The 57671-nt window shown below is 43.5% G+C and carries 45 protein-coding genes (1 of these 45 running past the window's edge); 24 read left to right on the forward strand and 21 right to left on the reverse strand.

Annotated features, from left to right (window positions below; translation table 11 throughout):
- Window positions 1-478: 478 nt before the first annotated feature.
- Window positions 479-1135, reverse strand: coding sequence for a DNA glycosylase (locus tag JMX50_RS09065; RefSeq protein WP_201629416.1), 657 nt, complete (start codon window positions 1133-1135; stop codon window positions 479-481).
- A gap of 313 nt (window positions 1136-1448) precedes the next feature.
- Here JMX50_RS09065 and upp point away from each other — a divergent pair, with 313 nt between their 5' ends.
- The gene (upp, locus tag JMX50_RS09070) at window positions 1449-2096 is read left to right on the forward strand and encodes a uracil phosphoribosyltransferase (RefSeq protein WP_201629299.1); all 648 of its coding nucleotides are present in this window, start codon (window positions 1449-1451) and stop codon (window positions 2094-2096) included.
- Window positions 2097-2174: 78 nt separating this feature from the next.
- The gene (locus JMX50_RS09075; RefSeq protein WP_201629300.1) at window positions 2175-2927 is read left to right on the forward strand and encodes an SDR family NAD(P)-dependent oxidoreductase; all 753 of its coding nucleotides are present in this window, start codon (window positions 2175-2177) and stop codon (window positions 2925-2927) included.
- 24 nt (window positions 2928-2951) lie between these two features.
- Here the strand turns inward: JMX50_RS09075 and JMX50_RS09080 are convergent, their stop codons facing one another.
- Window positions 2952-3608 (reverse strand): hypothetical protein, encoded by a 657-nt coding sequence (locus tag JMX50_RS09080; protein ID WP_201629301.1) that lies wholly within the window; start codon window positions 3606-3608, stop codon window positions 2952-2954.
- 235 nt (window positions 3609-3843) lie between these two features.
- Between JMX50_RS09080 and JMX50_RS09085 the strand changes: the two genes are divergently transcribed.
- Window positions 3844-4800, forward strand: coding sequence for an alpha/beta fold hydrolase (locus JMX50_RS09085; protein WP_201629302.1), 957 nt, complete (start codon window positions 3844-3846; stop codon window positions 4798-4800).
- 76 nt (window positions 4801-4876) lie between these two features.
- Here JMX50_RS09085 and JMX50_RS09090 read toward each other — a convergent pair whose 3' ends face one another.
- The 3 genes from JMX50_RS09090 to tyrS all read right to left on the reverse strand — a co-directional run bounded on the left by JMX50_RS09090 (window position 4877) and on the right by tyrS (window position 8317).
- On the reverse strand, window positions 4877-5113 hold the full coding sequence (locus JMX50_RS09090; protein WP_201629303.1) for a DUF1653 domain-containing protein: 237 nt from the start codon (window positions 5111-5113) through the stop codon (window positions 4877-4879).
- A gap of 200 nt (window positions 5114-5313) precedes the next feature.
- Window positions 5314-7011: a RelA/SpoT domain-containing protein gene (locus JMX50_RS09095; protein ID WP_201629304.1), complete on the reverse strand. Its 1698-nt coding sequence runs from the start codon at window positions 7009-7011 to the stop codon at window positions 5314-5316.
- 94 nt (window positions 7012-7105) lie between these two features.
- Window positions 7106-8317, reverse strand: coding sequence for a tyrosine--tRNA ligase (gene tyrS, locus JMX50_RS09100; RefSeq protein ID WP_201629305.1), 1212 nt, complete (start codon window positions 8315-8317; stop codon window positions 7106-7108).
- A gap of 229 nt (window positions 8318-8546) precedes the next feature.
- Between tyrS and JMX50_RS09105 the strand changes: the two genes are divergently transcribed.
- The 3 genes from JMX50_RS09105 to JMX50_RS09115 all read left to right on the forward strand — a co-directional run bounded on the left by JMX50_RS09105 (window position 8547) and on the right by JMX50_RS09115 (window position 12510).
- The gene (locus JMX50_RS09105) at window positions 8547-9929 is read left to right on the forward strand and encodes an anhydro-N-acetylmuramic acid kinase (RefSeq protein ID WP_201629306.1); all 1383 of its coding nucleotides are present in this window, start codon (window positions 8547-8549) and stop codon (window positions 9927-9929) included.
- A 227-nt stretch (window positions 9930-10156) separates the two neighbouring features.
- A complete protein-coding gene (gene fabF / locus JMX50_RS09110) occupies window positions 10157-11428 on the forward strand; it encodes a beta-ketoacyl-ACP synthase II (protein WP_413786617.1) in 1272 nt (423 codons plus the stop codon).
- A 140-nt stretch (window positions 11429-11568) separates the two neighbouring features.
- Window positions 11569-12510: a hypothetical protein gene (locus JMX50_RS09115; RefSeq protein WP_201629307.1), complete on the forward strand. Its 942-nt coding sequence runs from the start codon at window positions 11569-11571 to the stop codon at window positions 12508-12510.
- A 118-nt stretch (window positions 12511-12628) separates the two neighbouring features.
- Here the strand turns inward: JMX50_RS09115 and JMX50_RS09120 are convergent, their stop codons facing one another.
- The 5 genes from JMX50_RS09120 to JMX50_RS09140 all read right to left on the reverse strand — a co-directional run bounded on the left by JMX50_RS09120 (window position 12629) and on the right by JMX50_RS09140 (window position 20238).
- On the reverse strand, window positions 12629-14464 hold the full coding sequence (locus JMX50_RS09120; protein ID WP_227671001.1) for an aminopeptidase P family protein: 1836 nt from the start codon (window positions 14462-14464) through the stop codon (window positions 12629-12631).
- 455 nt (window positions 14465-14919) lie between these two features.
- On the reverse strand, window positions 14920-16476 hold the full coding sequence (locus tag JMX50_RS09125) for a peptide MFS transporter (RefSeq protein WP_201629308.1): 1557 nt from the start codon (window positions 16474-16476) through the stop codon (window positions 14920-14922).
- Between the two features lie 335 nt (window positions 16477-16811).
- Window positions 16812-17258, reverse strand: a complete 447-nt coding sequence (locus tag JMX50_RS09130) for a hypothetical protein (protein ID WP_201565151.1) — start codon at window positions 17256-17258, stop codon at window positions 16812-16814.
- A 161-nt stretch (window positions 17259-17419) separates the two neighbouring features.
- A complete protein-coding gene (lnt, locus tag JMX50_RS09135) occupies window positions 17420-18994 on the reverse strand; it encodes an apolipoprotein N-acyltransferase (RefSeq protein WP_201629309.1) in 1575 nt (524 codons plus the stop codon).
- Between the two features lie 344 nt (window positions 18995-19338).
- Window positions 19339-20238 carry a CBS domain-containing protein gene (locus JMX50_RS09140; RefSeq protein ID WP_201565149.1) on the reverse strand — a complete coding sequence of 300 codons (900 nt, stop codon included), beginning with the start codon at window positions 20236-20238 and terminating at the stop codon, window positions 19339-19341.
- Between the two features lie 279 nt (window positions 20239-20517).
- On the opposite strand from JMX50_RS09140, the gene JMX50_RS09145 reads away from it, so the two are divergent.
- Complete coding sequence (locus JMX50_RS09145) at window positions 20518-21831, forward strand: DUF4105 domain-containing protein (RefSeq protein WP_201629310.1); 1314 nt, start codon at window positions 20518-20520, stop codon at window positions 21829-21831.
- Here JMX50_RS09145 and JMX50_RS09150 read toward each other — a convergent pair.
- On the reverse strand, window positions 21821-22306 hold the full coding sequence (locus JMX50_RS09150; protein ID WP_227671019.1) for a YcgN family cysteine cluster protein: 486 nt from the start codon (window positions 22304-22306) through the stop codon (window positions 21821-21823). The two genes, JMX50_RS09145 and JMX50_RS09150, sit on opposite strands and share 11 nt — an antisense overlap.
- Window positions 22307-22667: 361 nt before the next feature.
- Between JMX50_RS09150 and JMX50_RS09155 the strand changes: the two genes are divergently transcribed.
- The 4 genes from JMX50_RS09155 (at window position 22668) to mutY (ending at window position 29341) form a co-directional block, all read left to right on the forward strand.
- Window positions 22668-23408 (forward strand): dienelactone hydrolase family protein, encoded by a 741-nt coding sequence (locus tag JMX50_RS09155; protein ID WP_201629312.1) that lies wholly within the window; start codon window positions 22668-22670, stop codon window positions 23406-23408.
- Window positions 23409-23589: 181 nt separating this feature from the next.
- Entirely contained in the window at window positions 23590-26730 is a 3141-nt protein-coding gene (locus JMX50_RS09160; RefSeq protein WP_201629313.1) for a DUF2339 domain-containing protein, read from the forward strand.
- 150 nt (window positions 26731-26880) lie between these two features.
- On the forward strand, window positions 26881-27837 hold the full coding sequence (gene ylqF, locus JMX50_RS09165; protein WP_201629314.1) for a ribosome biogenesis GTPase YlqF: 957 nt from the start codon (window positions 26881-26883) through the stop codon (window positions 27835-27837).
- Window positions 27838-28093: 256 nt separating this feature from the next.
- Window positions 28094-29341, forward strand: a complete 1248-nt coding sequence (mutY, locus tag JMX50_RS09170; protein WP_201629315.1) for an A/G-specific adenine glycosylase — start codon at window positions 28094-28096, stop codon at window positions 29339-29341.
- A gap of 100 nt (window positions 29342-29441) precedes the next feature.
- Here mutY and JMX50_RS09175 read toward each other — a convergent pair whose 3' ends face one another.
- Together JMX50_RS09175 and rapA are read right to left on the reverse strand one after the other, a co-directional pair.
- On the reverse strand, window positions 29442-30344 hold the full coding sequence (locus tag JMX50_RS09175) for an acyl-CoA thioesterase (protein WP_201565142.1): 903 nt from the start codon (window positions 30342-30344) through the stop codon (window positions 29442-29444).
- 349 nt (window positions 30345-30693) lie between these two features.
- Window positions 30694-33582, reverse strand: a complete 2889-nt coding sequence (gene rapA / locus JMX50_RS09180; RefSeq protein WP_201629316.1) for an RNA polymerase-associated protein RapA — start codon at window positions 33580-33582, stop codon at window positions 30694-30696.
- A gap of 783 nt (window positions 33583-34365) precedes the next feature.
- Between rapA and JMX50_RS09185 the strand changes: the two genes are divergently transcribed.
- The 3 genes from JMX50_RS09185 (at window position 34366) to JMX50_RS09195 (ending at window position 38898) form a co-directional block, all read left to right on the forward strand.
- Window positions 34366-36678, forward strand: a complete 2313-nt coding sequence (locus tag JMX50_RS09185) for a sensor histidine kinase (protein WP_201629317.1) — start codon at window positions 34366-34368, stop codon at window positions 36676-36678.
- Window positions 36679-36761: 83 nt separating this feature from the next.
- Window positions 36762-37718: a response regulator gene (locus tag JMX50_RS09190; protein WP_201629318.1), complete on the forward strand. Its 957-nt coding sequence runs from the start codon at window positions 36762-36764 to the stop codon at window positions 37716-37718.
- Between the two features lie 244 nt (window positions 37719-37962).
- Entirely contained in the window at window positions 37963-38898 is a 936-nt protein-coding gene (locus JMX50_RS09195) for a D-2-hydroxyacid dehydrogenase (protein WP_201629319.1), read from the forward strand.
- A 192-nt stretch (window positions 38899-39090) separates the two neighbouring features.
- On the opposite strand, the gene JMX50_RS09200 is transcribed toward JMX50_RS09195, so the two are convergent.
- Both JMX50_RS09200 and JMX50_RS09205 read right to left on the reverse strand, forming a co-directional pair.
- Window positions 39091-40722, reverse strand: coding sequence for a flavin-containing monooxygenase (locus JMX50_RS09200; protein WP_201629320.1), 1632 nt, complete (start codon window positions 40720-40722; stop codon window positions 39091-39093).
- Window positions 40723-40815: 93 nt separating this feature from the next.
- On the reverse strand, window positions 40816-41529 hold the full coding sequence (locus JMX50_RS09205) for an RluA family pseudouridine synthase (protein ID WP_201629321.1): 714 nt from the start codon (window positions 41527-41529) through the stop codon (window positions 40816-40818).
- Between the two features lie 466 nt (window positions 41530-41995).
- Between JMX50_RS09205 and trxA the strand changes: the two genes are divergently transcribed.
- The 3 genes from trxA to JMX50_RS09220 all read left to right on the forward strand — a co-directional run bounded on the left by trxA (window position 41996) and on the right by JMX50_RS09220 (window position 44747).
- On the forward strand, window positions 41996-42322 hold the full coding sequence (gene trxA / locus JMX50_RS09210) for a thioredoxin (protein ID WP_149490841.1): 327 nt from the start codon (window positions 41996-41998) through the stop codon (window positions 42320-42322).
- A 527-nt stretch (window positions 42323-42849) separates the two neighbouring features.
- Window positions 42850-44118: a transcription termination factor Rho gene (gene rho / locus JMX50_RS09215; RefSeq protein WP_149490840.1), complete on the forward strand. Its 1269-nt coding sequence runs from the start codon at window positions 42850-42852 to the stop codon at window positions 44116-44118.
- A gap of 392 nt (window positions 44119-44510) precedes the next feature.
- On the forward strand, window positions 44511-44747 hold the full coding sequence (locus JMX50_RS09220; protein WP_201563623.1) for a hypothetical protein: 237 nt from the start codon (window positions 44511-44513) through the stop codon (window positions 44745-44747).
- 135 nt (window positions 44748-44882) lie between these two features.
- Here the strand turns inward: JMX50_RS09220 and JMX50_RS09225 are convergent, their stop codons facing one another.
- A complete protein-coding gene (locus JMX50_RS09225) occupies window positions 44883-45770 on the reverse strand; it encodes a neutral zinc metallopeptidase (RefSeq protein ID WP_201629322.1) in 888 nt (295 codons plus the stop codon).
- A gap of 650 nt (window positions 45771-46420) precedes the next feature.
- Here JMX50_RS09225 and JMX50_RS09230 point away from each other — a divergent pair.
- Window positions 46421-46777: a hypothetical protein gene (locus JMX50_RS09230; protein WP_201629323.1), complete on the forward strand. Its 357-nt coding sequence runs from the start codon at window positions 46421-46423 to the stop codon at window positions 46775-46777.
- 242 nt (window positions 46778-47019) lie between these two features.
- On the opposite strand, the gene JMX50_RS09235 is transcribed toward JMX50_RS09230, so the two are convergent.
- From JMX50_RS09235 to rpmI, 5 genes are all read right to left on the reverse strand, one after another.
- Window positions 47020-47319, reverse strand: a complete 300-nt coding sequence (locus JMX50_RS09235) for an integration host factor subunit alpha (RefSeq protein ID WP_079692789.1) — start codon at window positions 47317-47319, stop codon at window positions 47020-47022.
- A gap of 249 nt (window positions 47320-47568) precedes the next feature.
- Window positions 47569-49974 (reverse strand): phenylalanine--tRNA ligase subunit beta, encoded by a 2406-nt coding sequence (gene pheT / locus JMX50_RS09240; RefSeq protein ID WP_201629324.1) that lies wholly within the window; start codon window positions 49972-49974, stop codon window positions 47569-47571.
- A 104-nt stretch (window positions 49975-50078) separates the two neighbouring features.
- On the reverse strand, window positions 50079-51134 hold the full coding sequence (pheS, locus tag JMX50_RS09245; RefSeq protein WP_201629325.1) for a phenylalanine--tRNA ligase subunit alpha: 1056 nt from the start codon (window positions 51132-51134) through the stop codon (window positions 50079-50081).
- Between the two features lie 325 nt (window positions 51135-51459).
- Window positions 51460-51816: a 50S ribosomal protein L20 gene (gene rplT, locus JMX50_RS09250; RefSeq protein ID WP_201629326.1), complete on the reverse strand. Its 357-nt coding sequence runs from the start codon at window positions 51814-51816 to the stop codon at window positions 51460-51462.
- Between the two features lie 155 nt (window positions 51817-51971).
- Window positions 51972-52169 (reverse strand): 50S ribosomal protein L35, encoded by a 198-nt coding sequence (gene rpmI, locus JMX50_RS09255; RefSeq protein ID WP_011281253.1) that lies wholly within the window; start codon window positions 52167-52169, stop codon window positions 51972-51974.
- A 558-nt stretch (window positions 52170-52727) separates the two neighbouring features.
- Between rpmI and hisIE the strand changes: the two genes are divergently transcribed.
- From hisIE to JMX50_RS09285, 6 genes are all read left to right on the forward strand, one after another.
- Window positions 52728-53576, forward strand: coding sequence for a bifunctional phosphoribosyl-AMP cyclohydrolase/phosphoribosyl-ATP diphosphatase HisIE (hisIE, locus tag JMX50_RS09260; protein ID WP_201629327.1), 849 nt, complete (start codon window positions 52728-52730; stop codon window positions 53574-53576).
- Between the two features lie 189 nt (window positions 53577-53765).
- Entirely contained in the window at window positions 53766-54008 is a 243-nt protein-coding gene (gene tatA, locus JMX50_RS09265; RefSeq protein WP_201563635.1) for a Sec-independent protein translocase subunit TatA, read from the forward strand.
- A gap of 26 nt (window positions 54009-54034) precedes the next feature.
- A complete protein-coding gene (tatB, locus tag JMX50_RS09270; RefSeq protein ID WP_201629328.1) occupies window positions 54035-54742 on the forward strand; it encodes a Sec-independent protein translocase protein TatB in 708 nt (235 codons plus the stop codon).
- Entirely contained in the window at window positions 54742-55686 is a 945-nt protein-coding gene (gene tatC, locus JMX50_RS09275) for a twin-arginine translocase subunit TatC (protein ID WP_201629329.1), read from the forward strand. Before tatB ends, tatC begins: the two co-directional genes overlap by 1 nt.
- 225 nt (window positions 55687-55911) lie before the next feature.
- Window positions 55912-57411, forward strand: coding sequence for a UvrD-helicase domain-containing protein (locus JMX50_RS09280; protein ID WP_201629330.1), 1500 nt, complete (start codon window positions 55912-55914; stop codon window positions 57409-57411).
- A 70-nt stretch (window positions 57412-57481) separates the two neighbouring features.
- Window positions 57482-57671 carry the 5' portion of a tRNA dihydrouridine synthase gene (locus JMX50_RS09285; protein ID WP_201629331.1) on the forward strand. Its footprint extends 845 nt past the window's final position, so the window shows 190 of its 1035 coding nt (coding positions 1-190); its start codon is at window positions 57482-57484; its stop codon lies beyond the right edge, outside the window.

The raw sequence follows: 57671 nt of genomic DNA on the forward strand, positions 1-57671 counted from the left end.
TCATATCATAATGATTTGGTTTGTCAAGCTTTTTTATAATTTGTTTCAATAAGTTATCTGGGTTTGTTATATGTAATTTACATATAAGTCATTCCAGTTCGTCTTAATGAGGTGCGTATTATAGACGTTTAATTTGTTAAGTCAAGAGGTAAATTATTTTATTTTAAACTAGGTTAATCTAAAATGAATTTGCTCAGTTGGATGATTAAGTAGTAGCTTGGTTAAAACCCGCTATTTTTAATCAGTGGTAATCCACGCCAATCCGCCTTCCCTTCCGACTGGGTGGCATTATACGCGCTTTGGGGTGCGGGTCAAGGGGGTTTGTGGGCTATTTTAGCGATTATCTGACCTCACCATCAATACCCTCTATTTATCAGTCAGTTAGGATTAAAAATAGTTTTACCTTTAATGATAGTCAGCCTTTTTTATTTAAGACCACTTATTGCTTATATATAGTTGTCTCCTATATATGACACTTTTATAGCTTACCTATCTTTTTGAAGAAGTCTTTATAGGCAGCCACTTTCTTATCTAAGGCTAGTGGATAAGCACGCGAGGTAGAAGGCAGTCTATATAAGGTAAGATTATTCACATCGGCTTTTTTATTATTGTCACTCTGCCACTCATAAGGATAATCCATACTTTGATTGGTCTTCGGGTACTTGGACTTGGCAGGTGGCTCGGCTAATAAATTGAGTAGCACCTCGGTGGCTTTACCGCCCGTGGTAAATAAGGTTTCAACCTTTGGCACTTGTGGCAAGATACTATCTAGGTCAACGGCGGTGACAACGGTTAAGTTTTTATCTGAGGCATTACCGGTTTCGCGGATAGCTTGAGTAACGGTAGGACAAGAGGCAATGCCGCGCTCGAACATAAAGGCACGAATACGCTCAGGGTCAAAACGCTTTTCATCGCCTACTCTAAAATAATCAACGTCATCAAAGAATACGCTGCCATAGATACGCCACATATCATTATAGAAGTTTGGATAGTGAAAGCGCATTGCCCATTTATCAGCGGTCGGTGGAAAAGTGCCCATCATCATCACGGTGGCATCAGGCGGTAGCACTGGACCGAACGGATGGGTTTCTACTTCTGCGGCGCGAGCTTCGGACAATATCGAGTTAGTATCCATTTTATGAGTATTATCATGCGTATGGGATGGTTGTGTAGTCATAAGATTCTTCATCAGAAAAGCGGTTTTTTTGCTATCATAGCAAGCCTAAACACTACTTCATTTATTAGGGCGCGATTATAGTCAAACATAGTCGGCTTAAATAAAATTAATCCTGTTATAAATGCCTTTGGCTTATTTTTGTATTAAAGCATTAAGCTTACTATTGATGGGCTAAATATAGGGTTGAAGTGCAGTAAGTGTTTGTATCTTTTATACTAATGGCAACCGCAGTAACTGCGCAAGCATCAGACCAAAAACCAAGAGAGACCTTATGAGCGACTTAAAAATCACCGTCATCGATCACCCGTTAGTCCGTCATAAACTCAGCCTCATGCGCGAAAAAGACTGTAGCACCTATAAGTTTCGTACATTGACCAAAGAGCTTGCACGCTTGATGGCGTATGAAGCGAGCCGTGATTTTGAAATTGAAACCTTCCCGATGGAAGGCTGGTGTGGTGAAATCACGGGTGAGCAAATCATCGGTAAGACCGCAACGATTGTACCGATTTTACGTGCCGGTATTGGTATGCTCGACGGCGTGCTCGATTTGATTCCTACTGCGAAAATATCTGTCGTCGGTTTGCAGCGCGATGAAGAAACTTTGCAACCTGTACCCTTCTTTGAAAAGTTTGTCAGCCACATGGACAAACGCCCCGCCCTTATCATTGACCCAATGTTAGCCACCGGCGGCTCAATGGTTGCGACCATCGAGATGCTAAAGAAAAATGGCTGTACCAATATTAAAGCCTTGGTATTGGTTGCCGCACCTGAAGGCGTTCGTGTGGTCAATGAAGCGCATCCTGATGTGATTATTTATACCGCTGCACTAGACAGCCATTTAGATGAGCACGGTTATATCATTCCAGGTCTTGGCGATGCGGGCGATAAAATATTTGGTAAGCAGTTATTTAACAAGTAAGACAACGCCAATAAACCAAGACAAGCTGTCGTTATAAACCATGACACATGTACAAAACATCAATGATAAGGATATAAGATGAACGTATTGATTACAGGCGCAAGCGCGGGTTTCGGTAAAGCGCTGGCTGAGCGTTTGGTTGCCAATGGTCATCGCGTGATTGGCTGTGCCAGACGCCTTGATAAGCTTAGTGCTTTGGCAGAAACTTTGGGCGAGTCATTTTTACCTGTGGTCATGGATGTCAGTGACACGGCGTCTATTCCACAAATCATTGCGGATTTGCCGGCTGATTTCAAGCAAATCGACGTTTTGGTGAATAACGCTGGACTGGCGCTTGGTACAGAGCCTGCGCACAAGGCCAGTCTCGATGATTGGATGCGTATGACCGACACCAATATTAAAGGTTTAATGGCGCTGACCCATGCAGTCTTGCCAGCTATGGTGGCGCGCGATAGCGGTTATATCATTAATGTGGGCTCAATTGCAGGTAGCTGGCCTTACTTTGGCGGTAACGTTTATGGCGCGACCAAAGCCTTTGTAAAACAATTTAGCTTAAACCTGCGTGCGGATCTCATCGGTACGCAAGTGCGCGTGACCAACCTTGAACCGGGTAATGTGGCGGGCACTGAGTTTTCAAACGTGCGCTATCATGGTGATGACGATAAAGCTGCTCAAGTTTATGATGGCTTTAAAACCATGACCGGCGATGATATTGGCGATATTTTATTATGGCTGATTGAATCGCCTGCCCATATTAACGTCAATCGTTTAGAAGTCATGCCGGTTGCGCAAACCTATAATGGTCTAACGATTGCTAAGCAAGATTCTTAAACGCTTAACCGACCGTTTGGCTCATTAACGTAATTCATAAGACCGAAGCAATATAGATTCCTCTATATTGCTTCTTTTTTTGGTACTGATACTCTCTTCATTGACCAAGCGCAAATCCTGAAAATCTAAAATCAATACCTCATTACGCAAGCGCTCACTAGTACGTTTATTGTGGCGTATCGGAAATCCTAAGACTTGCTTACCCTTAACCACTATCTGATTGATAATCATGGTCGGATTATTGATGGTAGCTTTTGCACTTAGCTTCTGAGCATTGATGATGGCGGTAGCAGGATTAACCGTTGTGCTTAAAAATTTTATCTGGCGCACGCTTTTTGGCATATCACCTGCAAAAAACAATACTTGCTCTAATGGCAAATACTGCGCGTGCCGCATTAATTCCTGACGAAATAGCAAAGGCATATCTACGTTAAAACTGTCTTCTGCTTGCCGAGAGAACGCCGTAAAATTACTTTGTAAGTAACGTCCAAATACGCTGCTATTAATCCAGTCTTGATAAGTATCATTTTTTAACAGCTGCTTTGTGAAAGCGTCGGCATCTGCTGTGATATCTATTGTAAGCATCGCTAGTAACAGCGCCTGCGGATTGGTAAATTTTTGCTGCTGCCAGACTTGCGGATATAGGCTGCTATCGAGCAATGGTAAAGTTAACTTGTTCATAGACTGATATCCTTATATTTTACTTGCTGACGTTTGATTCGATTGGTCAAAGTCTATGACAAGTCGCTACTTTTACCGCTCAACTGCTTTCAACACTTAACAAATTTTATGCTATGGTCAGTTACCTATTTTAATATAGTAGTCCTTCATTAGTGGCATAAATAATTCCACAATAAAGCATTTCGGCTAAATCGGCTTGATAAAATTGCTTAATGAAAACAAGGTATACTGCCTTATGAAGAAAAATTTAATTAACTTGCCTGCTAACTATCAGTTGAAAACGATTGACATCGCTTTGACTGACGGTACATTACTACCCGTATCTGTCATAGGCAATGGCAAACCTGTGCTGCTGCTACACGCTTATGGCATGGATGCACGTGAATTTTTGCCATTTATTTTACCTTTGGTTGGCAAATATGCATTTTACCTGCCGCACCTGCGAGGATTTGGCGCGGCAAAAGACATCAAGCTGACCCAGTTCGATTTTGTGCGCCAGTATGCCGATGATATCAGTATCGTCATTGAGCAAATTTGTTTGGCGCGTAATATAGAATCCTTACCTGTTGCCGCTATTTCGATGGGTGCCCAAGTGATGTGGGCGTATTTTGAGCGTTATGGCAGCGAAAGAGTCAGCCGCTATTTAAATATCGACCAAAGTCCTGCTATCCATAACCAGTCCGACTGGCAAGGTGGCTTGTTTGGCACGCGCCAGCAAGAAGTGTTTGATATTTTTCATGAGGTGATTGATAGGACGTTACCTTATGCTGACATCGAAAGCTTTACCCATCTGCCTTTTGCCCTGAAACGCCGTGCAACGGATGTCGAACGGCTGTTTTCTCTATTATCCGTTAATCGCACGCGCTCAAAAGCCTTTATACAAGTGATGACCTATAAAAACGACCCCAAACTTGCGCTTTATGATCATAGTATTTGGCATCATAAGATGCGCTGCTTACAAGCTTATTTAACATTACCCTATGACTTTCGCGGCGCTTTAGAGCGGGTCACCATTCCAGTGGTCAATCTGATTGGCGGGCGCTCAAAGCTATATGATGCTAAATGGCAGCAAAAAATCACCCAGATGCTACCCAATGCAACTGAGGTCGTGTTGCCGCGCTCAGGTCATGCAGTACCAATGGATGAACCTGTTGGGTTTTATAAAGTATTAAAAGGGTTTTTGCAGAATTAGTTGTTCATTTATATAAAAAAGCGACCTTAACGGGTCGCTTTTTATTTGTGCAATAAATTTTAAACATTTTGAAGTATTAATCAGCTAATACTTTAACTAACTCAAATCTAGCTACTTGCTTACCATCAACTTCAACAGTTTCAGTAAACATCGCTAATGGTCGTACCCACACGCCATACTCACCGTATAGGCAGCGGTAAACGACTAGTGATTCTTCCGTTTCTGAATGCTGCGCGGTATGCAATACTTGGTAAAGGCTGCCTTTATAATGGCGGTAGATGCCTTGGGGGTGTGAACAAGATTTTTGGTTCATATATTGTTGCTTGCTGTAAAAATAATTATCAATAAAAAAGCATCTAATAACTAGATGCTTTTGACAAAAATAAGTTGTTAGGAAGTTTAGCCATCGCCGTTAGGTAACATTGGAACTCTCCTGTTAAGTCGAATAAACAAAAACTATAGTATTCGTATTTAGTATCGCTATAGTAATACTATACTAATTGAGCTGTCAACCTATGCTTCGTTAAACAAACTTACAAATTCAGAAATAATTTCCATTATATTCAAAGCTGTTTCATGATCAAAATCATAGTCACGACTACGAATTTTTCCTCTTAAAATTTGTGCACAACTCAAGAAATTAGTTTTATCTTCAAGAGCTATGTAAGCTCTAAGGAGAGTATCAAGAGTTTTTGCATCAGCACCGTTCAAATCGTTGAAACTAGCTTCTAAAGCTCTGAGTTCTTTCGATAATAACTCCTTATACTTGTTACTACGTGTTATATCGTAAAGTCTCGTAAGATAAAAAAGCAAATTATTTGTATAGTCTACAAAATCACTACTACTCTTATCAAAATACTCTAGACCTTTCATAGTATATTCATAGGCTTCCAAGTACATGGTAACAATTGCATCACTATCAACTTCCTCTCGTAAGCTTTCAATTTTCAGCCAAATATAATAACCTATAATTTTAGGAGACTTAGAGAGTACGTAATCAATATCAACCTTCTTTACTGGAAACTTCGAGTTATTGTTTTGAGCAAGACTAAAAGACTTTTTTAGAAACCTAATTCCTTTTTCAATATCCCCAATTCTACCTAACGCTTGACCTAGTCTCATTGCAACCAAGCAATTTTCTTTATCTAACTCATGAAGTTCTAAATATAAATTTCTAGCCAATAGCAAACTTGCTTCTTTGTTAATAGACAATTGGCATAGAGCTTCATTTATACAGCAGTAGAAAGAAAAATTATCAAAGGTTTCTAGAGATTTATTAAGCATATGTGATTTTCTTAAATCTAGAAAACTTTGAGCACAAGTTACAAGCTCATTATGTTTACCACTTAATATAGCTTTTTCTCTACATCCTGTTAATAGTATATATTTTTCAACCTCATCTATCTCAACATCTTCTTCGAAAAAGTTACTAGAGTCAACTATGTCTTTTGGATTATCTAAAATTTTAGCTGAGTTTTTAGGGTTTAGCTCTATACGAGACTCTTCAACTATTATGTCAGCATAATCTACACAAGCATCTACAAACTTCTTTAAAGTACTTAAATGTTGACTTAATGTAGGATGACTTGTCGAATCATTGATATCTCTTAATCCGTACCTGTGCCTATGGTCTATTTCTCCCCAAGCATCTTCAAAAACTGTGCGAACTTGAATTTCAACCGGAATTCTAAGGCCTGAAGGTATCAACTTAGAAGATATAGCTTTGAGGTGACAAACAATATGAACACTGGAATATCCCTCTTTTATATCTTTAATTTCACAATTGATATCTATATTTTGAAAACACTCTTCAACATCAGATGTTATGTTTGAACTTGAAACATCTCCAATATAATAAATGGCTTCGGCAATATCGCATTCCATGAAAGGGTTTTTTGAATTTCCTGAATCTTTGAGAATTTTAATAATTTGACGAATTGTTGTAACAATATCTTTTTTATATAGGACTACAAATCTCACACCAATTACATCAGTAATATCTTCGAGACAATATTCTTCCTTTTCTTTCTTTTTCCTAATAACTTTTTCTAAAAGACCATCTTCGCTTTTTACTCTTGATTTATGAGCATAGCAAACTTTAGAAATATCATGTCCATTGAGATAGTTTACTATTTTCTGATGTGTATCTACTGCTTTACCATGTATGAACTCAACTTTTATACTTTCATCAATAGCTATTTTTTCAGACATTATAATTTCCAGTAGATTTAATCGTAATTTTATTATACTGTAAATCTCAATTACGCTTAAAGAATTATTTATAGAGACAGGATTTTATAAATATCTAACCCACCGTCACCTTCGCATAAGCCTTTTTGCCTGCTTGGATAACGACTGTCTGACCAGAGGTTAAGCTAAAGCCTGCATCGACGACTTCGCCATCTACTTTTACCGCGCCGCGTTTAATCATATCTTTAGCAGATGAGCTGTTTTTGGCAAGCTCTGCTTGGTTTAATATCTGCGTGATAAATAATGCGTCCTGCCCTTCTAACTCTAACGTCACTTCTGGTAAATCGACTGGCAATTCGCCATCAGCTAATACGTTACCCGCTGATTTATGCGCATTAGCAGCCGCATCGGCATCATGGAAGCGCTCAATTAATTCTTCAGCAAGAATGCGTTTGATTTCTTGTGGGTTGCGACCGTTTTCCATCTCTGCCATTAACCTTTCGACTTCTTCCATCGGCTTAAAGCTTAAAAATTCAAAGTAGCGACGGATTAAAGTATCTGGCATCGACAGCAGTTTTTGGTACATGGTGCCCGGCGCATCGTAAATGCCAACATAGTTACCGAGCGACTTAGACATTTTATTGACGCCGTCTAGCCCTTCTAAGATTGGCACCGTGATACAAACTTGTGGCTCTTGACCGTAACGACCTTGCAGGGTGCGTCCCATTAGGATGTTAAAGGTTTGGTCAGTACCGCCCAGCTCGACGTCGGCTTTTAGCGCGATAGAGTCATAACCTTGCACCAATGGGTATAAAAACTCATGGATAGCAATTGGTGTTTGCGCCGCGTAGCGTTTAGAGAAATCATCGCGCTCAAGCATGCGTGAGACGGTCAACTGGCTGGAAAGCTGAATCATATCGCCCGCTGACATATCCTTGAACCATTCAGAGTTAAAGACAATCTTGGTTTTTTCTTTATCCAAAATCTTAAAGACTTGCTCAGCATAAGTCTGCGCGTTGACTTTGATTTGCTCATCGGTTAAAGGTGGACGCGTGCTGTTTTTGCCAGAAGGGTCACCTATCTTGGCGGTATAATCACCGATTAAAAAGTAAATCTCATGACCCAAATCTTGAAAATGCTTCAGCTTATTAATCAGCACGGTATGACCCAAATGCAGATCAGGTGCGGTAGGATCAAAACCTGCTTTGATACGTAGCGGGCGATTCAGTTTTAACTTCTTAACCAAATCCTCTTCAGATAGGATTTCTTGTGTACCGCGTTGGATTAAGGCAAGTTGTTCTTCTAGGGTATAAGTTTGAGTGGTCATGATGCTCTCTTTATTGTCTTTATTTAAAGGGTAAAGCGTTTAGGCTATTTATACCAAGCACAAAAATAGGGTTAGCAGCGTCAAACTTGTTAAGTCTACTATCTATTAAATGTAGTACTTGCACTCGTTTATCACTACTCTGGTTTTTGGGAATGGGATTAAAGTTTCGTAGCCGGTAAAAGATGTTAGAATTTGACAGATATACTAGCGTTTTTTAAGGTAAATTGCCATGACCAACCCTACATCGATTGCTGATACCAATGATAATACTCATTCGACTATAAATTATGATAATAATTTAGATAACACTTTGGCTAATGGTCTAGAGAATAGCTTAGCGCATATTGACGACTTAAATTATGCCACCTTGACTGATGCGCTTGAACAAACCGTATTTGAAAACTTTGATGATGGCTTATATATTGGCATGATGTCTGGCACCAGCTTAGACGGTATGGACGTCGTGCTTTGTCAATTCGGTGGTGAAGAAAACACTCAACAACCCATGCGACTATTAGCAACTCGTAGTCAGGATTTCCCACCGCGCCTGCGAGAAGTGTTATTGGCTTTATGTCAGCCTAATGGTGTGCAAGAATTAGTACCAACAGTGGGTGAACCAAACAGCGAATTAGACTGGTTCGGCTGGGCTAGTAAAGAATATGCTGAATTTGCCAGCGACGTGGTCAATAATTTGTTACAGCAATCCAATACTGATGTAGAGTCAGTGCTGGCAATTGGCTGTCATGGACAAACGGTGCGTCATCGTCCACAAATGGGCTTTAGCCTGCAATTGCTCGATGCCAATATCATCGCTGAGCGTACTGGTATTAGCGTGGTCAGTGATTTCCGCCGTCGCGATATGGCCGTTGGTGGTCAAGGTGCGCCTTTGGTACCTGCCTTTCACCAAGCTTTATTTGCCGCCCCTGATAGCACACGGGTGTTATTAAACTTGGGCGGTATTGCTAATATTACGGTCTTGCCAGCCAATGACAGTTCTGTTAATGATGCTGTTGTTAATAATAGTCCTGTCATTGGTTATGATACGGGTCCTGCCAATTTATTATTAGATGCGTGGACAGCATTGCATACGGATAAAGGTTACGATGCTGGCGGCGCATGGGCGCAGTCAGGCCAAGTCGTTGAGCCGCTACTTAATCAGCTGATAGAACATCCGTTTTTTGCACGAACCTATCCGAAAAGCACGGGGCGTGAAGACTTTAACTTAGCATGGCTACAAAGCGAGCTGCAAAAATTTGACCAAGCCTCTGCTCATATTCGCTATTCATCAGCCGATGTACAGGCAACGCTTACTGAGCTGACCGCCATGAGTGCCAGTATGCAAATCAATATGTTTATTAATGCACAAGAAAATAGCTCGGTTTACGTCTGCGGTGGCGGTGCGTTAAATGACTACTTGATGACCCGCTTACAGGCACATTTGCCCCATTGCACGGTAGAAACCACTGCCAGCTTAGGACTGAATCCCGCTTGGGTCGAAGCCGTCGCCTTTGCGTGGCTGGCACGCCAAACTCTAATGGGCGAAACTGGTAACTTACCAGCTGTGACTGGCGCAAGTAAAGGCGTTGTACTGGGTCAGGTTTGTTTTGCCTGATTGGTCAAATTTTAGTTTACATACGTACACTTATGTGTTTTATAATGGCTTTTGAAATAACATCCTCTTAGGACCGTAAGTACAGGATATAGCGCATGAGCCAGCATAGCAGTTTACCGACCGACTCACTTACCGAGCAAACGATGAATAATACTCCCGTGGATATTGCTGCCAAACAAGCATATAAGCCAAGACAGAAACCACCGCACTACGAGCGTTCTGACGATATGCGCGTGGTGGTCACCGGTATGGGCGCGGTGACGCCTTTGGGATTAGATGTCGAAAGCTCATGGGCAAGCCTGCTTAATGGCGAGAGCGGTATCGCGCCAATTACCCATTTTGATGCAACAGACTATCGTGCGCGAATTGCCGGTGTGGTCAAGGATTTTGACGCCAAGCAATATATGAATGCCAAAGACGCGCGCCGCTATGATGAGTTTATGCATTATGCCGTTGCGGCGTCTGCTATGGCATTAAAAAATGCCGGCTTTATCGATGAAGTCAGCGCTGCTGATGCGCCTGTGCAGAATGTCGACCAAGAGCGCTTTGGGGTGATTTTGGGTTCAGGTATTGGTGGTATTCAAACCATTGAAAACAGTCGCGATACCCTACGTGAAAAAGGCGCGCTGAAAGTGTCGCCTTTTATCATCCCTGGTTCTATCGTCAATATGGCAGCAGGTTTGGTTGCGATTAAACATACTTTAAAAGGTCCAAACCTTGCGACCTCGACTGCTTGTACCACCGCGACCCATGCGATAGGAATTGCCGCACGCTTGATTGCGTATGGTGATGTCGATGTGATGCTAGCAGGTGGTAGTGAAAAAGGCTCAAGCCCACTTGGTATATCAGGTTTTGGGGCGATGCATGCCCTCTCAACTCGTAATGACGAGCCAACCAAAGCCTCACGTCCTTTTGATAAAGACCGTGATGGTTTTGTGCTTGGTGATGGCGCTGGTGTCGTCGTCCTTGAAAGCCTTGCCCATGCTAAAGCGCGCGGAGCAACGATATTGGCTGAACTGGTTGGCTTTGGTATGAGTGATGATGCAAGCCATATTACCGCACCACCAGAAGATGGTAGCGGTGCGGCACGAGCCATGCGCAATGCCTTAAACGATGCCGGTATCGAGCCTGCCGCAGTTGGCTACGTCAACGCCCATGGGACCAGTACTCCTGCTGGTGATGTCGCCGAATCTATTGCGATTGAAACCGTCTTTGCGCCAGTGAAAGACAGCATTTTGGTCAGCTCAACCAAATCTATGACTGGTCATCTATTGGGTGCTGCTGGTGGTGTTGAAGCGATATTTACCGTCCTTGCCCTACAGCATCAGCATGTACCGCCAACCATTAATTTGGACAATGTCGAAGACAACTGTAATCTTGATTATGTTGCCAATCAATCACGCAAAGTTGAGAACTTACAATATGCAGTGTCTAACAGCTTTGGCTTTGGCGGCACTAACGGCTCATTGATATTTGCCCGTTGGCCGGTGCAACCCTAAAGCTAAAAGAAATACCAGAAACAGCGCCAAAAAGCTTTTGATAGTCGCCGTTGTAACCTTGGTGTCAGATTTACTACGTTTGTCCACTTGCAGCCCCTTATCGTACTTGCGTATGATAAGGGGTAATTTTTGGAACATTTATGGAAGATACCATGTCAAGCTACTCATTTTCCCATCAGTTTTATCAACGCTGGACGTGTGCACCTGAGCCTATACACGCGGCAATCACCCAAGAGCTAAAAGACATCACCACCTTACTGCAAACAGAGACGCCATTTGAGAGCTTTGTTTTTAGCACCCACGACTTAGACGCGCATCTTGACAATCTTTATGAGAATCATGACGCCGAGCAAGCCATTGCCAAAGCCATCGCGGACAAACAAGCCCAAGCGCGTGCTACTGCTGAAAAAGAACGGCTAGAAGAACAACAAAAAATACAAGCGGCAGAAGAAGCCAAGCGTAAAGCAGAGGCTAAGATAGAAGAAGAAACCCGATTGCGTGAAGAAGCAGAAGCGGCGCAACAAGCACCACAGAAAAATGAGCTATTAGCAGCGGATAAAAACAGTTCAGATAAAAGCGGTTCTGATGCTAAAACTGCTATCACTCATGCTAATGACACTAGCAAGGTCACAGCGCCAAGCGTAGATAATATTGATAAGGTTAATAATAGTGCTGATAGCAATGCTGCTAAAGCTCAGCCTACTGAACCATCAAATGCCGTAAAAACTGATGTTAATAACGACTCTAGTGCTAGCTCTGAAAATAAAACTGTCAGTGAGCATGCCAATACAATTAGCGGCAATGCAATTAGCGATAGCCATATTGCTAATGATAAGCGCATTAAAGAAGATAGCAGCATTAAAACAATCAATGATAAAGCCAGCGCCGCCATCAAGCTGGCATTAAAAGATGCAAAGCTAAATACCACCCATCAAGAGCTAATCCGTGAGCTTGAAATGCAAATTGATGATTATCTTAGTGAACAAATGATGCTGATGTCTGAAAACTTAAAATCTTGGTTACGGGCGGAGATGACTCAAAATTTAAGTGAAGATAAAGTAGAAACGAATAAAGAATCGTAAAAAAGCTAAATATTGCTATCCGTTCATAAATCGATAGCAATAAATCTCTAGAATAGAAAAAGCCCCGTAAATTTACGGGGCTTTTTTTGTTTTAAATTCAGGAATATAAGCTTTTATTTTAGATAGCTTTTGTACGCTCGGTTAACCATTCAAGTGCCGCACCTTTAACTCGGTCTTTTAGCTCGGCATAAACTTGGCTATGATAGTCATTTAGCCAATCAATCTCTACTTGGGTTAATAATGCAGGCTCAATCAAACGCGTATCGATTGGGCAATAAGTGATGGTCTCAAAGTTTAAGAATTTGCCAAACTCAGTCTCAGTCGGACTCGCCACTGGCATATTGACCACTAAGTTTTCAATACGAATACCCCACTTGCCTTCACGGTATAAACCTGGCTCATTACTGGATATCATGCCTACTTTCATGGCGCGCTCTTTTGGCGTACTGGCACTATAAGCAATGACTTGTGGGCCTTCATGCACATTTAAGAAGTAACCAACACCATGTCCGGTACCATGACCATAATCCATTTGTGCCTGCCATAATGGTGCACGGCAAATCGCATCGATGAGTGGTGAAGCAATGCCATCAGGGAAATGCGCTTTTGCTAACGCAATATGTGCTTTAAGCACGGTGGTAAAGTCACGTTTATGCTCGCTGCTTACTTTGCCAATACCGACCACACGGGTGATATCGGTAGTACCGTTTTGATACTGGGCGCCTGAGTCAATCAGCAATAATCCACCTTCGCCCTCAGCGACGTCAAGGTAGCTGAATTTTTCTGGCGTCGCGCGGTAATGCGGCAGTGCACCATTTTCATTAAAGCCTGCAATCGTTGGAAAGCTTGGCGATACGTAATGCGGCTGCTGACTACGTGCTTCGATGAGCATACTATCGACATCAAGCTCACTTAAACGTTCACCGGCTGCTAGACGCTGCTCAAATGTAGCGAAAAACTCACTTAATGCCGCGCCATCTTGACGCATGGCTTCACGTACATGATCAATATCTGAGTCAGATTTAACTGATTTAAGCAAAGTACTTGGTGCCATTTGCTCGATAAAGCCAACATCGTCCGCCATCTTTGATAGCGTACCGACTGCCACTTTACTTGGGTCTAGCAATAATAAATCTTCTGGCGTTAATGTAGACAATGCTTCTTGCACCGCTTCATAATCAGCAAGCGTGATACCACTGTCTTTTAGGGCTTTTTCAATGTCAGCGCTGACTTTATTATTATCAATAAACAAGGTCGCTTTATCCGCATCAATCAACATATGCGCCAAAAATACAGGGTTATAATCGACATCAGCGCCGCGTAAGTTGGTCAACCAAGCGATATCATCTAAGCTTGAAAGCAAATGATGGGTTGCGCCTGCATCCGCCATACCTGCGCGCACGGCGGCAAGTTTTGAGGTCGCAGACTGCGCAACAAATTGCTCATCGTGTTGGTATAGTTGTGCCGATGGTAGCGCTGGACGATCGCTCCATATATCTGTCAATACATCGCGTTCAGTGATTAAGGTAATATCATTGGCGTCAAAAGCATCAAGCAATCTGTCTTGCTCAGCGATAGACAGCACATTACCATCGACGGCCACGCTATCGCCCTCGGCCAAGTGCGTAGCGAGCCAATCGATATGGTTTGGCTGACCGGGTGCCAGTTTCTCTAAAGTGATACCGGTGCCTGCTAATTGATGAGCGGCGTGTACCCAATAGCGGCTATCTGTCCACAGTCCCGCAAAATCAGCGGTAACGACCAACGTACCGACTGAACCGGTAAACCCTGATAACCATAAACGCGCTTGCCAATACTCAGGCAAGTACTCAGATAAATGTGGATCTGCTGACGGCACGATAATCGCGGTCAGGTCTTGCGCCGCAATAGCAGCACGCAGGCTGGTAATACGTTGTTGAATTTCAGTTTTTGGAATGGCTTCTTGAGTAGACATAACGTCCCTTATTGTATATAAAAAATTAGTATAAAAGCACGAGCACCATGCTATTTAAAACGCTGCATAAGTAGAAAAAACCCTCTCAATACAGCGCCGCAGAATCGATAGGTTCTCGATATATTGTTATTATAAACTGACATCATCAGCTGATTATTAGCGGTTGATTAAGTGGGCGTTTATTAAGTTTGCTACAGATACAACCTAGCGCATATAACGATATGGGGATGATAACTGACTTATAAATGCCTTTAACAGCAATACCTATTTAATCGTGAAAGAATCGTAAAGGAATCATGAACGAATCGTAAAAATGATCGATAACTCAAAATAAAAGAAGCCACTGTTTAGTAGCTTCTTTATTTTTATCACCTATCAAATGACGGCTATAAAGAGTGCTATAAATAGCGCTAATACTCTTGTGCTTATATTGGCCGCTTGTTTACGTTCATTGCCTATATTCTGATATTACTGCTGTTTTTAATCATATTGCTCATCGGTTTTGACAATGCTAATAAAATCAGCGCGGTCACTACCAAGAACATGGTCATAATAGAGAATAAATCCGGTAAACCTTCGATTTTATCAGCGGTGACATGGCTACCAAAGAAGGCAGCGACCAAGTTACCCATCGCAATAGAAGCAAAAAACAGCCCCATGATTTGACCTTGCATCCCTTCAGGTGCCAAGCGCGTCATTGACGACATACCAACAGGACTTAGCGCCAGCTCACCTAGCGTCAGTAAAAACAAACTGCCAACCAACCACAGTGGTGATGCCAAAGCACCGGGAGCGACCAAGATACTTTTTGATGCCATAATCATCAGCCCAAAACCTGCAGCGGCTAACAACATACCAAGCGCAAATTTTACCATGCTATTAGGCTCAAGACCTTTAGCACCGAGCTTCACCCACAAAATACTGATAATGGGCGCTAATAATAAAATAAATAACGGATTGAGCGACTGAAACCAAATACTTGGGATATGAAAACCCATGACTTCTAAATCCGTATAACGGTCAGCAAATAAGTTAAACGAGGTTGGCTGCTGATCAAAACTTGACCAAAACAAGGTTGAACCAATAATCAATAACAGACAGACCAGTAAGCGTTTTTTATCTGAGGAGCTCAACCGTGATGACATAAACATCACCGCAAAATATAGTAGCACCACAGCTGCGATGGTATAGGTCATATACTCTGCGACCAATATCGGATTAAATGGCATCAAACCGGTGCTAATGAGCACAATCAATACCACAAAAATAGCCGCAACGCCTAATACCCAGCGCCCTATATTTTGGAATCGGTCATTTGCATGTTCCCAATCAGCGGTGATGTTTTTGGCACGCGCATAACGATTTAATGTCTTTCTGGCTGAAAAACGGTAAATCAGTAACGAAGCCAGCATACCAATACCACCGACGCCAAAGCCTGCATGCCACATGCCTTTTTCTCTAAACACCCCAACAATCAGCGCTGCCAATAGCGCACCGATATTGATACCCATATAAAACAGCGTAAATCCTGCGTCACGGCGATTGTCCGTTTCGGGATATAACGCCCCAACCATGACCGTAATACAGGTCTTAAACAATCCTGACCCAATGACAATAAACATCAAGCCGACAAAGAATAGCACCATGCCAAACATGGCTGACAACGCAATACATAAATGCCCAAGCGCAATAATGATACTGCCCCACCACAGCGCCCGCTCCTGACCAAGCCAGTTATCCGCCAACCAGCCGCCCGGTACTGCCGCCAAATATAATGAACCGGCGAAAATACCATAGATGGCAGAAGCCGTTGCTTCATCAAAACCGAAACCACCACTGCCAACCGTCGCCACCATAAAGAGTACTAATAATGGACGAATACTATAATAAGAAAAACGCTCCCACATCTCGGTGAAAAATAACGAGCTTAAGGGTTTAGGATGCCCCATAAAGCCATTATCTAATGCTTCTAATTCAGCAGCACTAGCGTTCGATTGTGAGTCTGTGCTCATAAATCTATTCCTTTAAAAACCACTGTAATGATGACCAAACTTCTAATTATTCTGCTAGGCGGTCACATAGGCGCATTATTGTTTCACTTGCCTAGAACCAAGTAAAGAAAAAAAGGTTTAATAATTACACAAGTACCCACAAAAAAACCCGCCCTCAATTCGCTAAGGGCGGGTTTTTATGAGCTGTACAAATAAAACAATCGCCATGACCGTTTTAATTAATCAATATTATTAATCAATACCATAGACATTAGAAGCAATATTATAAGAGATATAGCTATGACAAACTCTATTGCTAGGTCTAGAAATTGAAGCAACAGCTATCTAAATAAAAATTACTCTGCTGTCGCAGCTTTTTCAGTCGTGCCAGCATCCAAATCAGCATCGGCTTGCTCGGCTGTCACGTCAGCATCAGCAACCGCTGCTTGATTAACAGTGCCTTCAGCCGTGGCTGTACCAGCTTCAGCGCTAACCACAGCACTGTCCGCATCGGTAGCTGGCGTTGCGTTAGCATCCGCTGCAGTATCGCTCGTTGCTGCTGCATCAGTCTCTGCAGCAGGCGCAGCCGCTGTTTCAGCAGTCGCAGCTTCTTCCGGAGCAGCAGTTGCTTCTGCTTCCTCGGCGGCTGACGCTTCAATGGTCTCAGGAGTGATATGCTCACCCGCTGGACGCAAGAAACCAGAAATGCCAATCAATAAGACGATACCTAAAAATAAGGCAACACCGCCTAAAGCATATAGGAACTCTTTCTTGGGGTTGTTATTAACGATATCTTCTGACATACCTTATCCACCTTGCACAGAATATTTAAAATATTGGGCTATTATATCGCAATTTATACTGATTTGTGAAAACCCTTAACTATTTAAAGGTTTTATTCATAAAAAAAGTGAAATCCGCTCTATATTGCCATGCTTAACGTATCAAATTACTAAATGGCAACCTAGGCAACCAAACGCGTCCGCGGGGTCGCACGCTTGCCAAGATAGCTTAATAATAATAGAAGCGCAATAATGATTAAGATAGGATAATTACCAAAGTTCATAAACGGCGTATTACCAACACGGGCTTGAATATCACCGCGTAATACCGTGCGCTCAAACTGCGGGGCGCGCTCAACGATACGACCTTTGTGGTCGATAATAGCGGTAACACCCGTATTGGTCGCGCGCATAAACCAGCGACCATTTTCTAACGCGCGCATTTGTACCATTTGCAGATGCTGCAGTGGACCTGCTGAAGTGCCAAACCACGCATCGTTTGAGATGGTCAATAAAAAGTCAGTATTGATGGCATTTTTACGGGTGGTATCAGGATAAGCAACCTCGTAGCATACCGCCGCGCCCAAGTTATGTCCACGAACCCGCAGCGGCGATTGATTGTCACTACCGCGACTGTAGCTTAAAATCTCTTGGCTACCCGCCAGATTAGGCAGAATATCTAACATGCCTTCAAACGGAATATATTCGCCAAACGGTACTAAGCGCTGTTTTTTATACAGCCCTTCTGCTTCCGCGCCTAACGCAATCACACTATTATAAAATGGTGGATATTTGTCAGTTTTGGCATCAAAAGCCGCTTCATCTTTATAAGGAATGCCGGTCACCCAAGTGGTATTGGTTTCTTTGGCCATTTTTACCATTTCGGTGATAAAACCAACCGCATCAGTTTGGAACATCGGAATCGACGATTCAGGCCATAAAACAATGTCACGCCCCCACTCGGTACGCGTTAGGTTTGCATAGATTTTTAGCGTTTCTATCTGATATTCGGTCAGCCATTTTAAATCTTGCGGGATATTGCCTTGGATTAATGACACCGATAAATCAGGCGTGCCTTTTGGCTTCGTCCATTGTGGATTTATTAACCATAATGCGCAGCTTACCACCAGTAAAGCGCTGGCAGGAATCATATAACCGCCGCGACGACGCAGCAGCTCGACCAAACTTGCCGCCAATAATACCGCAACGAAAGAGACAGCAAACACGCCGGCAACGGGCGCTAATGACGATAGCCAATATTGCTCAGTAAAGGCATAACCGACAAATAACCACGGGAAACCCGTAAATAGCCAGGTTTTCATCCACTCTTGTAGTACCCAAAGCGCTGCAAATGATAACGGCTGCTTGCCGACCACCCGATTAAAAATTAACGCCAAAAAGCCATGGAATAATCCCATGCCCAAACCCATTAGCGCAATCATAATCAGCGCCAACCAGACGGGCGTATCGCCATAAACATGGATAGAGGTATAGAGCCAAAATGCTCCCACACACCAAAGTCCCGTGCCATAAGCCTGACCAATGACAAACGCTCGCTTGCCGCTCATTTGCGGCATCAGTAACGCGTATAAAATAGCAGGCGATACCAAGGCGACTGGCCAAAAGTCATATGGCGCGAGCGCAAAGATAAACACTGCCCCTGCCAGCAACGCAATCAATATAGTCAGCACCATAGGTAAGCCCTTTGGCTTATCGGGGTTCAGGCGTTTTTGCAAATCAACAGTAGACAGACGCATAGCAGTTATCCAAAACCTTATTATTCAGTAATTTAAAACTTATCAAACTTAAATGTTAACTTTGAGGGATTCAATCAGTGGCGCATTCAACACTTACTTGATAGCCCTCTATATAACGATAAAGACATTACTCAAAAATCAAACCTGCCCATGATACCAGTCTGTACCACTCAATGGGTAAATTTGCGTTGCAAAATATCGGTTTTAAAAGCAAAAAAAACACGACCGCAATCGTGTTTTTTATAGCTATAAAGACATCAAGTTATAACGTTACTGATAAACTTGCTAGGCAGTTATGAAAAGCTCAGTCATAAAAGCTCAGTCATAAAAAACTCAATAATAAATTAATGGCTACCTATCAGTATTTGCTGGTCAGCATTGATTTTAGTCAGCTCTAAATTCTGAATAAAGCGCCCTTCGACATCGGTAATGGTGATTTGCCAATCATCGATAACCACGCTTTCACCTTCCAAATCACCAACGTAACCAAGCGCCTGCATGACCAAACCGCCCATGGTATCGACATCGGTATCATCAAAGTGGCTACCTAGCTCATCATTACAGTCTTCTATCACGGTCGACGCTTGCACGCGCCATGTGTTTGGCTTTTCGGGGTCGGCGACAATATTATTGATATCACTGTCTTCGTCAAAGTCATCATGCTCATCAACGATGTCGCCAACGATTTCCTCGAGTAAGTCTTCCATGGTTACCACACCGCCAAAGTTACCAAACTCATCGACCACAATCGCCATATGCACTTGGGTACGCTGCAATGAGCGTAACAAAGTATCAGAACGCGCGGTTTCACTGATATAGAGTGGCTGACGGACAAGGTCTCTGAGACGTTTGCTGTCGATTTTGTCTTCTTGGTCGCGCACCATATGCACGAGGATAGGAATCAAATCTTTTGCCAATAAAATACCGATAACAGCGTCGTCGTCTTGGCTATCAAATACCGGATAGCGCGAGTGCGTGGTCTCAAGAATGATGTCCATTACTTCAGCAAGACTGGTACTTTCATGCAACCCAACCACTTGCGGGCGCGGGGTCATAATTTCGCGAACTTGGGTCGCAGGCAGGTCGAGCACGCCTTCTAGCATATCGACGGTATCAGGCTCTAAGAATTGACGCGAGTCCTGTACCAAACGAATCAGTTCATCACGGGTTTCGGGGGCGGTCGATAGCCAGCGTTTTAAGCCGCGCATCGACCAACTACTCGGGCTGGGAGTGTCGTCAGACATGGTGATGTGATTTAACCTCTTTAGTTAATAGCAATTAGTTAATAGCAATTGTGAATGTCATGTAAAATCATAAAAAATGTAGATGGGGATTAAAGTAATAAATAAAACCGGCCATTTATCATTAGATGATTAAATAATAAATATAAATAGACCAGCTTAATGTGTTTCACTTTATCGCAAGGCTTGCTGACATTCAACGACAAATTCACTCAAATTGTATTGTCAGTGTGTTATAAACTTTGCTATGGTCAAAGCCTTTATTTATCAATAACAAACACTATGTCCCTACGCGCGTTTTTCTCTCGCCTGCTCACGCCGCTTTCAAATAGCCATCGCTCAGAGAATGGCGCCGCTCATGGTCGCCAACAAAAGCGGACATGGCGATATTACCTTGTGCAGTTTTTGATCGTTACTACCCTGCTGCTATCCGCTATTTGGCTATTGATGGCGCTTTGGTATCAGTTTGGGATGCGCGCGCTTATCACGTGGTTGGCAACTATCGTGATTGTCGGCGTACTGATAGCCTTGCTTAGTAGCCGTTATTGGCCAAAAACCGCTAAACAGTTAAATAACCAACAAGCGACTAGTCAATCAATTACTAAGGCAAAAACAAGCACAAACACAAATAAAAAATCAGCAAGCAAATGGCTAATGGGTTTATATGCCGCTATTTGGTTCGTCGGTCTTGGCTGGTTTTTCTCTATTGAGCCTGAGCAAGATCGCGATTGGATGCCTGAAGTCAGTGAGCGAGTCACGTATGAGCGTGATGGCAATAATCCTAATTTGGTTACTTTCAGCAATGTACGTAACTTTGATTGGCATACGGATCAGGAAGCGACCGAACACTGGGACACGCGCACCATTGATATGTCTAAATTATCTGGCGTCGATGTCACCAACTCCTATTGGATGGGACCGCTGATTGCTCATACTTTGGTCAGTTTCCGCTTCGAAGATGATAGACCGCTTGCCTTCTCATTTGAGATTCGTAAAGAAAATGGCGAATCGTTTTCGGCATTGGCAGGGTTTTTTAGACGTTTTGAATTAAGCCTGATTGCCGCAGAGGAGCGCGATATTATTTACACGCGTACCAATGCGCGTGGCGAGCAAGTTTATCTGTTTCCGGTCAGCAATCTACAGCAGCATGAGGTCAAGTCATTATTTGAATCTTACCTAACCGCCGCCGATGAATTGAATGCCAAGCCAGCTTGGTATAACACCTTGATTAGCAACTGTACCAATATCATTTTTTATATGGCGCGTATTGTCAGTGGTGACCGTCTGCCATGGGATTACCGGATTTGGGTATCTGGTTGGCTGCCAAACTATTTATACGACGTCGGCATGCTCGACGCCAATCCTGAAAAAGACGATCAGCCTTGGTCAATGGATACTTGGTACGAGCGTACCCATATCAACGCCAAGGTTCGCGGCTTTGATAATCAAGCTAACTTAGAATCTGACATTAACAGTCACGAAAACAGCCGCCAGTTCTCTGAGCAGATTCGGCAAGGTATCCCTATGCCGCTATTAGCTGATTCGCAAACGAATGCCGAAGCAAGTGCTAAATTGGCGGCTGATGCTAAGGATTAACCCAATTTACCACCCGCGTTTCCATCTCTTCATCAGACATACCAATCTCGGAAACACAGCGCCCTGCTACGCCAACATTGGCAGCCCGCATTTGCTGCTGGGTTGCCACCGCATCTTGGGTTAATAACAAATGCCAACTTGGCAAACCTTGTCCTTTATACAAACACTTATAAGCGCAGTGCGATGGTAGCCACATCATCTGCGGCAAATTCTCCATAGTCAGTTGAATACAATCGGGCACATGCTCTTGGCGCGTGTCATAGTGCTGACAATAGCCCGTCGCACAATCCATCAGCTGGCAAGTCACGTCGGTATATTCGACCATTTCTGCTTCATGACTATTGTCATCGTCGCTAACGTGCTCATCGTCGATATATTTGATGAGACAGCAACTGCCGCAGCCATCACATAAGGCCTCCCATTCGCTATGGTTTAATTCTGACAGCGCAAAACGTGACCAAAACTGCGGACGCAATGTTTCAGTCGGTTTATTGTCGCTGTCCTCGTCATTGGCATTGTCGCTGCTAGTATTGCTAGCAGGAAATAGACTCACGATTGGCTTTAGCCCTGAGTTTATTTCTGTATTTGAAGCAGCTTTGTTCTGCGAGGCTGAATCAGAATCTAAGTTGGCAGAAGATTGATTTAACAAGTTGATAGTCATAGCGTTGTAGTCGATTTTTTATAAAGAGACATTTTGATAAAGAGCGTTACAGTATTATAGCTGTTTTTGCTCAACTTGGGCGTTAAGGTAGTACGAGTAAGCAAAAGGATTGCGCTAGCATACGCATTATTCATATTTATAGAACAACACTCATAACATAAAAAAGGACAATAATATGTCAATTAAGACCTTTGAATTAATCAGTACCACTGAAAATAACGTCCAACTGATCAGCTATGTGGCGCTGCCAGAATCGGCCTCAGATGACAATCCAGTAGCAGGGATTTTGGTCGCGCCAGAATGGTGGGGCGTGGTCGATCACCCAAAATCGGTGGTTGAGCGTTTGGCAGAAGCAGGCTATGCTGCCGTGGCGATGGACGTTTACGGTGAAGGCAAACTGACCACTGATGCGGCCATGGCAAATATGTGGATGACACAAGTACTTGAAGACCAAGACATGCTGATGGCGCGCTGCCGTTTAATCCTCAATGATTTTGGTGACCAATTGGCCGTTAATCGCGATAACTTAGCAGCGATTGGGTTTTGCTTTGGCGGTAAAGTCGTCCTCGATATGGCGCGTGAAGGCATGCCATTAAAAGCAGTCGCCACCTTCCATGGCAACCCATCAGCAAAACAGCCAGCAGACAAAAACTTTAAAGCTAAAGTGTTGGTCGCTCATGGTCGTGATGATTCGATGGTATCCATGGATGCCATAGAAGGTCTGAAATCTGAGCTAGATGCCGCTGATGTCGACTACACTATCGATGTCTATGACAACGCTAAGCACGGATTTACCAATCCGCATGCTGATGAGCGCGCTGCTAAAAATGGTGTCGACCTTGGCTATAATGAAGCCGCGGCTAAGCAAAGCTGGGAGAATATGCTTGAGTTTATGAAAACCAATCTCGGTCAATAATTTTAAAGTTATTGTAAATTAAGATTATTATAAATAAAGACAAGACAAGAAATAAGGGTCGCTTACTAAGTAGGTGACCCTTTAATTTGTCGCCATATACAATAACTACAACGACTAATCTTGTGCTTATTAGCAAATAGCGTCATTATCACTTTATTACCAAGTGGATTGAGTGACGAGGATGCTATATCTATTAATGAGCCCGTTGGGTTGGCTGGCTTTTATTGTTTTATTAATCGTGGTTATGGTGCTATATACCAAGATTAATCGGCAAATTGAGCAACTGCGCCATGATATGACGGCGCTACAAGCTGAGCTTGAGCAGCTTGCAGATAGCGTGAATACAGCAAAGCCCTCGCACGCTGCGTATATACATCCTACTCAAGATAGTAGTTCTGAATCAGTAGATTCATTAACACAATCAGTAGAAGAATTGGCTACCTCCGCTGTTCTCATTCCCGATGCTACTTTTATTCCTAATGTCGAATCTACAAAAAACCAGCATTTAGAAACAACACCTCCAGAGCTGCCGATATTATCAAAGTCACCACAATCGCCCTCACCGCCACAATCGAAAATCCCACAAAAAACTATCGCAACCATAGAGCCAGACGAACGCTCCTTGCCTATCGTCACCTCCGTTATTCACTCTATGCAAAATTGGTTTTTTGGCGGTAATTTAGTGGTGCGCGTTGGGGTATTGGTGTTGCTCGTCGGCGTGGTGTTATTGCTGCGCTTATTAAGCGATTATATCGAAATCCCCATTACCATAAAACTCATTGGCATTGGTATCATTGGTTTAGGACTCGCAGCGCTGGGATTAAAATTAGCAAAAAACCGTTTTGCTTATGGTATTACCCTGCAAGGAGCAGGTTTAGCGATTGCTTATTTAACCACCTTTTTTGCCTATAGCGTCTATCAAGTGCTCTCAAGTGTGCCGAGCTTTATGGGACTTGGTATCTTGTCAGCCATCACCATTGGCTTAGCCGTGCGTCAAAATGCCTTACCGTTGGCATTGTTAGCGCTTTCTGGCGGCTTCTTTGCGCCGATATTGACCAGTAGTGATATTGGTAATTTAGTGACATTATTCAGCTACTATCTATTATTAAACGTCACCATTGCCATTATCGCTCACTACCGCACTTGGAAAATGCTCAACCTGCTCGGCGTAATGATCACCTTTGGACTGGCCTATTATTGGGGTGTGACGGAAAATTTAAGCGCTGTTATTGAGGCGCAGCGCTGGTCATTGGTATTACTAGTCGCGCTGCATGTACTACTATATTTATTTGTCGTCATTCGCTACGCGCAACAAATTATCGCTTATAACACGCTTAATGAAGCAGGTTTCGCTGATACAGATGCTGTAGATACTTTTAATAGTGTAAACAACGTCAACCACATGGATAAGGTTCATCCAAGAAACAACAGCTATGTATTTCCTATTGATACCGGTTTACTGTTTTCAGTACCGATACTAGCCTTTGGTTTATTTTCAGCATTATTGGATGGTATTCCTAACGCGTTAACCATTACCAGTGCTGTTTTAGCGGCGATTTATTTGGGCATTGGCTGGCTGTTTGTCCAGCGTAGCCAGCATTATGCCTTAATCACCGAGGGTATGCTGGCGTTAGGGTTTGGCTTTTTAGCGGTGGTCATCCCACTGGCAATCGATGCTGAATGGATTGCCTTTGGCTGGTCGGTACAAGGGCTGGCGCTGGTATGGTTTGGACGGCGCTCGCTACGTGCATGGTCAGTATTGTTTGGGTTGTTATTACAGCTGCTCAGTATCGCCATGCTGATGATAAACGTGGTCTTTACGATCAAAGATTATCCAACGCTGGCATTAACGATTTCAGCTCTTAGCTATCTAGCAACGATGTTTATTTTACGCGCCAGTAACTCGCCTGCCGTTTTAGATAACAGTCTAAGCCGCGCTTCACAGCAGCATATGACGTCTGATTTACCATCTTCAATCACCGACATAACAGCAAATGTAGCCCAGTCACTAGGTATTAGTAGCCAAGCTGCTCAGCAATGGCTTACCAGTATCGATAGCCAAAGTATGGCGTTTAACCTGATGTGGCGCAGGCCAATTTTGAGTCGTTTTTTAACCTTTACCGCAATGGTTTGGCTGCTGTCTGTATTGGTCATCGATTTTGACCAATGGTTTGCCAGCTGGCAATTAGCAACGACGGCACTGCTAGGGTTGGCAATGTTAACGAGCTTAGTTATTTATCAAGCAATTAATCACTATCATTCGTGGCGTGAGATTAGACAGTTTAGCCATGGTTTATTGCTGCTATTTTATGCCATGTTACTGTTTCAACTGCCGCAAAAATATGAATTTGATTATCAATGGACAACCTTTCATTGGCCTATATTTATTGCCTTATTCATAGGTTGGTTGGTCGTTGGGCAACTATGGTTAAAGTCATGGCATAAAGAAGCGGAATTAAAAAGTTTTGATAGTGCGAGCTGGCTTGGTGCTGGAATTATCCTGTTGGCAGAAGCCATGCATTATGGCTTGCCCGATTCAAAAGGCGTCATGGCTATTTTAGTGCCGATTGCGCTGATGTTGGCAGGCTTATGGTGGACACAGCGTCATGCTATGGTTCAGTACAATGACAACCCATCAAAAGCAGCTAATTCAGCGCTTGTACCTTATTGGTTTGATTGGCATCAGGCACTGTTAGACAGTGCCAAAATATTTGTGCCTATTGCTTTAGGCTGGGCTATTTTTACCAACTTTACTTACGATGGTATTATTTGGGGATTGCCCTATTTTCCTCTATTTAACTTATATGATGTGACGTTATGGCTGGTGGTTTTTTACAGCTTGGGCGTTTATTTGCTCCGTCAGCCATATGGCATGAAATCGAGAAACCTATTAAGCGCCATTCCTAAAAACGATATGCTATTAATTATCTTAGCGCTGATTGGCCTTTGGATAGGCTCTAGTATGTTGGTTAGAACGCTGCATGCATTTATCGGTACGCCTTTATGGACTGGCGGTTTATACGACGTTACAGGGGGCGCTTGGAATAGCGAGCAGGTACAAACGGGGCTAACCATTTTATGGACGCTCATTGCTTTGGTCGCCACTATTATCGCCAGCCGCTATGGACAGCGAACACTATGGTTTATGGGCATTGGACTATTGGGCGTTGTGGTGCTAAAACTGGTAATTGTCGATTTATCACAGACCGAGGCAATTTGGCGGGTGATTTCCTTCCTTGGCGCGGGTAGCTTAATATTAGTCATTGGTTATTTAGCACCATTACCACCAGCGCGCGAGGATTTAACAGACGAGTCTGCATGATAGTCTGCTCTGAGCGTTAAATGAAATTATAACCTGATAACTTGATAACGTTGGGTGATAGCGCTGGTTGTGTAGTAAACTGGACGCCATTAAAGAGTAAGCAAAGAGTGTCTTACTTTTAGCATTTTTTATAAAAGGTTATAAAAGCAGATGGATAAGAGAGCAAGTATTCAGTGGTTCCCTGGGCATATGAACAAGGCCCGTAACGAAATCAAAGAAATCATGCCGCAGATGGACGTCGTCATTGAAGTGATTGACGCGCGTATTCCTTATAGTAGCGAAAACCCAATGGTCGCGGCATTACGCGGCGAAAAACCGGTCATCAAAATTTTAAATAAAGCCGACCTCGCCGATCCTGAATTAACCAAAGCGTGGATGGAATATCTTGAGCAACAAGACGGCGTCAAAGCCATCGCTTGCGACAATAATAAAGCTGATGACGTCAAACGTATTATCGCGATATGCAAATCCCTCGTGCCCAATAAAGTCGGCACCGGTCGCCAAATCAAAGCCATGATAATGGGTATTCCAAACGTTGGTAAATCGACCTTGATTAATACCTTAGCTGGACGCGCCGTGGCAAGAACCGGCGACGAGCCAGCGGTAACCAAGTCGCAGCAGCTGATTAAGCTTGACGATGACATTATGCTCTATGATACCCCCGGTATGCTATGGCCAAAGGTTGAAAACGAAAACTCTGGCTATCGCTTGGCTGCGACCGGCGGTATTCGTGATACCGCTTTTGACTTCGCTGATGTGGCCAGTTATACCGCTGAGTACCTAATGCAAGCCTATCCTGAGCTGCTAAAAACTCGCTATAAAATTGAAGAATTACCCAAGACTGATTGGGAGTTTTTTGAAGTGGCGGGACGCAATCGCGGCTGTGTGCGCGCGGGCAATCAAGTCGATACTTATCGCATGTCTGAGATTCTGATTAACGAGTTACGTAGTGGCAAGCTTGGCGATATTACGCTCGAGACGCCTGCAATGACAGAAGCTGAAGAGCTGGTCGTCGCCGAACAACGCATCGCTGCCGAAGAGAAAAGAATCGCTAAAGAAGAAGAGAAACGTTTGCGTCGTTTAAAAACGCGGAAGAATCGGAAGTAGGTAGAATATTCTCTATAAGTATATTTGAAGTTCGTAGGGTGCGCCTAGCGCACCTGCTATATTTTATTATTTACCTTTAACTTATCTGCAGATTTACTCAAACTTTACTTGGCAAACAAGACGGTCAATTATAATTTCATCTTCTGATATTGAAAACGAAGCTCACCCGCTGTTGTCTTGTATCAATCGTATTACACCCCATAAACGTTCTTAATCTCAAATTCATATATCCCTGTTCAATTTACAAGGAATACTCTTGCCTACTCAATTTTCTCAATCATCAACCAACCTCAACTCCCTCGCCCCACGCCTTCTCGACTGGTTTGCAATTAATGGTCGCCACGACTTACCTTGGCAACAGCACCAAACCCATACGCCTAACCCTTATATCGTTTGGTTATCCGAAGTCATGCTACAGCAAACGCAAGTAACGACAGTGCTGCCCTACTTTGCGCGTTTTATGGAATCCTTTCCAACGGTACAGGATTTAGCCGCAGCAGAATGGGATATGGTGGCGGAGCATTGGGCGGGGCTTGGCTACTATGCGCGCGCGCGTAATTTACATAAAGGCGCGAAGCAATTGGTCGAAGTCATTAATGAGACGGGCGACTTTCCGCAAACCTTAGCCGGTTGGGAGGCGATATCTGGCGTTGGCCCGTCGACCGCTGGGGCGATTATGGCGATGGGGCTACATCGCTATGGCGTTATCTGTGATGGTAATGTCAAACGCGTCCTGACACGCTGGGCAGCAATTGATGGCGATATAACTAAATCTGCCACTACTAAAGAGCTGTGGGCATTGGCAGAACGTCTAACGCCTAGAGAGAACTCAGGATTATTTGCGCAGGCGATGATGGATATGGGCGCAACTTTATGCACGCGTAGCAAACCTGCTTGCCTATTATGTCCGCTACAAGATGATTGCTTAGCGCACGCGCAGGGTCGCGAAACCGATTATCCGGTCAAAGCAAAAAAACAGCCCAAACCCAGTAAGTTTAGCAATGCCTTACTGATTAAAGATGCAGATGGCAATATCTTATGGCTACAGCGTCCCGATAACGGCATTTGGGGCGGATTGTGGAGTTTGCCGCTAGAATTTGTAGAAAAGATTAGCGGCAAAGCTGCTGTTAAAAATACTGGCAAGAATATAGATAAAAAACTGCCGGAAGCGACTGCTGAGCAGCCTTTAGAAGTTGCTATTAATGAAAAAGTCTATGAAACAGAATTTACCACCGCTGAGCAAATTATCAATGAATGGCTGATAAAGAATAATTTAGCAGCAGCACCAATGAATAAAACCTTACTTGATGACGCGCCTATTAAACATTCATTAACCCATTTCCATTGGTATTTAACGCCGCAATCAGTGACTTTAAATAATGAGCAAACTGCAGAAATAACCCAAGCACTACAAGCAGCAGAGATTAATATTAATTGGTTAAATGCTGATGATGCACAAGCAACGCTTGGATTACCACAAGCGATGGTTAAGATTTTAGAATAATGAGTGAATGCAACTAAATAACATTCATAAAAAAAGCGACTCACAATAAATCATGAGTCGCTTTTTTAATTTATAAAATACTAAAAACTTAAGACAGAACTTAAGACTTCGGCACTCGTAAGCGCATCAAGCCTTCTTGTTGTACCGTTGCTACCAATCGGCCATCTTGCCAAAACTGCCCATGGTTCAGACCCATGGCATTGGATGTGGTATCACTCCACATGTCGTATAGCAGCCAATTATTTAAGTCAAACTCACGATGAAAATGCATCGAGTGGTCGATACTCGCCGCTTGCAAACCACTGGTCATAAAGCTTACACCGTGCGACATCAGCCCCGTACCTACTAGGTAGAAGTCGGATGAAAATGCCAATAGTGCTTGCTGAATTGCTATGGGTTGATTGCCCAATTCACGAATACGCAGCCAGTTTGCTTGCTTGGGTTTCATCGGTTCTGGATGAATAGGGTCACGCGGTTTGACCGGTTTAATCTCGACGTGACGACGACGCATAAAGCGCGCCTTAAGCGCATCGGGGACTTTACCGACATACTCTTCTTTTAAATCCTGCTCGGCAAGCAAATCCTCTGGCGGCGGATAAACGGGCATATCCTCTTGATATTCTAAGCCCTCTTCCATCGGTGAAAACGACGCAATCATCGAAAATATCACTTGCTCAACAGGCGCTTTACCGCGTACTTCTTTATATTGAATCGCCGTTACTTCACGCGCAGACAGGCTGCGGCCATCACGCAGGCGGCGTACTTTATAAATGACCGGCTGATTGATATCACCACCGCGCAAAAAATAGCCGTGCAGTGAATGACAGGGTTTGTCTTTATCCAGTGTATGCGCCGCTGCCATAATCGCTTGCGCCAGCACTTGCCCACCAAAAATACGACTGCCAACATAGTCGTGGCTTTTACCTTCAAAAACATCAGGGCTGACTTCAATAAGCGCGACAGTAGCCAGCAGCTCATCTATCAGTTGCGGATAATCAGACATGACGATACGTTTCCTTATTCTTATCAATAACGCCAAGCATCTGGGTATAAGCACCTAACGATATTGATCTCGATACCATATGCTTAAGCCAATACGGCGTTTTAATTTAAAATAATATGAAATGGCTTGCAGTAAACTACAAGATAACGCTTAGAGCGCGCAATAAATGACCAGTAAAACGATTGCTAAGAACTCATTATAAAGCGAAAAGCCAATCATCTTAACGAATATTAACGGCTTTGACTAGGCAGTTACCGCGCAATGTTAAGTCTAAAACAACTATCTAAGATAGTGTTAATAAATAAAAAACGAGATGCTTATTGCCATCTCGTTTTTATATTTGCCAAATTTATGGTTTCACGGCCACGAGCACACGGATAGAGTCTGGTACTAAAGACAGATTACCCAATGCTTGCTCGCCTTGGGCTTTTAGCTGCTCTAGACGCTCAATCTCTTCTGGGCGGACGTTAGGATTGATGGTTTGCAAATGCTTTAGGCGTTTGATTTCACGTGACCACTGCTGGCTAAAACGCGCACTGGCTTGTTCACCAATCTCTGCTAACTGCTGACGGGCAATGTCTTCGGCTTCATAATAGCGCTGCTCAATCACATCGCCGCGTACTTTTATCACTTGGCGGGCGCGGTTTTTATCCAAACGTTCAATATGCGGCATAATCATATCGGCGCTGATACGGGCGGATAAATCACTGCCCTGCTCACTGATAAAGACACGGATATTTTGTGTGGTCAAAGTCGCAGGTAAATTGAGCAATCTTGGCGCAATCGCTTCGACGCGGAAATTTACTTCAAGCAACACCATACCTTGCGGGACGGCAGCACTTTTTAGCATCGCAACGGTGGTATTACCAAAGGTGCTGGTACTTGCCAGCTCATAAATCGCGCGCATCAACGGATGCTCGTGAGTGATAAATTCGATATCTTCACGCTGCAGCGCTTGCTCACGCTCAAAGGTCAAGGTCATACCATCTTCATCGCCAAGTGGCAGACCGTCGATATAATCGCTAATCTCAGTGCTATCAATTGGTGCAATCACCCATGAACCATCACGTTGGATATTGTGGTCGATATTGGCGGAAGCAAAAAAGCGCTCGATAAATTGCGGCAATAAATTATGCCCATCAAAATCACGCATGGCATCAGCAATACGCCCAGCGACACGCGGACGGCATGAGTTGTACTCTAAAAGACGATCGCGACCGGCTTGCAACTGCGCCTCAAGATCCAAACGCGTTTGTAGCGCGGCATCGATAATGTCTTGCAAAGTGGTGCGGTTAGCGTCGTTATCCGCGCCTTCAAGCATTGGCTTTAGGTCTTGGATATACTGCTCTTGCACGCTTTGGGCGGTCGGTGAAATCTGATTGAACATATTTAGCGCGTCGTTATACCACCGATATAGACGCTCTTGCGCCGTACCTTGTACATAAGGGACGTGCAGCATAATTTGCTGCGTTTGTCCGATACGGTCTAGGCGACCGATACGTTGCTCTAAGGTATCTGGGTTGGCAGGCAGGTCCCACAATATCAGCTGGCTTGCAAACTGGAAGTTACGACCTTCCGAGCCAATCTCCGAGCACAATAATATCTGTGCGCCTTCACTATCAGCAAAAAACGCCGCCGCTTGGTCACGCTCAAGCAAGGTCATCTGCTCAGTAAAAATGGCGGTTTTAATACCGGCATGCAGACGTAAGACGGCTTCTAAGCTTTCAACCGTCGCCCCACTACGGGCAATCAGCAATACTTTTTTATGCTTAAGCTCACCCTTTAAGATATCAATCAACCACGGCACACGTGGGTCATCTTCTAACCAGCTACCGTCAGGTTGGTTTTCTTCACTCCATAGCTGCTCGCGCAATTTACCATTGGTTTGATAGCTATCGACCCATGCTTCAGGTAGCGGCAATGGATACGGCTGGCTGCTACGACCATAGAAGCCTTTGACACTTTCACGGGTATTACGGAATAAAATACGTCCCGTACCATGACGGTCAAGCAACTCATTAAGCGCATAAGTACGCAGTTTTTCGTCGTCATTAATGTTTGCTAATTCATCGATACTAATAGTAAGCAGTTGACTTAACGCCGCAATTTGACCATCACTTAACGGCTTATCTTCGATTAAAACGCTCGCAACCGCTGCGGTTTCGGCAAAGGCTTCTTGACCGTCGATAAATTCATCCAAGTCATCAAAACGATCGGGGTCTAATAAACGCAGACGGGCAAAGTGACTTTGCGCGCCAAGCTGTTCAGGCGTCGCGGTTAATAGCATCACCCCCGGTGTTTCTTCAGCGAAGTCAGCAATCAAGTCATATTTATCATTGCCACCTTGCGCTTCATCCCAATGCAGGTGATGCGCCTCATCGACGACCAATAAATCAAAACCGGCTTCCATCGCTTGGTCATACAAGTCAGGATGGTCGAGCAATAAATCCATACCCGCAATAATACATTGCTCAGTAGCAAAGACGTTTTGCTCAGGGTCGTGCTCTTTAATCGCTGCCGTACGTACTAAATCAAATAAGGCAAAATTTAGATTAAAACGGCGGCGCAGCTCAATCATCCACTGATATTGCAAACTGTCTGGTACGAGGATTAATACGCGCTCAGCTTTGCCAGTCAATAGCTGCTGATGAATAATCAGACCCGCTTCAATGGTTTTACCCAAACCGACTTCGTCAGCAAGCAAGACACGCGGCGCGATACGTTTCCCAACTTCATGGGCGATATACAGCTGATGCTCAATAATATCGACGCGCGCGCCCATTAGACCTTTAAGCGGATGACCCGCTAGCGCCGATTGCATACGCAAAATGTCTTGGCGCAGCTCGTACCAATCGCCACGCTCAATACGACCAGCAAGTAGACGCTCAAGCGGCTTTGCAAGCGTGATATTGGCCGCCAAACGGGTTTCCATAATGCCTTTTTCATGCTCATCGACACTGTATTTGAGCACGCCCATCACTTCTTCGACCGCGGTTACGGTATAGGTTTTACCGGCTTGGTCAGAAATGCTATCGCCTTCTTTGAACACCACGCGCGATAACGGCGCAGAGTTTTTTGCATAGACGCGGGTCTCTTCACTTTGTGGAAATAAGATATGTACACAGCGGTCATCAACATCGATGACCACCCCCAAGCCAAGCTCAGACTCCGTATCAGATAAATAACGTTGACCAACGGCAAATTCGGTGCTGTGCAATGAAGCGATAGAGATAGTCATAAGGCGATGTCTTTTGTACTCAGATGATAAGAAAATAGATAGTTAATGAGGCAAGCTACGTTGACTGGCCAAGCTAGCATTACTGGCTCGATAGCTCGATGTCATTAATAAGCTGCTGGTCATTGGAGATATCAGCAACGCCCAACTTAAAAGCTAGGTCGATTGATAAAACAGACCATTATATAACGTTAGCGCCTAGATGAGTGCGTTAAGTTGACTTTTCAAGAGCAGATTTTGCCAAGATTGCCGCAAAGCCAAGCATAAGTTGATCTTATAAAACAACAAGATAACGACTCGCAAGTAAACAAAAAATATTGCCATCATATAATTGTTGCTGTATTGTTAAAAAATGCAATAGGTTATTTCTTTATGCGGCTAATTTGGCTAAGTGTTTCTGATTAATCATCTCTGGGTAAGTGTCTCTGGCTAAATACCTCTGACTGAATCTCTACAATATTTAGCTGAGCCATATTGAAATGACTGTCTGCGTTGTCTAAGTTTACCAAGTACCTATTATCTATCATCTATATTTAAGCATTAACGGTATCTAATCCCACTTTTATAGATTCATGGTCATTATAGATTCATAGTCGTTATAGATGCAGTCTAAACGCTATAGAGATAGTAGTGCTTACTATAGTCCATTTAGTTATCACTTATAACATTATACATAATTATATTTTATGAGAGTGATGATAACTTTGAGTGTCATATCGCATTAATCCCTTTAATCCCATTAACAATCTTCTTTGTGCTTCTTATCATCCAAGGACAAACCCCATCATGAGTGCCTCCAAAAAAGTTGGCTTTTTTAACCAAGTCAGTACCCAAGTGACGACCATTCTATTTATCGCTTTTGCGGTCGTACTGGCGGTCGTCGTCTATGTTGTTGATAAAGAAGGCTATGAGAAAATTCGCCTTGAGTCAGCAAAACTGGTCGCCGAGCGTGGTAATACAGCGGTCAATAGTATCTCAGCCGATATCAATCGCGTGATGCGTAGTGCCCTACTACTGCAACAAAGCGCGCAAACGCTGCCACCGCAAGAAGCGATTTTGCAAGCTAGTACCGCCAATGCCTTTGATAAGCGCGATTATAACTTGTTAGGTAGTGGCGGCATTTGGCCTGAAAAAGGCGCACTTGGTGTCAATGCTGCAACCCATCCGTTTTTAATGGTGCGTCAAAACGGCGATTATCAAGCGGTACTCAGCGACCCAAACCCTACCAATCCTTATTATCAAGAAGATTGGTTTAGCGTTTTAAAATTGCTCAAACCTGAAAGCTGTATTTGGAACCATGTCCGCGCGAGCCAAACCAAAGGCGAGCTGGCAATGAGCTGCGGTGTTGCAATCGAGCGTGACAATCAGTTCTGGGGTGCCAGTACGGTTAACTTTACCCTAAACCAGCTACAAGAAAACATCGTGAAGCTAAGCGAAAGCTCGGGCTCAGGTTATATTTTATTGCTGGATAACAGTGATAAAGTTATCGCCTCGTCTAACCCTGAACGCTTAAGCTATATTGATGAAGAAACCGGTACGCCGCTTGATATCAAACAAGTTATCAACGCTGACCCTGCTTGGAATCCGGTATTAAACTTCTTGGAAGCTCAGCGTAACGAGACTATCGAGCGCGTTGCAGCTAGCGTATCGCCGCAAGTTCAGCAAGTATTGAATACGATTGATAAAGCAGAAACAGGTGATTCCAAAGGTTATTATTTGGTCAACTATGCCGCTTATCTAAATAATAGCGAAAACAAGCAAAACGCCATGGATAGTCGCTTATTGCAGAGCTTTGAGCTGACTAAAGACAACTTTTACAACGGCAGTCAAGCGTATGTGTTTGAGATTCCTGAGACTTATTGGAAACTGATTGTTGTCCAGCCTGATGCTGAAATTAACGCTATCGCCGATAATCTCAGTGAAAACTTGATTAACTGGATTGCCTTGGCGCTATTAATCACAGCGGGTGTGATTTACTTTATGTTGACTTTCTTAGCCTTTAAACCGCTAAAAGAAACCACTGATAAAATCTCGCAAGCGGAAAAGCTGATTAACGACAAGCAATATAATAAGCTGAGCGAGGTTAAATTCGCTGAAGGTCGCAACGAGATTGGACTGGTAAATGGCTCTATTAATGACCTATTAGACCGTATCCAATCTAACGAAGGTAAGCTTGCCAATATCAATCAGCAGCTAGAGATTAAAGTCGAAGAACGTACCGCTGAGCTGCAAGATACGCTAAAAGAGCTGAAAAACTCACAGCTGCAATTGATTCGTTCAGAAAAAATGGCGACGTTAGGTCAAATGGTTGCTGGTGTTGCTCATGAAGTAAATACGCCATTATCTTATGTGCAAAACAACCTTGAAATTATCGGACAGCTAACTGAGCAATACGAAGAGCTGATTGACCTGGTACAAGGGTTAAAAGCCGTTAAAACGGATGCCGCTGCTGATGGCAAAATTGACAAGCTATTGGCAGATATCGTCCGTGCTTCCGATGAAATCCAAGAAGATGATTTGTCCGCTGAGCTCAAAGAGCTGATTAAAGATTCGTTATTTGGCGTTGAGCAAATCACCGAGATGGTGCTTAATCTGCGTAACTTTGCCCGTCTTGACGAATCAAAAGTGAAAACCATCGATGTGCGCGAATGTATCGAAGCGTCATTGAAAATCGCTGGCAACTCTATCAGACATCAAGAGATTGTTACTGATTTTGCTCCGACCCCTGAGATTAAATGCTCGCCGTCACAGATTAACCAAGTCTTGGTGAACTTGCTCAATAACGCCGCGCAAGCCATGGGAGAAAAACCGGATGGCAAAATCGAAGTGCGGACGCGCTCTGATGACAGCAATGTCTATATCGATGTCAGCGACAACGGCAAAGGTATGAGCACAGAGATTCTCAATCAAATCTTTGAGCCTTTCTTTACCACTAAGGGCGCAGGCGAAGGTACTGGACTTGGCATGGCCATCAGTCAGCAGATTATGGAGCAGCATAATGGCGACATTCAAGCGGTCTCGACCGAAGGCGTTGGCACCACCTTTACCTTAACGCTACCGATTGATAATGATTTAACGGAACAAAGCCTAGCAGCGTAATCGCTAGGTTCTGTCTTATTTTAATTGCTATTTTAATGATTATATAAAGCTATAGCACTATTATTCATCATAAGGATACCATCATGAATGAATTGGAAATGGAAACCCCTAGCGCCGCGTTAGGGTCTGAAGCAAAACCGAAGTTGGCGTTCATTGACGATGAACAACGTATTTTACGTTCGATGAAACTGCTGTTTCGTAAAACACATGACGTTTTTATCACCACTGACCCGACTGAATATATCGACTATATCAAAAACAACCACGTACACGTGGCGGTCAGTGACCAGCGTATGCCTGAGCGCGTTGGTGTCGATATCTTGCGCGAAGTTAAAGAAGTATCGCCGTCTACCATGCGTATCTTATTGACCGGTTATGCTGATTTGAACGCCATTATCGGCTCTATTAACGATGGGGAGATTTATCGTTATTTGACCAAACCTTGTAAATCTGAAGAGCTGCTTGCCGTCGTCGGTCGCGCCACCGAAATCGCTTTGACCTATAACCCAGACGAAGACGCTGAGCAATTTGACAGCTCAGGCAACAAGCAAACGCTATTGGTCATCGATGAAACCAACGATCTGATTGAGCAAATACGTAAGCAGTTTTCTAACAGCTATAGAGTCCTGCATGCTAAAGGCTTAGAAGAGGCTTATGATTATTTGGCGAATGAAGATATTGGTGTTTGTATTACCGACATCAATGTCAGTGGCGAGAACATTGCGCCAATTATCTTTACCTTAAAACAAGATGCGCCGCACTTGGTGGTTTTAGTACAAACTGAATTCCAAGATGCAGGCTTGTTGATTGACTTGATTAATAAAGGTCAGGTCTATCGCTGCTTACCAAAACCAATGCGCGCCAGCTTACTTGAGATTAGCGTCAACCGTGCCTTTCAGCATCATACAAAACTGAAGGCCAGCCCTGAATTGGTGAAGCGCTATGAAGTCGAGCATGACCCTGAAAACGACGTGCGTATCGATTTAAGCAGTCGCGTACGTAGTCTGATTGGCAAATTGCGTAAGCGCTTTTCTTTATAAGCGTAAAAACGATATAAGCACAAAAATTCCTGTCGCAAAAAATAAAACCTCTATTTCAACTTGAAGTAGAGGTTTTTTACTGTGCGCTTTTTGATGGGGTTTTTGACATGCTTTTTGACTAAACCCTGCAACGTGCTACATTAAGCCGATAACTATGTCAGTCTATTTAAAATGCAAGCCCATTTAAAACGTACTCTATTTAAAACGTAACCTATTTAAAATAACAATGAGATAAGGAATCATCATGCAAGCGGTTTTTTTAGACAAAGGTACTTTCTCTGATAATGTCGACTTGCCAGCACCCGTTGGCGTTACTGACTATATTACTTACGACGATACGCCTCAAGAGCTGATTATTGAACGCTGTCAAAATGCCGACATTATTTTTACCAATAAAGTCCAAATTAGCGCTGACATCATCGCCAATCTGCCCAAGTTGAAGCTTATCCAGCTAACTGCCACTGGTATGAATAATGTCGATCAAGATGCCTGTGCTAAGCACGATATCGCGCTATATAACGTCGCTGGTTACGCGGTCAAAAGCGTGCCCGAGCATACCTTTATGCTCATGCTAACTGCCATGCGTGCTGGTATTCATTATCATGCAAAAGTTGCTGACGGCACGTGGCAAGATAACGGCAATTTCTGCTTGCTCGATATCCCACTGATAGATTTGGAAGATAAAACGCTGGGGATTATTGGTGTTGGCACTATTGGTAAACGCGTCACCGACATCGCCCGCGCTTTTGGGATGACGGTATTGTGGGCGGAGCATCAAGGGCGTGCGCCGCGTAATGAGGATTATACGACCTTTGAAGACGTACTGGCGCAGTCTGATGTACTGAGCTTGCATTGCCCATTAAACGAGCAAACCCAACACTTGATTAATGCAGATACTTTAGCAGAAATGGCTAAACAGCCGCTGATTGTGAATGTCGCCCGTGGTGGTATTGTCGATAGCCAAGCGCTAACTAATGCGATTAACAACAAGCAAATTATCGGTTATGCCACCGATGTATTTGAGCAAGAGCCGATTGTCAAAGACGACCCTTTATTGACCCTTGCTGACCATCCGCGGGTGATATTTAGTCCACATAATGCGTGGGGCAGTAAAAGTGCGCAAGAAACCTTGTGGCAAATTTTAAGTAAGCAAGTGTCAGAATTTATCGATAAGCATTAAAAGACAATCACTAGGGCGCGTCCTCATTTTAAATATGGTGATAAAAATGAGATAAATTGTAGCCAAACAAGGAAAATAGTGCAGTTAATATCGGGATATTACCCAGCTATTTGACGAAGTTTGGCAAAATTTAGCCATTTTTAGACCATTTAGATGTCCATCGATTGAATTGAGGACACGCCCTAATAAAGCTTAACGGCTAAAGCGTAACCAATCGTCTTTTATGTTACGGTATTTGAGCATCACGCGGTCACTAAGATAATTGTTAGTGACCCGCCAAGGATAAATATCGCCTTGTTTTGGTAGCTCGTGTTGCGCGCGCTGGACATAGCCTGCCGATAGCGCGCCCATGACCGTATCGGGCTGAGCATGTGCCTCGCTATGCGCAGTTTTTGCTTGCGGCACTGCCACTTGATAACGGTGCTTATGCATATGGTTGAGCAGCCGCAGCACATATTGACAAGCCAAGTCGATTTTTAGCGTCCACGACGCATTGGTATAGCCAAATAGCGCCACCATATTTGGCACACCTTCAATCATGACCGCCTTATAAGTCATGCGCGAGCCGATATCGATTGCTTGCCCATCGACATAGACTTTAGCACCGCCAAGCATTTGTAGCTTTAGCCCCGTTGCGGTAACGATGATATCAGCCTCAAGGTGTTTGCCAGAGTCAAGCATGATGCCAGTCTTGGTAAAATGGCTGATTTGATCGGTCACTACGGCAGCTCTATTGCCATGTAACGCCATAAATAAATCACTGTCTGGCACCGCACAAAGCCGCTCATCCCAAGGGTTATAAGCGGGCATAAAATGCGCAATATCAACCCCGCTGCCTTTTAATTCGGTTTTAACGCCACGTTTTAATAATGCTTTCATCACCTTAGGCGCAAACACAGCCGCTCGATAAGTCCCTTGTTGCATCAACACATTGCGCGTGCGCAGTAGCTTATAAGCTTGCGTTTTCGAGAGTGGCGAAAACTTGCCTGCCAGCCAATCAAGCGTATAATCATCGCCCGGTACACTTGCCACATAGGTCGGCGACCGTTGTAGCATGGTAACGTGCTGCGCGCACTGCTCGCTTTCTTCATCGACCATAGCGGGCAGTAGCGTCATCGCTGTAGCACCGCTGCCAATAATGACCACTTTTTTACCGTCATAATTCACATTTTGCCAATGCTGCGGATGGACAATAGCACCCTGAAAGTCCTCTTCTTTATCAAAATGAGGCCTGTAACCTTGCTCATAATCATAATAGCCTGTAGCACCGACGACAAACTTTGCCGTTAAGGCAAATACCTCACCGCTTGCAAGATTTTTTACCGTTGCCGTCCACTGCTGACTATGGCTTGACCAAGACAGCTGCTGCACCTCATGCTGATAGCGGATATGTTCAGTGATACCAAACTCGCGCGCCGTATCAGCAATATAGTTTTTAATATCACCGCCTTTTGCCAATACTCGATGGTCCAACCACGGACGAAAGCTATAACCAAAAGTCAAGGCGTCAGAGTCTGAACGAATACCAGGATAAGTAAACAAATCCCACGTACCGCCCAAATCTGCGCGTTTTTCTAATACCACAAAGCGCTGGGTAGTTTTTTGCGGCTTCCTTTTTGTTAGCTGTTTTAAGCGACTTGGGCTTTTATGCCCAAACAGCCCTTTGTGCTTTTGCTGCTGCAATCGACTGGCCATGCCGATACCGGCAATCCCAGCGCCGATGATAAGCACCTCACAATCGACGGACGTATTTGAGGCTGCGGGCGATGATTTAGATCTAAAGCGCTTTTTAAGTGCCTGTTTGGCGGCAGTTATATCAAGCATAATACAATCCTTGTTTTTGCATGATGGGTTTTAATTTACATGGTGTATTTAAAAGAAATCTATTTAAAATCAATCTATTTAAAAGAGAACGACTTAAAAAGGGCTTGGGCTTTCCCAATCCATCCAAGCACCAAGTGTCGGATGTTTTAGGCGTAACTGCTGGGCATGTAAATTGAGCCGTGGCGCAATCGTTAATGCCGTACCTTCTGCATAAATTGGGTCGCCAATCATCACATGCCCGACGTGCACCATATGCACACGTAGCTGATGACTGCGACCGGTAACGGGCTTTAATAGCACGCGCGTGACGGTTTGACCGTTGCACTCTTCATGCGCCAGCACCTCATACAACGTTAATGCATGCTTAGACCAATTGGGATCGACGATATGACGCGGTTTGGTTGCAGGCTCATAACGTACTGGCACTGATATCTCACCTTTGGCACCGACGCTTTGCCACTGACCAAAGACACGCGCTTGATAACTTTTTTGTGGCAGCCGCTCAATAAACTGCTTACTAATATGGGTTTGCGCGGCGGCATTTTTGGCAAAAATCAGCAGCCCTGAGGTATCCATATCTAAGCGATGAATCAACTTAACCGCTGGATTGGCACGCTCAAGTCGTGCTAATAAACTCACCTTGAGCGTTTTACCATCTACGCTTAACAATCCTGCAGGCTTATCGACGACCCAAATATCATCATCTTCATAAACGGTAACGGCTTGCGCAAATTCTCGAAAAAACTCCGGTGGATACGCATTTTCTTCAGCATTCAGGGCGTCTATCTTTTCATCAGTGAAAGGCATAAAATTTAGCTACTTATAGTAATGGGTTCTATATTGATAAGGTTTCGATATTCATAAGCTTCGATGTCAAAGCCATTGTTAATAAAGCTATCCTTAAAGCTATCCTTAATTTTGGATAAAGTTAACTTTGAGCAAAATGGGTGGTAAGTGCGCAGTTAAAAATAATAATAAATCAGTATTCGACCAGTATTCAAAGCGACGACTGGATTTGCGTTAAAAATGACGATAGCGATGGCAAGTGACAGATAAAACATAACCTGTGTCGTTATGTTTCGATTTATTGTGCTAATAGTAATTGTTAAACAATTTAACCGGCCTGCATCTGTCAACTTTGAGCAAACATGTTAATATAATGGCAGAATTTCACCCCTTCTTAACCATTCTTTAGCCATTCATCTGTTTAATATGACCCTCATATTTATATAGACGGCTGGTAATAGAAATAATAAAACAAGAGAGAAAAATTATGTCAGACCTTATTGTTAACACCACCGATGCAAACTTTGACCAAGATGTTCTACAATCAGACGTGCCAGTTTTAGTAGATTTTTGGGCAACTTGGTGTGGTCCTTGTAAAGCCATTGCGCCTATTTTAGAAGATTTAGCGACTGAGTACCAAGGTAAAGTTAAAATCGTTAAAGTCGACGTCGATAGTAACCCACAAGCGGCGAGCCGTTTTGGTATTCGTAACATTCCTACCCTGTTTGTCTTTAAAGACGGCGAAAAAGTCGATTCAGTGATGGGTCTACAGCCAAAAGCCGCATTAGCAGCCGTACTAGATAAGCATCTATAATCGTTTTTAGTAATTGTTTACTAAAAGGTTTTTATATAAAAATCGACACCGAAAAAGCTATTGTCTACAGCAGATAATGGCTTTTTTGCTGCTTTTCTGAGCAAAAAACGAGATTATACGAATTTTTTGGCAAAAATTATTGACAATGCCAGCTTGAAGCCCGTATAGTCTGCTGACAAGAGAAAACTAACCATTTTCCTAAGTGTCTTGTCGCTATTCTCCTCGTGTTTATCAACAAAAACACAATCGTCATTATAAAACACCACTACTGAACGCAATGACTAAACACAATTACTGATATTGAGTTTTTGACGCAGACTCTTATGTAGACTTCTTTATCTTTACCTCTTATGAGCGTGCCTGACTTTCTGGCAACGCGTCCATAAGCTGGCACGTAAAATCCAACCTACATAAACCCCAATGCTGTGCATATACCCGCTATCGCCCTATATCCGTTGTTTTAATCAATGTCTTGATTTGTGCTGATAATGGCATCTCTCATCTGATCAACTGCTAATGACCTATCTATGAATCTTACTGAATTAAAGAAAAAAACAATCGCTGAGCTATTGGCCATCGCCAAAGAAATGGGTCTTGATAATATGGCGCGTAGCCGTAAACAAGACATTATCTTTGCGATTTTAAAAACCCATGCCCGTAACGGTGAAGCCATTTATGGTGACGGCGTGCTTGAGGTTCTTCCTGATGGTTTTGGCTTTTTGCGCTCATCTGAAGGCTCTTATTTAGCAGGTCCTGACGATATTTATGTCAGCCCCAGTCAAATCCGTCGCTTTAGCCTCAAAACAGGCGACAGTATCGCGGGCACCATTCGTCCGCCAAAAGACTCTGAGCGTTATTTTGCGCTATTAAAAGTCGGTGAGATTAACTTTGATACGCCAGATCGCTCGCGTCATAAGCTGATTTTTGAGAACTTAACGCCACTATTCCCAACTGAGCAATTAAAGCTCGAACTTGGTAATGGCACAACCGAAGATTTGACCGGTCGTATCATTGACCTGATTGCCCCAATTGGTAAAGGTCAGCGCTCAATTATCGTTGCACCGCCAAAAGCCGGTAAAACCATGCTGCTACAGACCATCGCGCAGTCAATTACCCGTAATAACCCCGAATGTTATTTAATCGTACTCTTGATTGATGAGCGTCCAGAAGAAGTCACCGAGATGGTGCGTACGGTACGCGGTGAAGTGGTTGCTTCTACCTTTGATGAGCCGCCACAACGTCACGTCCAAGTGGCTGAAATGGTTATCGAAAAAGCCAAGCGTTTGGTTGAGCATAAACAAGACGTGGTCATTTTACTGGACTCTATTACCCGTCTTGCCCGCGCCTATAACACCGTGATTCCATCATCGGGTAAAGTATTGACCGGTGGTTTGGATGCCAATGCCCTTGAGCGTCCAAAACGCTTCTTTGGTGCGGCGCGTAACGTTGAAGAAGGCGGCAGCTTGACCATTATTGCCAGTGCACTTATTGATACGGGTAGTAAAATGGACAGCGTTATCTTTGAAGAGTTCAAAGGAACCGGTAACCAAGAGATTACCCTTGAGCGTGATTTGGCGGAAAAACGCGTCTTCCCAGCCATTAATATCAAAAAATCAGGCACACGTCGCGAAGAGCGCCTGCTTGATGAAGATAAATTGCGTAAGGTTTGGATTTTACGTAAGCTGCTTCAACCAATGGATGGCGTGCAAGCCACTGAGTTCTTGCTAGACCGTCTAAAAGAAGCCAAGACCAACGACGAGTTCTTTGAGCAAATGAAACGTAAATCACAAAACTAATTGATAGTCATTGTTTATTAAATTGATTAGATAGTGAATATGCAAACATAAAGACTGCCTTAGGGTGGTCTTTTTTTGCTTTTTAAATACTCGTTTAAAAACTTTCTCGCTATATAGTCGATTCCACTTAAAAAGAATATAGAGCTGTGGAGATAATCCTTAGAAACAGTTAGCGGACTTTCATTATAAATACAATAACTCCAAGCAAAAGCCCTACCAACGATACAGTGAAGCAACATACTTTACAGGTTATTTGCAAAGCTTAGCGTTTCTACTACGCCGCGATAGACATAAACGGGCTACTATGCAAAGTAGTACTAACATCACTAGATACATATTGTATTTTAAACTGTATATTGTATTTTAAATTTGACGACTTAATAGGTGATAATATGAAATTTGCTAAAACTTTTGCAATGACAGCCATTACTAGCTCAGCATTAATCATGACTGGTTGTAATACAGGCCCATACGGCAACGCAAACAACACCGTAAGAGGTGCTACTGCAGGCGCTGCTGCTGGTGCTCTAATCAGAAGTAAAGGCGATAGTAAAGACATCGCACGTGGTGCATTAGCGGGTGCTGCTCTTGGTGGCGCTGGTGGTTATATCTACGACCAAACCAAATAATATATTTTAGATAGCTATCAACAGACAGTTATCAAAATAAAAAGCCTGCAATTAAATTGCAGGCTTTTTTATGTTTATTTATTAAGCAATGAAGCAATACTTTTATAATCCTCACTATTTATCATGCTCTACTACTTATAGTGCCCCACTAAAAGTATCGCAAGATTGAATATTGCCACTCTCTAAACCACGGGTAAACCACTGAACGCGCTGTTGACTGGTACCATGAGTGAAATTATCAGGTACGACTGCCCCACCACTGGCACGCGCCAAGCGATCATCACCGATTTGACTGGCGGCATTGATGGCTTCATCGATATCACCGGCTTCTAAAAACTGCACGCGCTCTTGATTACGCTGTGCCCAAACGCCCGCAAAACAATCCGCCTGTAGTTCTTGTAATACCGACAGCTTATTGGCCTGTGCGCGCGTAACTTGACGACCGGCTTCATTTACTTGTTGGGTAATACCGAGCAAGGTCTGTACATGATGACCAACCTCATGAGATATCACATACGCTTGGGCAAAATCTCCGGCCTTCCCTTGGTTTTCGCTATCACCTGAGCCTTGCTCATCGCCTGTAATGCCTAAGTTTTGGCGCATCTCTACAAAAAACGACGTATCCAAATAAACCGTTTGATCACCCGGGCAATAAAAAGGTCCTGTTGCTGCACTGGCGCTGCCACAAGCGGAGCGGACTTGCCCATTAAATAAAATCAGGGACGGCTCTTTATAGGTACTGCCGGCCTCATTGAATATCTGATGCCAAACTTCTTCCGTATCCGCCAAGACTACTTTGACAAACCGTGTATCACGGTCGTCACTGGTCGCAGGCTCAGTAGAGGTACTACTGCCACCGCCTGCCACCACTTGACCGGTCTGTAGTGCAGTCATTGGGTTGACCCCAAACACTAACCATAAGATGCCAGCGATGATAATCCCGCCGATACCGCCACCGATCATCTTGCCGCCACCACTGCTTGTGCGTACATTAGAACTGCCGCGTCTGCCTTGCCATTTCATAAAATCTCTCCTAAAAAATACCATAGTCATCGCTATGCGTATCGTCGTTAGTCCTGTTATATAGTTATGGATATTTAATAATTTTAAGCTCAGTCCCTTGATTGCCTATTTTAATTAGCTATTTTTCATTTTTCATTTAGCCATTAACCGTAAAAAACGAGGTCGAACAACGCTTCTGATGTCGCTATTGTTTTGTTGCTAAGACTTCGTTTCTTACTACTTTTATAGACGGTTTTTATTGATAGCTTTTACGAATACTACCGCTATTTATACCCTGCTAATATTCATCATTCAATGGCTATATTTGATGATAATTGTACTGACAATAGGCCATAAATGGGTATAAACTAGCACCCTAGTCATGAGAGAAAACCTTTTATAGAAAAACCCTTAAATCGTACTGATGTCATTGATTATACGTCGATTAATTTGGCTTGTTGTATTAAAAGTTATATTAAGTAGACCATGTAAACCCCTATTTACAATTTTATTGTTACTTAATTGTACAAGCTCTTTCCATGCAGAAAGAAATCATATAGAATGCGTGGAAGCTGAGTAGCTGCGATTAATACTAGTTGAATTCTGAGACATCTCGGATATTCAACCTTTTTTGCTGCTACTGATCATTTCATTTTCCCGGAGAAAACCTTATGAACTTAAAATTACTTGCTCTAGCTGGTATCATGACTGCAACTATGGGCCTTACCGCCTGTGACAGCAACAAAGAAAACGCTGCTGAAGATTTATCTGACGCACAAGAAGAAGTGCAAGATGCTTCTGAACAGTTAGACGAAGCTGCTGCTGAAGGCGAAGCTGTTCCTGCTGATGCAGAAGCTGCTGTTGCTGACGCTGAAGCTGACATCGCTGATGCACAAGCTGCTACTGCTACTGACGAAATCGATGCTGAAGTACCTGTAGACGGTACTACTACTAGCGTTGACGTAGCTAGCGAAACTCCTGCAGTAGACGCAGCTGACGAAGTTGTAGTTGAAGAACCAGCTCAGTAATTTTTATTTTTCATAATAAAAATACTGTAGTAAAAAAAAGAGAGCTTACGCTCTCTTTTTTTATGTCTGTTATTTAGGATTTTATCAGCGCTTCAAAGGTTAGGTAAAAAATGCGTTAGGCTATGGTGCTAAATAACATTGACTACCCTATCTTGTAAATCATTTGCTTTATAAATCTAAAAAGCCAATAGAATGACTTTCATCATCGCTATTGGCTCAACAGAGTAACTTATTAACAAAGTTTACTCATCAAATAAACGTTCATCGACCTGCTGACGAAATTTTTGACCGGTTTTAAAGGTAACCACACGGCGCGCAGACACCGCAACAGGCTCACCTGTCTTTGGGTTACGACCGGGACGGCTGTTTTTATCTTTCAGCTCGAAGTTGCCAAAGCCTGAAAGCTTGACCTCTTTGCCATCAATCAAACTCTCTGACAATTCATCGAAAAAGTTCTCCACCAAACAGCGGCCTTCTTGGCGTGTCAGGTTAAGATGACTCATCAAATGCTCAATCATGTCAGATTTGGTTAAGGTGCTCACAGTACGACTCCTATGCTATGTCGTGATGTCGAATATCATGGTTTAGCGGTATGAGGATTAATGTTAGCTATTATAAAGGTTTTTTGCCGTCATTTTAATAAAGTCTGCAATAAAATCCTTTATTAATAACCACTTAACTTACTTTATGCCTAAAACTTTCTATCAGGTAATCTTTTTCATCAATAGCAAAGCGCCATAGCCTCGCTTATGAGGAGGCTATGGAGGATTTTATATTTTTAGGATTAGATATTAGCTGTCACGCAACTGCGCAGCGTGCTGTTCGGTTAGGGCTTGCACTACCTTATCGGTCGCTGTCTTTACCGCTTCATCAGAGAGTGTCTGTGTTCTGTCTTGCCATATCAGCGCAAAAGCTAATGAACGTTGACCCGCTGGCACTTTATCACCTTGATACACATCAAATAGCCACATATCTGTCAATAACTCACCAGCTGCCGCGCGTATCGTCGCGTCTAACGTCTGTAAGCTAATATCGCTATCGACTAAGATGGCAATATCACGGCGTACTTGCGGGAATTTGCTTGGCGTGGTGATGGTATGCTGTTCACGTACAAGGGTTAATAATGGCGCAAGTGATAATTGAGCCACCCATGTAGCTGGCAAATCCAATTGTTTAGCGGTATTAGGATGCAATTGACCCAACCAACCGACATACTGATCATCGATATAGAGCTTGGCACTTTGACCCGGATGTAAGAAAGCTAGCTCACTACGCTCATAGCGGATACGCGCACTATCTACTTGCGCAGGTAATAACTGCTCAATATCATGCTTCAAATCATAAAAGTCTAATGCCCGGTTTTGATACGCTTGCTCGTCCCAAACATCGCCGACTGCTACTAACGCAATACTTGGCGTTTGTACCAATTCGCTAATGCTTTGACCGACAAAACTGAGACCGGTTTCAAAGAAGCGCACGCGCGGCTGCTGACGATTGAGGTTATATTGCACACAAGGCAACAAGCTTGACAGCAAAGTACGGCGCATTACCGCTAAGTCGCTAGAGATAGGATTGGCCAGTGCCAACACTTCTCCTAACGCTTTATCATCAAGCAAGGCTTCTATTTTTGCATCACTAAAGCTAAAGCTAATCGCTTCCATATAGCCATTATCGACCAGTGCCAGCTTCATTTGATGCGTTAAGTCTGCGGTATCGTCATAATCCATGCTGACTTGCAAATGCGGCAAGACGCTTGGAATATTATCATAGCCATAGATACGCGCAATCTCTTCGATTAAATCCTCGCGGATACTCATATCAAAGCGATACGATGGCGGCGTGCAAATCAGGCTATCTGCTTGCTGCTCTACCTCAAAGCCTAATTGATTCAATATACGTACCATCACTGCTGGTTCAATCTCAATACCAATGACATCACGTACTTTAGTGAGTGGCAAGGTAATGGGCGCGCGTGCTGGCAGGTTTTCAGTACTTTCTGCTCTTACTATTTGCCCTGCTTGACCGCCAGTAACGCTAGTAATCAAATCACAAGCGCGTGCCAGTGCTAGCTCTGGCAATTCAAAATCGACACCACGCTCAAAGCGTTGTGAGGCATCAGTATGCAGACCAAAACGGCGTGCACGTGCAGCAATAGCAAGCTGGTTAAAGAAGGCGCTTTCTAAGACGATATTGGTGGTGCTATCAGTAACGCTACTGCGTTGACCGCCCATGATACCCGCGAGCGCAAGTGCGCCTTTATCATCAGCAATGACCAATTCATCACCCGTTAGAGTAATGGTTTGCTCATTTAATAAGGTAATGGTCTCGCTAGGCTCTGCCAAACGTACAACGATATCACCAACAATGGTATCGGCATCAAACGCATGTAGCGGCTGACCCAATTCCATCAACACATAGTTTGTCACATCGACCAAAAAGTTATGCGAGCGTAATCCCGATTGGACTAGTGCATCTTGCATCCACTTTGGGGTGTCGATGCTACGATCAATATTACTGATTGATTGTAAAAGATAGCGTGGGCACGCCTCAACCGTACTGACTGTCACCGCTGGCGTTGCGCTGTTATCAGTAGCTGCTACATTGGCAGGAATTTCAGGCTGCTGCATCGGCAAATCGTTAATCACTGATATCTCGCGCGCAATACCACGTACGCTAAAGCAATCACCACGGTTTGGGGTGATAGAGATATCTAGTATCTGATTGTCTAAACCTAAATACTCACGGATATCCATACCAATCGGTGCATCAGCTGGCAATTCAAGCAAACCATCGATGCTATCGGTTAAATCAATTTCAGACGCACCGCAAAGCATACCGTTAGAGTCGACACCGCGTAGGTTACCGTTTTTAATTTCAAAACCTGCACCATTATCAGAGGGCAAAATGGCACCAACGGTCGCAACAGGCGCTTTCATACCGACCGTTACATTGGGCGCACCGCAAACGATTTGTAACGGTTCAGATGCACCAATATTCACCTGCGTAACGCGCAGTTTATCAGCATCTGGATGCTGTTCAACGCTGATGACTTCACCAACAACCACACCACTAAAGGCACGGGCAACCGCAAAGCGATCATCAATCTCTAGCCCTGCCATGGTGAGTTGTTCGGCCAATTGCTCACTGCTATTGTTGGGATTTACCCATTGACGTAGCCACTGTTCGCTAATTTTCATAAATATCTCGGATCAGAATTTTATAATAAAGATTTTGAATTAAAGGTTGGACTATTAACCTGTCATATTAACAAGGAGCACTTTTTATATAAACAAAGAGCACTCTAGCCAAACTGTTTTAAGAAGCGTACGTCGTTTTGGAAAAACAAGCGCAAATCGTCGATACCGTAATATAACATCGCAAAGCGCTCAATACCCATGCCAAAAGCAAAGCCGGTGTATTTATCGCTATCAATACCGCAGTTAGTCAGCACCTGTGGATGCACCATACCGCAGCCCATGACCTCAAGCCATTTACCATTATCATCGAGGATATCGACTTCAGCAGAAGGCTCAGTAAACGGGAAAAATGACGGACGGAAACGCACGGTCAATTCTTTGGCAAAAAACGCTTCTAAAAACTCACTAATCAAGCCTTTTAGCTCAGCAAAGGTACTTGACTCAGTAACCATTAAGCCTTCTAGCTGATGGAACATCGGCGAATGGGTTTGGTCCGAGTCATTACGATAGACGCGACCTGGGCAAATAATACGAATCGGCGGCTCGTTTTTTTCCATCGTGCGAATTTGCACCGGACTGGTATGCGTACGCAGTAAATAATGCGCATCAAAATAGAAGGTATCGTGCATCGCACGTGCTGGATGATGCGAGGGAATATTAAGTGCTTCAAAGTTATAGTAATCACTCTCAACTTCAGGGCCGGTAGCGACATTAAAACCCGCTTGAATGAAATACTGCTGCATACGCTGGGTAATCATCGTCACTGGATGCAAATGACCTTTTTGACCACCGCGAGCAGGCAAGGTGATATCAATGCTTTCGCTTGCAAGCTTAGCATTTAATGCCGCCACTTCTAGCTGCTGCTGCTGCGCCGTCAATGCATCTTGAATACGGCTACGGACTTGATGTAACCAGCCACCGTAAGTTTTTTTATCATCGCTGCTAAGTTTGCCCATCTGCTTTGACCAGCCAGTTAAGGGGCTCTTTTTACCCGTCAATTGCACCCGCAAATCTTGTAATAAGCGGACATCATTGACTTGTAGGATTAAGGCTTCAGCGGCACTGGCAAACTCAATCAGCTGGGCTTCAGTTAGCTCGCTCAGTTCTGAGGATAAGGTCGGTAGCGCCGACAAATCGGTGGTAGCAGCAGGGGTAGTCATAAGACGCATTCTTCCTGATTTAAACGGACTATTAATTATAGTGATAGGTAATTGTAGGGATTTGACCAAATATTGCAAACCATTTACCCATTCATTTTAATATAAGGGCGTGTGATATGAATGGCTTGAATATTTAGACAATAAGAAGTGCAAGTTCAGATAAAGCAGGTTACCGCTTAGCGGTGATAAACTGACCATAAAATAATTTAATATAAAAAAAGCCACCGACCAGCGGTAGCTTTTATTAATATCGTACTATTAATCAATATTAGTCCTATCCATTCAAGTAATCAAAAAAGCTGAATACCTAAAGGACGGTTAATATTTAGGCCAATTCCGCTTTTGCTTTTTCAACCAAGGTGGTGAAAGTCGCTGCATCATGCATAGCGATGTCAGCAAGTACGCGACGATCGATTGCAATGTTAGCTTTTTTCATGCCATTGATAAAGCGGCTATAGCTTAAGCCGTTTAAGCGTGCACCAGCATTGATACGTGCAATCCAAAGACGACGGAAAGTACGTTTTTTGTTGCGACGGTCACGATAAGCATATTGACCAGCTTTGGTCACTGCCTGTACCGCTACGCGGTAAACACGTGAACGGGCACCGTAGTAGCCTTTTGCGCGCTTTAAGATTTTTTTGTGACGGCGATTTGCCTGTACACCACGTTTTACACGGGCCATAAATTACTCCAAGATATTTTTAATCATTATTAAACGAATCACGATGTCATTAATTAATAGACACCGTTATCAGATTGCAAAGTCAGATATTTTTAACTCAGTCGCTATTTATTAATTAAACAGCGCTTAATTAAAGATAAATGACGATAGCCTTATTAGATGTATGGGCACATACGACGAACTGCTGCTTCGTCAGACTTGTCCACCATCTTAAGACCGCGCAACTGGCGAATACGCTTAGCTGATTTCTTGGTCAAGATATGGCTTTTGAATGCTTGCTTACGCTTAAAGCCGTTCGCTGTTTTTTTGAAGCGTTTAGCTGCACCGCTTCTGGTTTTCATCTTAACTTTCATGATGATTTGCCTCTTTGTCTTTGATAGAACCTGGTCGTCAAATAGTCAATAACGAATAGTGGCTGTAAAAACAGGCACTAAACCTCTATTTGCCTCGAGGTGGGAGGCGTCATTTTAACAGATCATGCGCAGTTTTGCCAAGGAAAGTTTCAGCTCGGTTTATCGTATGTTGTTCTTTCTAATCACAAATACCATGGCGCTTATTTTAAGTAGTTAAACCTTGGTCTTTAGCCACTTAAAACACAAGCTTCGAAATAGAAACTAAGCTATACAAACTTAATAAAACTAAGGTTAGCTGAGTCTAATTTACAATTATTATTTTATCAAAATCCCGCTCAGGTATAATTGTGCTTTATTTACTGCTTTAACATATTGAATGTCAGCCTAAGCTGTGTTTAAGTAGAGAGTGAACACTGATAAAGCGCTCTCATAAACGATAGATAGGCTAAATGACTTCATAAGCTTCTTTTTATTGATGAGTGCTTTTTATTAAAACCTATTTTTTATTATTAATTAGTTTGTATGACTAATTACTTTCTACTTATAAGACGATAGACGATGACTTTACCTGCTTGGCTTGCTGCCGTAAATTTTAATGCTGATGGTTTGATTCCTGCAATTGCACAAGATTATGTGTCAGGGCGTATTTTGATGATGGCGTGGATGAACGCCGAATCCCTACAATTAACCGCGCAAACGCAGACGGCGGTGTACTTTTCGCGTTCGCGTGGCAAGTTATGGCATAAGGGCGAATCTTCTGGGCATACCCAGCGCGTGCATGATATTCGTCTAGATTGCGACGCCGATGTGATTGTCCTTAGCGTCACTCAAGCCGGTGGTATCGCTTGCCATACCGGCCGCGAGTCTTGTTTTTATCAGCGTTTGGATTTGTCAGGGCAAACACCTGAATGGCAAACAGTCGATAAAGTATTGAAAGATCCTGCAGAGATTTATCAGACAAACGCCGCAGCAAAAGCCACGCCTGAAATTAATGAAGCGCCGTCTCAAGATGTAATGCATTCAGACACCCATCAAAATAACAGCCTTGCTACCACTCATTCTATTTTGCAGCAGCTTGATAAAGTATTGGCCGAGCGCAAACAAGCGGATGCTGATAGCTCATATGTAGCAAGCTTATACGCCAAGGGTTTAAATAAAATATTAGAAAAAGTCGGTGAAGAAAGTACAGAGAGCATCATCGCTGCTAAAGACTTTGCCAATTGCGATGAAAGCACTGATAAAACCCAATATGACGAAGCGCGTCATGAGCTTATCTATGAAGTCGCTGATGTCTGGTTCCATACTTTAGTAGGTTTGGCTTGGTTCGATATCGAGTCAGAGGCGGTATTAAATGAATTAGGTCGACGCTTTGGTCTCTCAGGTATTGATGAAAAAGCGGCGCGCTAGCGTTTTTTAAGCTTAGCCATTACCCTGTTTGATTATTGTTGCTTTCACCTTTTTGTCATAACGGCAGGTTATAATAGTGTGACGTGTTACTTCGCATAAGCTGTCGATAGATTTTGTGTACGACAGCAATATTCTATACACTCAACGTATTCCTATAAAGACTGAAAACCAAGACATAAGGATAGCATTATGGGCAGTTTTTCCATTACGCATTGGCTGATTTTATTGGTGGTGGTGGTTGTCGTATTTGGCACCTCCAAACTAAGAAATGCCGGTAAAGATTTGGGCGGCGCGGTCAAAGGTTTTAAAGAAGCCGTCAAAGACGAAAATACTGAACATGCCAAAAAACAAGTGGTGCTCGACCATGATGGCAAAGCACACCCTGAAGAGCGCCCAACAACCACTAAGGTTGATGACAAGCATAATGTATAGCATCTAGACAGTGACATCGGAACATTATGTTTGATATCGGGTTTTCTGAATTATTGCTTTTTGGCGTCATTGCCTTAATCGTTTTGGGGCCAGAAAAACTGCCCCAAGCGGCTCGTACCGCTGGACAATGGTATGCCAAAATTCGCCGCACGGTTTCTACCTTGCAGTCTGAAATCGAAGCGGAACTTGACTTAGCTGAGACGCGCCAGCAAATGCAAAAAGAGCTGGCCAAAATTCGCCAAACGGAAGCAGAAATGCGCCGTGAAATGGCAGAGATGCGCGGCAGTATGCAAGAGTTTGAATCCTCGCAGAATCAGCATCTAAAAGCAGCACATCAGCCTACAACCGATAAAGTGGATAACATAAACAATAAAAACGATGGTGAAAGAGGCGATAATTCGCCCGCGGCGCCAAAAGAGTTTGACTATGCCTATGACAGTGATGGGTCAGATAAAAAGTCAAAAGAGCCTGAACTTTCAGAGACTCAAGGTAATGATGATAGCGACACTCAACACATCACTACACAAACAACGCAAAGCAACATTCAAAATATCAGCACCAAACCATGGGAAAATATGTGGTTCCGTCTGGGCGCTTATGATAAAGCAAGGCGTCTGCCGCAAGCGCCCTATTTACCCAATTATAAAGCCGACATTTTATTAAACAGCCCTGTCAACCATTTGAACAGTCCTTTACCCAAACAGGCTTCTGTTAATAAGCAGGAGAATGATTAGTGGGCTTATTTAAACGTAAAAAAAGCCGCCAAGAAAAAATAATGGATGCAGATATTAAGGCTGCAACAGAAACCCTTGATAGTAATACCGATAGTGAGAACGTCGATAACAGTAAGGTCGATAGTAGTACTGTCGATAACATTAATGTCGATAGTAATAATGAGGACTCTGGCGATATCTTAAGCTCACTGGGCGATATGCCGATTACCGAGCATTTGATTGAGCTACGTCGGCATCTGATTAAGATATGCGTCGCGGTATTGGTGATATTTTTAGCCTTGGTCGGATTTTCACGCGAGCTGTATGATTTTTTATCTGACCCATTGGTTGCTCAGTTGCCCGCCAACTCGACGATGATTGCGACCGATATCACCTCTAACTTTATGGCACCGATACGCTTGACCATATTTGTCGCGGCCTTTTTTGCCATGCCGTATATTTTGTATCAAATCTGGTCGTTTGTCGCACCCGGTTTATATAAAAAAGAGAAAAAAGTCGCCATTCCTGTACTGATGTCCTCGATATTTTTATTTTATGCGGGCGTGGCTTTCTCTTATTTTATTGTACTCAAAGGCGTACTTAAGTTTTTTATCATGTTTGCGCCGCAGAACGTCTTGCCGATGACAGATATCGACAGTTATTTAAGTTTTGCGCTCAAATTATTCATGGTATTTGGGCTGACGTTTGAGATTCCGGTGGTCACCTTACTATTGATATTGGCGGGTGTCGTCTCCATTCAGAGCTTAGAAGATAAACGCCGTTATATTATCGTCGGCTGTTTTGCCGTTGCAGCGGTCGTTACACCGCCTGATGGCGTGTCAATGTTGATGCTCGCGATTCCGATGTGGTTATTGTTTGAGCTGGGATTATTTTTAGCAAAAATTTTAATCAAAGAAGAGCGCAGCCTTGATGCAGCAGACGATATAGAATTGAAGAAAGAATAGCTCTACTTATCAGACACTTATTGCAAAACAGCCAACGCGCTAATCTGTTAATATAACCTGCTTATTTCCACCTTTATTTTCTATTAACTTTTTTATTTTGTCCTGTGCGCTTGCAAATATTTTGCAATCAATATCCTCATCATGACCAGTCGGCCATTGTCTATGCAGTGGCTTTTTTTACCCCCGTTATTTTTGCCCCCATTCTAGTTTTTAGGTAGCTTTACTATGTCCGCATCTATGCCAGCTTATATGAGCGATCCCACCGATGAGCAGCTGAACGCGCTAAATATGGCGATGGATCACAAGTCATTTAAAGTGGTCGCTTATGCGGGCGCAGGGAAAACGACGACGCTCAAATTAATCGGTGAGCGTTTGCGTGGTCGCGGCTTATATTTAGCCTTTAACAAAGCAATTGCCAACGATGCGCGGCAAAAATTCCCCGGTCACGTCGATTGTCGGACCTTTCACTCACTAGCCTACCGTCATGTACCACGTGATATCACCGCCAAATTGTCCTTGCCAAGATTTTCACCCAAACGTTTAGGTGATGATTTGGGTCTGCAACCGGTACAAGTCCGTCGGCAAATGGATGGGATGAATAAATATATTACCCTCACGCCAGCGCGCTTGTCGCGGTTTGTCAGTGATGCGGTGAGCAATTTTTGTAGTACGCACGCCAGCTATCCTGCGCCAAGGCATATTGAGTTTCCAAGCTGGCTCGATGATTCTGATGCTGAGCAGCTGCGTGAAATGCTCTACCCTGCCGTTGAGCAGCGTTGGTTACAGTCAATTGATGCGCGCCATCCTGCTGGTATCGGGCATGATATTTATCTTAAATTGTGGGCATTATCGAAGCCCAGTATTCCCGCAGATTTTATCTTATTTGACGAAGCGCAAGATGCCGATCCCTTGATGATGGGGATTTTGACCCAGCAGCCACGGCAAGTGATTTATGTAGGTGACGCCCATCAACAGATTTATGAATGGCGCGGGGCGGTCAATGCGATGAAAAAACTGCCATTGCCGCAAACCTTGTTGACCCAATCGTTTCGTTTTGGCGAACCGATTGCTGAGATTGCCAATACCTTGCTCAAAGCTTTACAGGAAGATGTGCCATTAAAAGGCAATCCAAATAAGCAGTCTTCTACCGACAAAGGCATGGTTCATAGTAAAAAAGACGCCATTCTTTGCCGCACCAATGCTGCTGCTATGTCGCAATTGCTAACAGGCTTAAAGCTTGGTCACCGCGTGGCGTTGCAAGCAGATACCGATCGTATGCTTAAATTCTGTCAGGCAGCCGAAAACTTAAAAAATGGTAAATCGGCGTATGGCGTCCCTGAGCTGGCGTATTTTTATAATTGGGGTGACGTCCAAGAATATTCTGAAACCAATGAAGGCAGCGACCTTAAAACCTTGGTCAAATTGGTCGATGATCATGGGACTAATGTGCTCAGCCAAGCGGTGAACAGTTTATCCAGCATCGAGAATGCCGATTATGTCATCTCAACCGCGCATAAAGCCAAAGGGCTTGAGTGGGGTAAAGTACAACTTGATGATGACTTTTATTATGATGTGACGACCAATGCAGTCAAAATTAGCCCAGAAGAATTGCGTCTGCTCTACGTTGCTTGCACGCGGGCACAGAGCAATTTAGATATTCATAATATTAAAGACTTGATATCAGGATTACAGACGGGTAAAAAGGTGGTTTTTGGTAATACTTAGTTTTCTCTTTTATCTCACAACTCATAGTCTTTGCCGCCCTCAATTTACAATAAATAACAGCTTACCAACCATGAATAACACCCCATCTTTATCTCAAGCACTACAAGAGCGTCAACACACTATTCAGCGCTTGTTTGCCAACCCCGTTCGTCTCCTTGCGCCTATGGAAGGCTTAACCGATCCTTTAATGCGCCAAATCCTAACCCAAATTGCGTCAGACTTGGGTCGCCCTTATGATTGGTCGGTCAGTGAATTTATTC

It is taken from the genome of Psychrobacter maritimus (assembly GCF_904846345.1).
In the GTDB taxonomy this organism is placed as follows: domain Bacteria; phylum Pseudomonadota; class Gammaproteobacteria; order Pseudomonadales; family Moraxellaceae; genus Psychrobacter; species Psychrobacter maritimus.

What these genes read in the sequence shown, in the direction of transcription:
- JMX50_RS09065 (WP_201629416.1), bottom strand. Translation starts at nt 1,135, where the DNA reads ATGGATACTAACTCGATATTGTCCGAAGCTCGCGCCGCAGAAGTAGAA.
- upp (WP_201629299.1), top strand. Translation starts at nt 1,449, where the DNA reads ATGAGCGACTTAAAAATCACCGTCATCGATCACCCGTTAGTCCGTCAT.
- JMX50_RS09075 (WP_201629300.1), top strand. Translation starts at nt 2,175, where the DNA reads ATGAACGTATTGATTACAGGCGCAAGCGCGGGTTTCGGTAAAGCGCTG.
- JMX50_RS09080 (WP_201629301.1), bottom strand. Translation starts at nt 3,608, where the DNA reads ATGAACAAGTTAACTTTACCATTGCTCGATAGCAGCCTATATCCGCAA.
- JMX50_RS09085 (WP_201629302.1), top strand. Translation starts at nt 3,844, where the DNA reads ATGAAGAAAAATTTAATTAACTTGCCTGCTAACTATCAGTTGAAAACG.
- JMX50_RS09090 (WP_201629303.1), bottom strand. Translation starts at nt 5,113, where the DNA reads ATGAACCAAAAATCTTGTTCACACCCCCAAGGCATCTACCGCCATTAT.
- JMX50_RS09095 (WP_201629304.1), bottom strand. Translation starts at nt 7,011, where the DNA reads ATGTCTGAAAAAATAGCTATTGATGAAAGTATAAAAGTTGAGTTCATA.
- tyrS (WP_201629305.1), bottom strand. Translation starts at nt 8,317, where the DNA reads ATGACCACTCAAACTTATACCCTAGAAGAACAACTTGCCTTAATCCAA.
- JMX50_RS09105 (WP_201629306.1), top strand. Translation starts at nt 8,547, where the DNA reads ATGACCAACCCTACATCGATTGCTGATACCAATGATAATACTCATTCG.
- fabF (WP_413786617.1), top strand. Translation starts at nt 10,157, where the DNA reads ATGCGCGTGGTGGTCACCGGTATGGGCGCGGTGACGCCTTTGGGATTA.
- JMX50_RS09115 (WP_201629307.1), top strand. Translation starts at nt 11,569, where the DNA reads ATGGAAGATACCATGTCAAGCTACTCATTTTCCCATCAGTTTTATCAA.
- JMX50_RS09120 (WP_227671001.1), bottom strand. Translation starts at nt 14,464, where the DNA reads ATGTCTACTCAAGAAGCCATTCCAAAAACTGAAATTCAACAACGTATT.
- JMX50_RS09125 (WP_201629308.1), bottom strand. Translation starts at nt 16,476, where the DNA reads ATGAGCACAGACTCACAATCGAACGCTAGTGCTGCTGAATTAGAAGCA.
- JMX50_RS09130 (WP_201565151.1), bottom strand. Translation starts at nt 17,258, where the DNA reads ATGTCAGAAGATATCGTTAATAACAACCCCAAGAAAGAGTTCCTATAT.
- lnt (WP_201629309.1), bottom strand. Translation starts at nt 18,994, where the DNA reads ATGCGTCTGTCTACTGTTGATTTGCAAAAACGCCTGAACCCCGATAAG.
- JMX50_RS09140 (WP_201565149.1), bottom strand. Translation starts at nt 20,238, where the DNA reads ATGTCTGACGACACTCCCAGCCCGAGTAGTTGGTCGATGCGCGGCTTA.
- JMX50_RS09145 (WP_201629310.1), top strand. Translation starts at nt 20,518, where the DNA reads ATGTCCCTACGCGCGTTTTTCTCTCGCCTGCTCACGCCGCTTTCAAAT.
- JMX50_RS09155 (WP_201629312.1), top strand. Translation starts at nt 22,668, where the DNA reads ATGTCAATTAAGACCTTTGAATTAATCAGTACCACTGAAAATAACGTC.
- JMX50_RS09160 (WP_201629313.1), top strand. Translation starts at nt 23,590, where the DNA reads ATGCTATATCTATTAATGAGCCCGTTGGGTTGGCTGGCTTTTATTGTT.
- ylqF (WP_201629314.1), top strand. Translation starts at nt 26,881, where the DNA reads ATGGATAAGAGAGCAAGTATTCAGTGGTTCCCTGGGCATATGAACAAG.
- JMX50_RS09175 (WP_201565142.1), bottom strand. Translation starts at nt 30,344, where the DNA reads ATGTCTGATTATCCGCAACTGATAGATGAGCTGCTGGCTACTGTCGCG.
- rapA (WP_201629316.1), bottom strand. Translation starts at nt 33,582, where the DNA reads ATGACTATCTCTATCGCTTCATTGCACAGCACCGAATTTGCCGTTGGT.
- JMX50_RS09185 (WP_201629317.1), top strand. Translation starts at nt 34,366, where the DNA reads ATGAGTGCCTCCAAAAAAGTTGGCTTTTTTAACCAAGTCAGTACCCAA.
- JMX50_RS09190 (WP_201629318.1), top strand. Translation starts at nt 36,762, where the DNA reads ATGAATGAATTGGAAATGGAAACCCCTAGCGCCGCGTTAGGGTCTGAA.
- JMX50_RS09195 (WP_201629319.1), top strand. Translation starts at nt 37,963, where the DNA reads ATGCAAGCGGTTTTTTTAGACAAAGGTACTTTCTCTGATAATGTCGAC.
- JMX50_RS09200 (WP_201629320.1), bottom strand. Translation starts at nt 40,722, where the DNA reads ATGCTTGATATAACTGCCGCCAAACAGGCACTTAAAAAGCGCTTTAGA.
- JMX50_RS09205 (WP_201629321.1), bottom strand. Translation starts at nt 41,529, where the DNA reads ATGCCTTTCACTGATGAAAAGATAGACGCCCTGAATGCTGAAGAAAAT.
- trxA (WP_149490841.1), top strand. Translation starts at nt 41,996, where the DNA reads ATGTCAGACCTTATTGTTAACACCACCGATGCAAACTTTGACCAAGAT.
- rho (WP_149490840.1), top strand. Translation starts at nt 42,850, where the DNA reads ATGAATCTTACTGAATTAAAGAAAAAAACAATCGCTGAGCTATTGGCC.
- JMX50_RS09220 (WP_201563623.1), top strand. Translation starts at nt 44,511, where the DNA reads ATGAAATTTGCTAAAACTTTTGCAATGACAGCCATTACTAGCTCAGCA.
- JMX50_RS09225 (WP_201629322.1), bottom strand. Translation starts at nt 45,770, where the DNA reads ATGAAATGGCAAGGCAGACGCGGCAGTTCTAATGTACGCACAAGCAGT.
- JMX50_RS09230 (WP_201629323.1), top strand. Translation starts at nt 46,421, where the DNA reads ATGAACTTAAAATTACTTGCTCTAGCTGGTATCATGACTGCAACTATG.
- pheT (WP_201629324.1), bottom strand. Translation starts at nt 49,974, where the DNA reads ATGAAAATTAGCGAACAGTGGCTACGTCAATGGGTAAATCCCAACAAT.
- pheS (WP_201629325.1), bottom strand. Translation starts at nt 51,134, where the DNA reads ATGACTACCCCTGCTGCTACCACCGATTTGTCGGCGCTACCGACCTTA.
- rplT (WP_201629326.1), bottom strand. Translation starts at nt 51,816, where the DNA reads ATGGCCCGTGTAAAACGTGGTGTACAGGCAAATCGCCGTCACAAAAAA.
- rpmI (WP_011281253.1), bottom strand. Translation starts at nt 52,169, where the DNA reads ATGAAAGTTAAGATGAAAACCAGAAGCGGTGCAGCTAAACGCTTCAAA.
- hisIE (WP_201629327.1), top strand. Translation starts at nt 52,728, where the DNA reads ATGACTTTACCTGCTTGGCTTGCTGCCGTAAATTTTAATGCTGATGGT.
- tatA (WP_201563635.1), top strand. Translation starts at nt 53,766, where the DNA reads ATGGGCAGTTTTTCCATTACGCATTGGCTGATTTTATTGGTGGTGGTG.
- tatB (WP_201629328.1), top strand. Translation starts at nt 54,035, where the DNA reads ATGTTTGATATCGGGTTTTCTGAATTATTGCTTTTTGGCGTCATTGCC.
- JMX50_RS09280 (WP_201629330.1), top strand. Translation starts at nt 55,912, where the DNA reads ATGTCCGCATCTATGCCAGCTTATATGAGCGATCCCACCGATGAGCAG.